The sequence below is a fragment of the Stenotrophomonas maltophilia genome (assembly GCF_006970445.1).
GTDB lineage: Bacteria > Pseudomonadota > Gammaproteobacteria > Xanthomonadales > Xanthomonadaceae > Stenotrophomonas > Stenotrophomonas maltophilia_AU.
Genome location: NZ_CP033877.1, coordinates 2,006,502 through 2,062,938 on the forward strand (window position 1 = coordinate 2,006,502; position 56,437 = coordinate 2,062,938).

Genomic DNA, 56,437 nt, shown 5'->3' on the forward strand with positions numbered 1-56,437 from the left:
AGCCTGCTGATCATGGCCATCGTCGGCGGTGCCGTGGTGCCGTACCTGCAGGGCGTCCTCGCCGATCACATCGGTGTGCAGGCCAGCTTCATCCTGCCGTTGCTGTGCTACGGCTACATCATTTTCTACGGACTGGTCGGCGCACGTACGCCGGCTTCCGCAACGCAGGGAGGCTGAGTCCGGAATGGGTGCCATTGTCTGCTTCGGCGAAATTTTGATCGATCTACTAGCGCAGCCGCCGGCCTCGGCCGACACCCCGCGCGCGTTCCTGCAGTATGCCGGCGGCGCGCCGGCCAATGTCGCGGTAGCCGCCGCGCGGCTGGGTGCGAAGACCCAGTTCGTTGGCATGCTGGGCCGTGACATGTTCGGTGACTTCCTGGCCGACAGCCTGGTCGAGCACGGTGTGGGCACCGATTACATCGTGCGTACCGATGCGGCGAAGACCGCACTGGCCTTCGTCGCCCTCGACGCCGGTGGCGAGCGCAGCTTCAGTTTCTACCGCCCGCCGGCGGCGGACCTGCTGTTCCGTGACAGCGATTTCCAGGCCGCGTGCTTCGACAGCGCGCAGTGCTTCCACGTCTGTTCCAACAGCCTGACCGAACCGGCCATCGCCGAGGCGACCTTCGCCGGCATGGACCGTGCCCGCACTGCCGGCGCGGTGGTCAGCCTGGACCTCAACCTGCGTCCTGCCCTGTGGCCGGCGAACGAGGACCCGACGCCGCGCCTGTGGCAGGCGCTGGAGCGCGCCGATCTGATCAAGCTGTCGCGCGAGGAGCTGGAGTACCTGGCTGCACCGCTGGGCGACGACGGCGAGGCGGCGGTGCTGCGTCGCCTGCTGGCCGCGCAGGCGCGCTGGGTGATCGTCACCGATGGTGCAGCGACGCTGCATTGGTACACCCGCGACAACCACGGTACGGTCACCAGCTTCCGCGTGGCCACGGTCGACACCACGGCGGCCGGTGATGCCTTCGTCGGTGGCGTGCTGGTCGGCCTGCTGGAGCGCGGCGGGGCCGGTGCAGGTTTCGCCGCGTTCTGCCAGGACCCGGAGGCGATCACCGCCACGCTGCGCTTCGGCGCCGCGGTGGGTGCGCTGGCGGTTACCCGCAAGGGCGCGTTCGCCGCGATGCCCTCGCTCGATGAAGTGCAGCAGTTGCTGCAGGCACAGGACATTACCGCATGAGCACCACACCCGATTTCCGTTCGCCCGCGTTCCTGCGCGCGCATATCGCCGACACGATGGCGTTCTACCATCCGCGCTGCATCGATCCGAACGGCGGCTTCTTCCACTACTTCCGTGACGACGGCAGCATCTACGATGCCAGCCACCGCCACCTGGTGAGCAGCACCCGTTTCGTCTTCAACTACGCGATGGCCTACCGCGAATTCGGCAACGCCGAATACCGGGAAGCGGTCGAGCACGGCGTGCGCTACCTGCGCGAGGTGCACCGCAACCCGGTGACCGGCGGCTACGCCTGGACCCTGCGTGATGGCAAGGTCGAGGACGACATGAACCACTGCTACGGCGTGGCCTTCGTGCTGCTGGCCTACAGCTGCGCGTTGAAGGCGGGTGTCGAGCAGGCCCGCGACTGGATGGACGAGACCTGGCAGCTGCTGCAAACGCGCTTCTGGGAGCCGCAGCACGGCCTCTACAAGGACGAAGCCGATGGCCAGTGGAACTTCACCGGCTACCGCGGCCAGAACGCCAACATGCACATGTGCGAGGCGATGCTGGCGGCGTTCGAGGCCAGTGGCGAGCAGCGCTATGTCGAGCGCGCGCTGCAGCTGGCCGACAACATGACCCGTCGCCAGGCCGCCAAGGCCGGTGGGCTGGTCTGGGAGCACTACGATGAGAACTGGGAGATCGACTGGGACTACAACCTGGACGACCCCAAGCACCTGTTCCGCCCGTGGGGCTTCCAGCCGGGGCATCAGACCGAGTGGGCCAAGTTGCTGCTGATCCTCGATCGCCACGTGCAGGCCGAATGGCTGGTGCCGACAGCGCAGCACCTGTTCGACGTGGCCGTGGCGCGCAGCTGGGACGACGCGCGAGGCGGCCTGTACTACGGCTTCGCACCGGAATCGCGCCGGCAGCCGGGCATGGATGGCGCGCCGATCGGTGGCGACAGCTTCGTCTGCGACGACGACAAGTACTTCTGGGTGCAGGCCGAAACGCTGGCCACCGCCGCACTGATGGCCAAGCGCACCGGCGACGACCGCTACTGGCAGTGGTACGAGCGCATCTGGGCGTACTCGTGGGAGCACTTCGTCGACCACCAGTACGGCGCCTGGTTCCGCATCCTCGATGCCGACAACCGCAAGTACAGCGACGAGAAGAGCCCGGCCGGCAAGGTGGATTACCACACCATGGGCGCGTGCTACGAAGTGTTGAACGTGGTGCGTTGAAGATCGTTCGAATGCAGTAGTGCCAGGCCATGCCTGGCGATCCGAAATCGGTAGCGCCGGGTCACGTCCGGCGGAAAAACAGGAGCTCCGCGTGCATCGTCTTTCCCTCGTTGTCCGTCTGCTCCTGCTGCTGATCGCAGCCTCCGCCTTCCCGGCAACCGCAGCGCCGCTGCAGGCACAGTGGCAGTTCCGCATGCTGCCCGGCGACGCCGAAGGCGCAGCCCATCCGGGCCTGCAGCAATGGCGTGCCGCCAAGGTGCCGGGCAGCGTGCACACCGACCTGTTGGCGCATGGGCTGATCCGCGATCCGTACGTCGGTGCGCCCGAGGCCGAGCTGCAATGGATCGGCCTGGCTGCCTGGGAGTACCGCGCCCGCTTTGACGTGGATGCGGCGACGCTGGCCAGGCCCAATGCCGAGCTGCGCTTCGATGGGCTGGACACCTACGCTGAGGTCAGCCTCAACGGCAAGCCACTGCTGCGCGCGGACAACGCGCACCGTACCTGGCGCGCGCGCGTGGAAGGGCGCCTGCGCGCGAACAGCAATGAGCTGCAGATCGTGTTCCGCTCGCCGATCCGCACGCTGCTGCCGGGCGTACTGGCGATGCCGCACAAAATCGCCGGCAACTATCCCTCGCCCTATGGGGATGAGCCCAAAGACGCGATGGTCGGCAACTTCGCGCGCAAGCCGGCCTACCACTTCGGCTGGGACTGGGGCCCGCGCTATGTCACTGCCGGCGTGTGGCGCGGCGTCGATCTGCAGGCCTGGGATACGCACCGCCTGACCGATCTTGCCGTGCGCACCGATGCATTGGACGCCCGGCAGGCGAAGCTGGCGGTGCTGCTGCAGGTGGAGCAGGGCAGCGCCGCCGGTTCTGCGGTCGTCAATGTGGATGTGCGCGATCCGCAGGGTCGCAGCGTGGCCCAGGTGCAGCGCACCGTGCTGCTGAAGCCCGGTCAGAACAATGTTGAACTACCGATTGAACTGGCGGAACCAAAGCGCTGGTGGCCGGTCGGCCATGGCGCGCAGGATCGCTACACGGTGCAGGCGCGCCTGGATGGTGGCGCCGATGCAACGCTGGTGCGCGAGCAGCGCATCGGCCTGCGCACGGTTGAGCTGCGCCGCGAGAAGGACGGCAAGGGCGGGCAGGGCTTCGCCTTCGTCATCAACGGCGTGCCGATCTTCGCCAAGGGCGCCAACGTGATTCCGTTCGACGCCTTCCCCGCCCGTGTCGATGCCGCGCGCCTGCGCCAGGTGTTGACCGCCGCGCGCGATGCCAACATGAACATGCTGCGCAACTGGGGCGGTGGCTACTACGAGGATGACGCGTTCTTCGACATCGCCGACGAGCTGGGCCTGCTGGTCTGGCAGGACTTCATGTTCGGCGGCGGCATGCAGCCGGGCTACGATCCGGCCTTCCGTACCAGCGTGGTGGCCGAGGCGCGCGACAACGTGCGCCGACTGCGCCATCACCCCAGCATCGTGTTGTGGTGTGGCAACAACGAGGAAGAGACCGCCTGGAAGGACTGGGGCCACGGCCGCGATCTGAAGGCAGCCGATCCGACCTTCGCGGCGAAGGTCTGGCAGGGCTATGTCGACCTGTTCGGCAACGACCTGCGCCAGGTGGTCAGCGAGGATGGCCTGGGCGTGCCGTACTGGTCCAGCTCGCCGAGCAACGACCTGGATGAGAAGGCCAACGATTCCACGCGTGGCGACAAGCACTACTGGCAGGTGTGGGGCAATCCGGCGCTGCCGGTGCAGGCCTATCTGCGCGAGACGCCTCGTTTCATGTCCGAGTACGGCCTGCAGGCGTGGCCGGCAGTGGCCACGGTCGACCAGATCGCCACCCGCGCCGAGCAGCGCATCGACAGCCCGGTGATCCGCGCGCACCAGAAGTTCATGGCCGGCGAAGGCAACAGCCGTCTTCTGCATTACATCGAGATGGGTTACGGCACGCCGAAGGACTTCGAGGACTTCGTCTACCTCAGCCAGGTGATGCAGGCCGATGGCATCGCACTGGCGGCACTGCATCATCGCGCCTCGCGGCCGTACACGATGGGCTCGTTGTATTGGCAGCTCAACGACGTCTGGCCGGGTGCTTCATGGTCCAGCGTGGACTACTTCGGTCGCTGGAAGGCGCTGCACTTCGCCGCGCGGCGCTTCTTCGCGCCGGTCACGCTGGCGGCATTGCGTGATGAGGGCAGTACGCGGGTGCGCCTGATCAATGATGGCGCTGCTACAGATGCACGTTGGCGGTTGCGGGTGATGGATGGGGACGGCAAGGTGCTGCGTCGTCGCGAGGACGCGGTGACGTTGACGGCGGCGGGTGTCACCTCGATCGGTGATTTCCGCGATGCCGAACTCCTGGCCGGTGCCGATCCGAGGCGCACGGTGGCGGTGTTCGAGCTGCTGCAGAACGGGGCGGTGAGTGCCCGCCAAGTGGTCGGATTCGTCGAAGCCAAGGACCAGGTGTTGCCGCGGCAGAAGCTCAAGGCCACCTTGTCCATCGAAGGCGACCACTATCGACTGCGGCTGGAAAGCGCGGCTTACGTGCGCGCGACGTGGATCGATTTCGGTGCGCTGGACGTGCAGGTCGAAGACAACCTGCTGGACCTGCTGCCGGGCGAAACCCGGGACATTGCGGTGCGCGGCCCGGTGGATCTGACGACGCTGCGCGAAGCGCTGAAGCTGAGGACCCTCAACGACCGTTGAGGGCGGCACATCCTGTTCGGTAGGTGCCAACCTTGGTTGGCATGTCCCAGAAACGCGGTCCGGCAGCCTGGTGGGGGCGGCACGTTGGTCCGCACACCTCGATCGTTGAAGGCGGCACATCGGCACATCCTGTGCTGGTAGGTGCCAACCTTGGTTGGCACACCCGGAACATGCCAACCAAGGTTGGCATCTACCCGTCGCTTTACAGCTGGATCTGCTGGAAGTTCTCGACCCGCTCGTGGCCGTTGGTGGCCTGGCCGGTGCGCGGCAGCGGGTAATCGTCCAGGCGATCAATCAGGCGGGTCTGCAGGCCGGCTTCGCGAGCGGCATCCAGTTCTTCCACCACATCGGACAGGAACAGGATCTCGCCGGCCTGCACGCCGATGGCCTGCACGATGCGGCGGTAGCTGTCGGCCTCGCGCTTGCCGCCGATCTCGGTATCGAACCAGCCCGACACCAGCGGGCTGAGGTCACCGGCGTCGCTGAAGCCGAAGAACAGCTTCTGTGCCGGCACCGAGCCGGAGGAGTACACGTACAGCGGCAGGCCGGAAGCATGCCAGCCCTTCAGCACCGGCGCCACTTCCGGGTAGAAGTGCGCGGTGTAGTCGCCGCGACGGTAGCCTTCGTCCCAGATCAGGCCCTGCAGTGCCTTCAGTGCGGTGTGCTTGCGGTCCTGGTCAATCCAGCCCTGCAGCGTCTCGGCCACCAGGCTGTCCTGGCAGGCGCCGCCGATCTCGGTGGCCACCGCGTCCAGCCAGCGGCGGACATCCGGCTGCTGGCCATGTTCGGCGACGAACGCCGGCAAGGCCTTGCGGGCATAGGGGAACAGCACGTTCTTGACGAACGAGATGCTGCTGGTGGTGCCTTCGATGTCGGTCAGGATGACGCGGGGCTGCATGGATCAGGACGCCTGGGTAGGTACGTAACGGGGGAACTTCTGCGCGATGTCGGTGCCGGTGAAGTGGCCGACCCAGCCATCCGGCTCGGTGAAGAAGCGGATCGCCACGAAGCTGGGCTCATCGCCCATGTCGAACCAGTGGGTGGTGCCATCGGGCACGGCGATCAGATCATCCTTCACGCACTCGATCTCATAGACCTTGTCGCCCACGTGCAGGGTGAACAGGCCGGAGCCTGCGACGAAGAAGCGCACCTCGTCTTCCTTGTGGAAGTGCTCGTCGAGGAATTTCCTGCGCAGCTCGGCGCGGTTCGGGTTGTCGGGGGCGATCGAGGCTACGTCGACGCTCTTGAAGCCGCGCTCGGCGACCAGGCGGTCGATGTCCGCGCGGTAGGCCGCGAACACTTCCTCCTGGCTGGCGCCCGGCGCGACCGGCGCGGTGGCCTGCCAGCGCTCGAAGGTGACGCCGATCTTCTGCAGTTCGGCAGCGATGATCGCGCCGTCCTGGGTATCCAGCAGCGGCGATTCGGGGCGGGTGTCGTCGTAGATGCGCAGTCGGCTCATGGCGGCAGCTTGAACGTCTCGGGGGGAAGACAGGGTAGCAGGGTAGGGGCGAGGCGCAGATTCCGGATCGGAATCTGCACCTGCACGCAGGCTCAGCCGCGCAGCTTGCGCAGCTCGAGCTCGCAGTGGAACAGGAACTCGAACGCTTCCATGTGGCGGCGGGCCTCGGCCATGTCGCGGCCCCAGGCGTACAGGCCGTGGCCGTCGATCAGGTAGCCCCACAGGTTCTGCCGGTCGAGCAGATCATCGACCTGTTTGGAAAGCACGTTCATGTCCTGGGTGTTGGCGAACACCGGCACATCGATGGCCATCTCGTGGGTGCTGTTGCCGGCGAAGGCCTTCAGCAGCTCGTAGCCTTCCAGGCGGATGTGACCCTGCGGCGCATACAGGCGCGAGGCGATGGTCTGCACCGGCGAATGGGTATGCAGTACGCAGCCGACGTCCGGGAAGCGACGGTACAGCTGGGTGTGCAGCAGGGTCTCGGCGGAGGGGCGCAGCGGGCGGCCGACAGCCAGGCCGTCGAAGTCCACCACCATGATGTCGTCCTCGATCAGCCGGCCCTTGTCCTTGCCGGACACGGTGATCGCCGCGTGGCGGTCGTCCAGGCGGTGGGAGAAGTTGCTGCTGGTGGCCGGGGTCCAGCCGGCGTGGGCCAGTTCGCGGACGTTGTCGATCAGCAGCTGGGCCAGTTCGCTCAGGCGCGCGGTGTCGTACGGGAAGGAGGGGGCGTTCATGCCGGTGATTTTACTGGATTCGGCTCGTCGCTGGACCTGCGCAGCAGCGGCAGACCCGCTGAGCGTGCAAGGCGCGGCAGTGCGTTGTCACAGGGGCTGCAGGATTTGGATCGAGGTAGGCACAGCGCTAGCTGAATGGGGGAGGCCGCCAGCACGCTGGAAGCGATTCCGGTCGTGGACAGCCTTCATGCTTCGAAACACCATCGAGTGGCCGCAGAGATTCCGGCGAGCGCCAAGGACAGGAGTATTTCGATGATCGCGCGCGCGATGGGAGTGATGGGGGTGATCGGTGTCGTGCTGGCCTGCAGTGGCTGCACGATGGAATGGGTGAAAATGGACGCGGGAGCACGGCCATTCGGCCCCGCCCACTCGAGTTGCGCGGCGCGGGCCGACGATCACTGGCCGGTGAGGAATGAAGTGGCCACGCGCACCGTCTACGAGGACCGCAAGGTGCCCTGCAGGCTCGATGAAGTCTGCACGATCGACGGCAAGTACAACATGGTGCCGATGCCGAAAGAGGAGAGCTACATCGTGGACGTCAATGCGTCCGACCGCGGCAGCGAGTTCCGGGGCTGCATGGCTGGCGCAGGCTGGCAACAGCAGCTCATCTGGTTCAATCGTCGCTAGGCGAGGCGGGTGCCTCGCACCCGCAAGCGGAAGGGCAGGGCCGTCGTGGCCCTGCCGTTCTTACTGACCCCGCAGACGGCTGTGCCTGAAGCCATAGCAGAAATAGATCACGAAACCGACGAAGGTCCAGACGCCCATCAGCATCCAGTTGTGCATCGTCATCGCTGACAGCAGCGCCAGGCAGCTCAGCACGCCCAGGCTGCAGATCAGCCACGCCATCGGCATGCGGAACGGTCGCGGCAGGTCCGGCTGGGTACGGCGCAGGATCAGCACGCCGGCGCACACGGCCGCGAACGCGATCAGCGTGCCCATCGAGGTCAGCTCGCCAAGGATGTCCAGCGGGAACAGTGCCGCCAGCAGCGCGATGCCGATGCCGGTGATCACGGTGTTGATGTGCGGGGTGCGGTACTTCGGATGGATCTTGGTGAACACCGGCGGCAGCAGGCCGTCGCGGCCCATGATCATGAAGATGCGCGGCTGGCCGATGATCATCACCAGCACCACCGAGGACAGGCCGACCAGCGCGCCGACTTCGACCACCCAGCGCAGCCAGCCCAGCTGCGGATGCGCGGCCACGGCAGTCACCACCGGCTCATCGGTGCCCAGCAGCTGGAACGGCACCAGGCCGGTCATCACCGCCGCCATCGCGATGTACAGCACGGTGCAGATCACCAGCGACAGCATCATGCCGAACGGCATGTCGCGCTGAGGATTCTTCGACTCCTGCGCCGCCACCGACACTGCCTCGAAACCGATGTAGGCGAAGAACACCATCGCCGCGCCACGCAGCACGCCCTCCATGCCGTACTTCCCGGGGCCTTCGTTGGCCGGGATGAACGGGGTCCAGTTGCTGGTGTCCACGTATTTCCAGCCGACCACGATGACCAGCACGATCAGGCCGGTCTTGAGCACGACCATCGCCATGTTCATCGCCGAGGACTTGCTGATGCCGACGTAGCACAGCCAGGTCAGCAGCAGCACCAGTGCGGCTGCCGGCAGGTTGGCGATCGCGCCGGTCGGTCGCAGCTGGGCGTCGAGCGGGGCACTGACCAGCGCTGCCGGTAGATGGATGTCGAACTGGCTGAGCAGGCTGAGGAAATAGCCGGTCCAGCTGACCGCGACCGCCGAGGCGGAGACGCCGTACTCGAGCACCAGCATCCAGCCGATGAACCAGGCCGAGAGCTCGCCGAAGGTGGCGTAGGTATAGGTGTAGGCACTGCCGGAAACCGGCACCATCGAGGCGAATTCGGCGTAGGCCAGGGCGCAGAAGGCGCAGCAGATGGCGGCCAGCACGAAGGACAGCATGATGGCCGGGCCGGCGTGGTTGGCAGCGGCCTGGCCGGTGATGACGAAGATGCCGCCGCCGATCACGGCGCCGATACCCAGGGCAGTCAGCCCCCAGGGGCCGAGGTGGCGGCGCAGGCTCAGGCCGTTGGCGTCTTCATGGGCGGCATGCGGGTGCTTGGTGGCCCACAGTTGCTTGAACATGTGTGGTGGTCTTGTCGAAGCGCGCCGTCAGGGGCGCGCAGGGAAAACGGACGGGCCGGCACGAGGCCGGCCCGTAGGCGGATCAGGGCGACTTGGCCAGCTTGCTGTTGCGGATGCCGTAGCCCAGGTAGATCAGCAGGCCGAGCAGCGTCCAGCCAACAAACAGGTGCCAGTGCACCACGAACGCCTGCCAGAACAGGAACAGGCAGGTGGCCGCGCCCAGCGGGCAGATGATCCACACCATCGGCACGCGGAACGGGCGGTGCAGGTCCGGCTTGGAATAGCGCAGCACCAGCACGCCGATGCAGACCGTGGCAAACGCGAGCAGGGTGCCCATCGAGACCAGTTCGCCCAGCACGTTCAGCGGCACCAGGCCGGCCAGCGCGGCGGCGATCACGCCGACCACGATGGTGGCGACGTACGGGGTGCGGAAGCGGGCGTGGACCTTGCCGAAGAACTTCGGCAGCAGGCCGTCGCGGGAGATCGTGTAGGCGATGCGGGTCTGGCCCATCATCATCACCAGCACCACCGAGGACAGGCCGGCGATGGCGCCGATCTCAACGAACGTCTTCAGCCAGGACAGAGTCGGGTAGGGTTCCAGCGCGGTGGCCACCGGCTTGTCGGTGCCCAGCAGGTGGTACGGCATCATGCCGGTCAGCACCGCACAGACGATGATGTAGACGACGGTGCACACGGCCAGCGAGCCGAGCAGGCCGATAGGCATGTTGCGCTGCGGGTCCTTGGTCTCGCCGGCGGCGGTGGAAACCGCATCGAAGCCGATGTAGGCGAAGAACACGATGGTGGCCGCACGGAACACGCCGCTCCAGCCGAACTCACCCGGCACGCCGGTGTTTTCCGGAATGAACGGCTGCCAGTTGGCGGGGTCGATGTGGGCCGCGCCGATGCCGATGAACAGGCAGATGACGGTGACCTTGATCGCCACGATGATCGCATTGACGAAGGCCGACTGGGTCACGCCCACGTACAGCAGGCCGGACACCGCCGCCACGATCAGCACCGCCGGCAGGTTGAACAGCTTGCCGGAGGAGACGAACTCGCTGCCGGTCCAGGCGATGGGCGCGGCGCTGAGCAGGTCCGGGAACGGCATATGCAGGGTGGTGGTGATGAAACTGATCAGGTACGCCGACCAGCCCACCGCGACCGAGGCCGAGGCAAACAGGTATTCCAGCACCAGGCACCAGCCGATGAACCAGGCCATGCCTTCGCCGAGGGTGGCGTAGGAATAGGAGTAGGCACTGCCGGAGACCGGCATCATCGCCGCGAACTCGGCGTAGCACAGGCCCGCCAGGGCGCAGGCGAAACCGGCGATCACGAACGACAGCATCACTGCCGGGCCAGCGTGGTTGGCTGCGGCCTGGCCGGTCAGCACGAAGATACCAGCGCCGATCACCGCACCCACGCCAAGCAGGATGAGGTGTTTAGCCGTGAGGGTCCGTTTCAACGTGGCTTCGCCGTCCAGGCTGCCTTCGATGGGTTCGCCGGCATCGACGTGCCCGGCCGGCTGGACCGGCTTGACCCTCAACAGAGCTTTCAGCATGCAGTACTTCCTAGTGATCGGATTGGGTGGGCCGCCGATACGTTGCCGGCAACCCTGGAATGGTGAAGGCCGCGCGAACGGCCCGCTGTACCTTAGCCAAAGCTGAAGCCAACGCACAAGCGCAATCGCAACAATGAACGGCGATAATGAGCAGTATTTTTCCAGACCGCCCCCATTCATGCGCCAGACCGCCGAAACCCTTGCCGTGCTTGACGATCGCCTGCGCGACCTGCTGCGGGACTACGCCCGCCGTGAGCCCGCCCACGACGCACTGGCTGCCGAATTCGGCACATTGCTGGACGATCCGGAAGATCCGTTCCGGCGTGAGCGGCTGGCCGGCCACTTCACCGCCAGCTGCTGGCTGGTCAGTGCCGATGGCCAGCGCCTGCTGCTGACCCATCACCGCAAGCTCCAGCGCTGGCTGCAGTTGGGCGGCCACGCCGACGGCGACCGCGACCTGGCCCAGGTGGCGCTGAAGGAAGCCGAAGAGGAGTCGGGCCTGAGCGGCCTGGTACTGGAAGACCCGGCCATCTTCGATCTGGACAAGCATTGGATTCCGGAGCGCAAGGACGTGCCGGGGCACTGGCACTACGACGTGCGTTTCGTGATCCGGGCGCTGGGTGGCGAGGCCTTCGTGCTCAGCGAGGAATCGCTGGAGCTGGCCTGGCGGCCGGTGACCGAAGTCGCGGCCGACCCGGAATCGGACGAATCGATGCAGCGCATGGCCCGTCGCTGGCTGGCACGTTGAGGAAAAAGGGGACGGAGGGGATTAAGTCGTTTATGCCGCATGTGCCGCAAACGACTTAATCCCCTCCGTCCCCTTTTTTGGCTCAGTACAGGATGCGCGTGCGCAGCGTGCCCGCAATCGCGGCCAGCTCGTCGCGCACGGCGGCGGCCTGTTCCTCGCTGGCGGTGATGTCGATCACCACGTAGCCCACCTTCGGGTCGGTGCGCAGGAACTGGCCGTCGATGTTGACGTTGTGGCGCGAGAAGATCTCGTTGACCTTGGACAGCACGCCCGGCACGTTCTGGTGGATGTGCAGCAGGCGCAGGCTGTCGGCGTGCTCGGGCAGGGTCACTTCCGGGAAGTTGACCGCCGACAGGGTGCTGCCGTTGTCGCTGTAGCGCACCAGCTTGGCCGCCACTTCCACGCCGATGTTGTCCTGCGCTTCCAGCGTGCTGCCGCCCACGTGCGGGGTCAGGATCACGTTGTCGTGGCGGGTCAGCGGCGATTCGAAGATATCGCCGTTGCCCTTCGGCTCGACCGGGAACACGTCCAGTGCGGCGCCACCGACGTGACCGCTGGCCAGGGCCGCGTCCAGCGCATCGATGTCGACCACGGTGCCGCGCGCGGCGTTGATCAGGTGCGCGCCCTTGCGCATCTTCGCCAGCTCGGTGCTGCCGATCATCCACTGCGTGGCCGGTGTCTCCGGTACGTGCAGGGTGACGATGTCGGCGCGTGCCAGCAGGTCGTCCAGGCTGGCTGCGGCGCGGGCATTGCCCAGTGCCAGCTTGGTTTCCACGTCGTGGAAGATCACCTGCATGCCCAGCGATTCGGCCAGCACGCCGACCTGGGTGCCGATGTGGCCGTAGCCGATGATGCCCAGCGTCTTGCCACGCACTTCATGGCTGCCGCTGGCCGACTTCGACCAGCCGCCGCGATGGCATTCGGCGTTCTTCTGCGGGATGCCGCGGGTCAGCATGATCGCCTCGGCGATCACCAGCTCGGCCACGCTGCGCGTGTTGGAGTAGGGCGCGTTGAACACCGGGATGCCAGCCAGTTCGGCTGCATCCAGGTCGACCTGGTTGGTGCCGATGCAGAAGCAGCCCACCGCGATCAGGCGCTTGGCCTCGGCCAGCACCTCGGCGCTGAGCTGGGTGCGCGAACGGATGCCGACGATGTGTGCCTCGGCGATGCGCGCCTTCAGTTCGTCCTCGGGCAGCGCCTTGGTGTGCGCCTCGATCTGGCTGTAGCCGGCGGCGCTGAACACCTCCACGGCGGTCTGGCTGACCCCCTCCAGCAACAGCACGCGGATATCCTGCTTCGGGAACGAGGTCTTCTTCGGCGACATGGGGCAACACGGCCAGTGGGACAGGGGCTGACCACTATGCCAGATCGGACCGCCGATGGTGCAGTGCGCAATTGGTTGCATCCGTAGCTATCTACCCGCCTGCGGGGCTGGACGCTGGCGCGTGCCGCTGGCACGCTTGCCCGTTCTTCACGCACCGCGCTGGACCGTCATGACTGATTCCCGCATTGCCTCGCTGCAGCAGGCCTGTCCCGGCCTGAAGCTGAAGACCGACCCGGCCGACCTGGAGCATTATGGGCGCGACTGGACCCGGCGCTGGACACCGGCGCCGCTGGCGATCGCACTGCCGGCCACGGTCGAGGAGGTGCAGGCGGTGATGCGCTGGAGCGCAGGCGGGGGCGTGGCCGTGGTGCCGTCCGGCGGCCGCACCGGCCTCTCGGGTGGCGCGGTGGCCGCCAACGGCGAGCTGGTGCTCAGCCTGGAACGGATGAACAAGGCGCTGGCCTACGACGCGGTCGATCGCACCCTGGTAGTGCAGGCCGGCATGCCGCTGGAGGCCGTGCACAACGCCGCGCTGGACCACGGCCTGATCTACCCGGTGGATTTCGCCGCGCGCGGGTCGTGCACGATCGGCGGCAACATCGCGACCAATGCCGGTGGCATCCGCGTGATCCGCTACGGCAACACCCGCGAGTGGATCGCCGGGCTGAAGGTGGTCACCGCCAGCGGCGAGCTGCTGGAGCTCAACAAGGGCCTGATCAAGAACTCCAGCGGCTATGACTTCCGCCAGCTGCTGATCGGCTCGGAGGGCACGCTGGGTGTGATTGTCGAAGCCACGGTGAAGCTGACCGACCCGCCGCCGGCCAGCAACGTGATGTTGCTGGCACTGCCCAGCTTCGAAGTGCTGATGCAGGTGTTTGCCGCGTTCCGCGCGCGCCTGCAGCTGCAGGCCTTTGAGTTCTTCACCGACCGCGCGCTGGAACATGTGCTGGCGCACGGTGCGCAGGCGCCGTTCGACGAGGTGCACCCGTATTACGTGGTCACCGAGTTCGCTGCCAACGACGAGGCGCAGGAAGCGGCGGCGATGGCCGCCTTTGAAGACTGCATGGGCAACGGCTGGGTGAGCGACGGCGTGATCAGCGCCAGCGATGCCCAGGCGGCCCAGTTGTGGCGCCTGCGCGAAGGCATCACCGAATCGCTGGCGCGCTACAAGCCCTACAAGAATGACGTCTCGGTGCGGATCTCGGCGATGCCGGCGTTCCTGGCGGAGACCCAGGCTCTGATCGGGCAGGCCTACCCGCACTTCGACGTGGTCTGGTTTGGCCACATCGGCGACGGCAACCTGCACATCAACGTGCTCAAGCCCGATGACACCAGCGACGCCGATTTCGTGGCGCAGTGCGAGCACGTCACCAAGCTGCTGGCGCAGGTGCTTGCGCGCTTCGACGGCAGCATCTCGGCCGAGCATGGCATCGGCCTGGTCAAGAAGGGCTACCTGGACAGCACCCGCGGCCCGGCCGAGATCGCCCTGATGAAGGCGGTCAAACGCGCGTTCGATCCCCAAGCGCGGCTGAATCCCGGCAAGCTGTTCGACGTTTGAGCCGGGCAAATCCTTCACGCACCCGTTACGCTCCACGCTTCCTCACAACCGGCTTCGAACCGATGACCCGTCCGCTTCTGCTGCTCGCCCTGCTGTCCCTGCCGCTGGCCGGCTTCGCTTCCAGCTTCGCTGGCACCTCGGCCGGTTCGGCGACCGGTGCCTCCTCCGGTTCCTCGGGCAGCAGCTCGGGTGACGACAAGGTGGTGCAGGCTGCGCGCGATGATGCGGCTGCATTCGTTGCCAGCGATGGCCAGATCCGTGGCGCCCGCCTGCAGGCCGCGCTGGTCCACCTGCGTGAGCAGAGCGCCGCCGCACAGCAGCAGAGCGACCTGGAACTGGCCCGTACGCTGCTGGCACGTTGATCCGGGCTGCATGACCTCGGCGTCATCGCTTTCTGTAGAGCCGGGCCATGCTCGGCTGGATGCCAAGCGCAGACGGGCGATCACAACAGCCGCGCATGGCGTGGCTCTACTGCTGATCGCCCACGTCGCGCACGCGGCTGATCGCCTGCAGCTCGACCCTTCCGGTCTCGATCCGGCACAGCAGCTGCTGGCCAGCCAGACCCTGGCCGACGTGCAGTCGCTGCTGCCCGAGGGCCTGCTGCGCGCATTGCCGGCGCAGGTCCAGGTGAGCTGGAGTGACACCCTGCCACCTGATGTACATGGCCGTGCCTTCGGCGGACGCATTGCGCTGCGCCGCGACCTGCTGGACGACGGGGTGGCGGGTGCACGCCGCGCGCGGCGCAGCGCATTGGTGCACGAGCTCACCCACGTTGCCGACCGCGGCGGCGCGAACTGGTCGCGCAGTGCACGCTGGCGTGATCTGGCGGGGTGGCAGCGCAAGCCGTGGCATCTCGGCCGCGGCGACAACGCCTTCCGTGACCGCAGCCCGGATGCCTATGAACTGAAGGATCCGGCCGAGTACCTGGCGGTGAACGCCGAGCATTTCGTGCTGGACGCTGAGTTCGCCTGCCGGCGCCCGGCGTTGGCGCAGTGGTACCAGGCCCACCTTGGAGCGCCGCCCTCGCTGCCGCATCCGCAGTGTGCGGCGGCGCTGCCGTTGCTGCAGGCCGAATCGGAAGAGGGGGCGGCATCGCTGCTGCAGCTCGACCCTTCCCGCGTTTACGCCGTGGACTATCTGTTCGCCGAAGGCAGCGCACAGCCGATGAGCCGCTGGGGCCACAGCATGCTGCGGCTGGTGATCTGCAGGCCGGGCCGCGCGCCGGGGCCGGACTGTCGCCTGGATCTGGAGTATCACCGCGTACTGTCGTTCCGCGCGTTCGTGGGCGACGTGCAGATATCCAATTGGCGTGGCCTCACCGGCGGCTACCCGTCGCGCCTGTTCGTGCTGCCGCTGCAGCAGGTGGTAGACGAATACACCAAGGTTGAACTGCGCGGGTTGCAGTCGCTGCCGTTGCGGCTGCAACGCGACGAGATCGCCAGCCTGCTCGAGCGCACCGCACAGGTGCACTGGAGCTATGACGGGCGCTATTACTTCGTCAGCAACAACTGCGCGGTGGAAACCGCCAAGCTGCTGCAGGCGGGCGTGCCGCGACTGGGCGAGGCTGGCCTCGCCCAGCTGAGCCCGCGCGGGCTGAAGCGGCGACTGGTGCGGCTGGACGCGCTCGACGAGGGGGTGCTGACGGACCGCAATGCAGCGCAGGCGCAGGGGTATTACTTTGCTTCGGCGCGCGACCACTACCAGCAGTTGTTCGCGGTGGCGGCGGGGCAGCTGGCCTTGCCCGCCCGTGATGTGCGCGGCTGGTTGAAGCTGCCTGCACGGCAACGGGCGCCGTGGCTGCTGAAGGGCGACCTGCGCGCCAGCGCCGGCCTGCTGCTGCTGGAACAGGCCGCACAGCGGCGTGCCGAGCTGCGCGCGCGTGACGTGCTCAAGCGGCAACTGCTGGCTGCGCCGGACAGCTCGGAAACCCGCAGCCTGCGCAGCCTGCTGGAACAGAGTGGGCAGTGGCTGCGCCCGGGGACGCTGCTGCAGGACGGCGGTTATGGATTGCCGCTGGGCGACGAGCAGGCGCTGCTGTCCGAGGCCGTGGCCACTGCCAGTGCGCAGGCGGTCCCGGCATGGCAGTCATTGCGTGTGCAGCTTCGCCAGCAGTTGCCGGCGAAGCAGCGCGAGGACATGGATGCGATCGAGGCCAATCTGGCCGCACTGGGTGCACACCTGCGCACGCAGGCAGCCAATCCGGCTATTGGCGCGGCAGTTCGATGACGAAGCGGCTGCCCCCGGCGCTGCCGGGCGTGCAGTAGACACGGCCACCGTGTGCATCGGCGATGGCCTTGACTACCGCCAGGCCGAGCCCACTGCCACCGCCCTGGCGCGAACGTGAGCCGTCGGCGCGCATGAACGGAGTGAAGATGTCGGCATGCAGTTCGGGATCAATGCCCGGACCTTCGTCCTCGATCGCCACCTGCACATGGCCCGGCGTGTCATGCACGGCGATCCGCACCTTGCCCGGGCTGGCATAGCGACGCGCGTTTTCCAGCAATGCCAGCAATGCCTGGCGCAGGCGCGTGGGATCACAGTGCGCGTTGTGTTCTTCGCGGCTGGTTTCCAGCTCCAGCACGAAGCCTGCAGCGCGGAACTGCGGGTCGACCAGGGTCATCACCGAATGCACCTCGGCTACCACGTCGGTGCGCGCGCGACGCACGTCCAGCCGTGCATTGTCGGACAGGCTCAGCACGCGCAGATCTTCAATCAGGCGAGACAGCCCTTCAACCTGGGCAAGCAGGCTGCGGAACTGCGATTCGTCCGGATGGAACACGCCCTCGGCCAGTCCCTGCAGGCGGCCGCGCAGGATCGTCACCGGAGTGCGCAGTTCATGGGCGATGGCCGCGTGCCACATCGCGCGCTCGCTCTCCATGTGCTGCAGGCGGCGCGCCATCGCATTGAAGTCCTCGACCAGGGTCGCCACTTCGCCCGGCGAGTTCTCCTCGACGCTGGCGCGTGCGCCAAGGTCACCGCCGGCCAGCGCACGCACGCTGTCCACCAGCGAATTCAAGGGCGAGAGGATGCGGTGGGCAAGACGGAACGAGGCGGCGATGGCCAGCGCCAGGCCGGTCAGGATCACGCCCACCATCCATGCCAGTTCCGGCCCGGTCGGCAGCCAGCTTTCCGGCTCTTCGGTACTCCCGGGGAAGAACTCGACCAGCACCGCATACAGCAGCCACGACGACAGGATCATCATCACGATGACACCGATCACCATCAGCGACATCGAGACGATGATGTGGCGGCTGAGCCCGGAGCGGCGCAGGCGGGCCATCAGCGGTCGGCCATCAACCGGTAGCCGACGCCGCGCACACTGGCCGGCACGTTGACCATGCCCACTTCGTCCAGCTTGCGGCGCAGCTTGCTGACGTGGCTGTCGACGGTGCGCTCCAGCGCTTCGCTTTCCGGCAGGCATTCGTGCATCAGTTCGCTGCGGCTGAAGATGCGGGTCGGCGCCAGCGCCATGCAGTGAAGCAGCTTGAACTCGGTGAGGGTGAGCAGTACTTCGTGGCTGTATCCCTCGCCTTCCACATGCACGGCGTGGGTCGCCGAGTCGATCAGCAGCGGGCCGACGCGCAGCGCGGTGGGCGCGTCCACGCGCGAGGCGCGCAGCGTACGCCGCAGCACGGCGCGCACGCGCGCAGCCACCTCGGCCGGGTTGAACGGCTTGACCACGTAGTCATCGGCGCCCATCCGCAGCGCGGTCAGTTTGTCCAGGTCCTGGTCCAGCGCGGTCAGCATGATCACCGGCGTCTCGCCGCGCTGGCGCAGCTGGGTCAGCACGCTCCAGCCGTCCAGTCGGGGCAGCTGCACATCGAGCAGGACCAGGTCGGGGCGGGCGCTGCGATGCAGGTCCAGTGCGCTGTGACCGTCGCCGGCGCGCAGCGTGCGCAGTCCTTCGCGTTCCAGGTAGGCGCTGAGAATGTCGGCGATCTCGGCCTCATCCTCGACGATCAGGACGAGGGCGGCGAGGGCAGGGGAGGCATGCATGCAGGGGCGGGGCCTTAAGGTGCTTGCCTCCATCGTATCTCCACACTTCCTCCATCGAAACCCCATCATCGCCACGCACACTGCGCGCTTCAGAACCTATCCGCCGCCTGCGCGGCATTGTGCACAGCAATGAGAACCTTCAGGACTCCGGTCGCGTTGATCGCGGCCCTCGCCTTGGCCATGACGGCCTGCTCCTCCCCCGAAGCCACTCCCGAAGCGGTACCGCGTGTCAGCGTGATCAGCGTGGGCCCGCAGGTGGTGCAGCGCGATGATGAACTGCCAGGGCGCGTCTCTGCGGTGCGTACCGCGCAGATCCGCGCCCAGGTGGGCGGCATCGTGCAGCGCCGCCTGTTCGAGCAGGGGGCGGAAGTCAGTGCCGGCCAGGCCCTGTTCCAGATCGACCCGGCCGCGTTCCGGGCCGACGTCGATTCGGCACTGGCTGCCCTGCAGCGCAGCGAGGCCGCGCTGGGCCGCAGCCGCGTGCAATCGCAGCGCCTGCATGCGCTGGCCGCCGCGCAGGCGGTCAGCCAGCAGCATCGCGACGACGCCAGCGCCGAATACGAGCAGGCCCGTGCCGCAGTGAACGAAGCGCGCGCGATCCTGTCCCGTCGCCAGCTCGACCTGCGTTATGCGACGGTCAGTGCACCGATTGCCGGCCGTATCGACCAGGCACTGGTGACCGAAGGTGCGCTGGTGGGCGTAGCCGATGCCGAGCCGATGGCGGTGGTGCAGCAGATCGATCAGGTCTACGTTGACGTGCGCCAACCGGCGGCGCAGCTGGAGTCGCTGCAGCGCAGTGCCGCCGGTGGTGGCGAGCTGCCGGTGACGATCATCGGCGCCGCCGGCAAACCGCTGCCTGAGCGCGGCCAGCTGCTGTTCTCCGGCATCAACGTCGATGCGCGAACCGGTGATGTGATCCTGCGCATCCTGGTCGACAACCCGCAGCGGCAGCTGCTGCCCGGCATGTATGTGCGTGCGAGGGTGCCACGTGGCGCGCCCGCCAGCGCATTGACCGTGCCACAGCAGGCGGTGCTGCGCAGCGCCGGTGGCCAGGCCTATGCCTGGGTGATCGGCGCCGACGGCAAGGCGGTGATCCGCACGCTGGAAGTGGACGGCAGTGTCGATCGCCAGTGGCTGGTGCGCACGGGCCTGAAGGCCGGCGAGAAGGTGGTGGTCGAGGGCCAGGAGCGCCTGCAGGAAGGCGTGGTGGTCGATGCGCGCGACTGGCAGAAGCCGGTCGCCAGCGCCGGTGCGGTGCAGGCCGGCAGCAAGGGCTGAGCCTTTCCCGGGCCAGCCCCTCCAGGAAAATCCAACATGGCACGTTTCTTCATCGATCGCCCGGTGTTCGCCTGGGTGCTGGCGATCTTCATCATCCTGGCCGGCGTGCTGGCGATTCCGCGCTTGGCCGTGGAGCGCTATCCGGCGGTCGCGCCGCCCAGCGTCAGCATCTATGCCAGCTACCCGGGTGCCAGCCCACAGACCTTGAATGATGCGGTGGTCGGCCTGATCGAGCGCGAGCTGTCCAGCGTCAAGCACCTGCTGTACTTCGAGTCGTCGGTGGACACCTCCGGCGAAGCCTCGATCACCGCCACCTTCAAGCCCGGCACCAATCCGGAGCTGGCGCAGGTGGATGTACAGAACCGGATCAAGGCGATCGAACCACGGCTGCCGCGCAGCGTGCGCCAGAACGGCCTGTTCGTCGAGGCCGCCGATTCCGGTTTCCTGATGCTGGTCGGCCTGCGTTCTCCGGACGCCAGCGTCAGCGAGGCGGCACTGGGCGACTTCATGGCGCGCAACATCATCGAGGAGCTGCGCCGCATCGATGGCGTCGGCCGCGTGCAGTTGTTCGGTGCCGAGCAGGCGATGCGCGTGTGGCTGGACCCGACCCGGTTGACCGGCTACGGCCTGACCATGGGTGACGTGGCCGCCGCCATCGAGCAGCAGAACCTGGAGATCTCGCCGGGGCGCATCGGTGATTCGCCCGGCGTGCCGGGTCAGCGCATTACTGTGCCGCTGAGCGCGGACGGCCAGTTGTCCACACCGGAACAGTTCGCTGCCATCGTGCTGCGTGCCGGTGCCGATGGATCACGGGTGGTGCTGGGCGATGTCGCTCGGGTTGAACTGGGCGCGCAGAGCTATGCCTGGGGCACCCGCGAGGACGGCCATCCGGCCACCGCCGCCGGCGTGCAGCTGCGCCCGGGCGCGAACGCGGTGCGTACCGCTGCGGCGGTGCGCGAACGCATGGCCGAGCTGGCGCCGCTGCTGCCGCGTGGGGTGGAAGCGAGCATCCCGTTCGACACCGCGCCGTTCGTGAAGATCTCGATCCAGAAGGTGGTGCAGACGCTGCTGGAGGCGATGCTGCTGGTGTTCGCGGTGATGTACCTGTTCCTGCAGAACTGGCGCTACACGCTGATTCCGGCGTTGGTCGCACCGATCGCGCTGCTGGGTACCTTCGCGGTGATGCTGGCGCTGGGCTTCTCGATCAACGTGCTGACCATGTTTGGCATGGTGCTGGCGATCGGCATCATCGTCGATGACGCGATCGTGGTGGTCGAAGGCGTGGAACGGATCATGGCCGAGGAGGGCCTGCCGCCGCGCGAGGCCACCATCAAGGCCATGCGCGAACTGACCGGTGCGGTGATCGGCATCACCCTGGTGCTGACCGCAGTGTTCATTCCGATGGCGCTGGCCAGCGGTTCGGTGGGCGCGATCTACCGCCAGTTCACCGTGGCGATGGCGGTGTCGATCCTGTTCTCGGCGCTGCTGGCCTTGAGCCTGACCCCGGCGCTGTGCGCGACCCTGCTGCGCCCGAACACCCACGGCCATCACGGTCGTGGCGGACTGTTCGGCGCCTTCAACCGGCGCTTCGAGAGAATGACCGGACGCTACCAGCGTGGTGTGGCGTCGGTGCTGCAGCGGAGCGGGCGGGTGATGGGCGTGTTCGCCGCGCTGGTGGCGGCGCTGCTGCTGGGCCTGCACTGGCTGCCGGGCGCGTTCCTGCCGGAGGAGGACCAGGGGTACTTCATGACCTCGATCCAGCTGCCGGCCGAAGCCACCGCCGAACGCACGCTGGCGGTGGTGGAAGCGTACGAGCGGCACGTGGCCTCACGCCCGGGCATCGGTTCCAACCAGGCGATCCTCGGCTACAGCTTCTCCGGTTCCGGCCCGAGTGCGGCGCTGACCTACACCATGCTGAAGGACTGGGGTGAGCGCGCAGGTGCCACTGCGGCCGGTGAGGTGGAGGCAGCGCAGAAGGCGATGGCCACGGTTGCCGAGGGCGAGGTGATGAGCGTGATGCCGCCGGCCATCGACAGCCTGGGCCGTTCTTCCGGTTTCTCGCTGGCGCTGCAGGCGCGTACCGGGCAGGGCCAGGCCGAACTGCGCGCGGCCCTGCAGCAGCTGCTGAAGCTGGCCGAGGCCAGCCCGCTGCTGTCCGAGGTGCATGCCGATGGCCTGCCGGCCGGCACCAGCGTGCGGCTGGACATCGACCGGGCCAAGGCCGAGGCGATGGGCGTGGGCTTCGAGCACATCAGCAGCACGTTGTCGGCGGCGATGGGCTCGCAGTACGTCAACGATTTCCCCAACAAGGGCCGGCTGCAGCAGGTGATCCTGCAGGCCGATGCGCCGTACCGGATGGAGCTCGAGGATGTGCTGAAGCTGTACGTGCGCAACAGCGAAGGCGGCATGGTGGCGCTGTCCGAGCTGGTCACCCCGCACTGGACCGAGGCGCCACTGCAGCTGCAGCGCTATCTCGGCTTCCCGGCGCTGAACCTGTCCGGCGCACCAGCCTCCGGCGTGTCGACTGGCCAGGCCATGGCGGAGATGGAGCGGCTGGCCGGGAAGCTGCCGTCCGGCTTCGCCCTGCAGTGGACCAGCCAGTCGCTGCAGGAGCGTGAGTCGGGGGCGCAGGCGCCGTGGCTGCTGCTGTTGTCGATGCTGGTGGTGTTCCTGGTGCTGGCGGCGCTGTACGAGAGCTGGTCGATTCCGTTGGCGGTGATGCTGGTGGTGCCACTCGGCCTGCTCGGTGCGGTTGCCGCGGTGTTGTTGCGCGGCATGCCCAACGACGTGTTCTTCAAGGTCGGCATGATCACCGTGATCGGGTTGTCTGCGAAGAACGCGATCCTCATCGTCGAGTTCGCGCGGCAGCTGCAGCAGCAGGGTCGCGGCCTGGTTGAAGCAGCGCTGGAAGCTGCGCGGCTGCGCCTGCGGCCGATCGTGATGACCTCGCTGGCATTCGCGCTGGGCGTGGTGCCGCTGATGCTGGCGCAGGGCGCGTCGAAGGAAACCCAGCAGGCGATCGGAACCGGTGTGTTCGGCGGCATGGTCAGTGCGACCGTGCTGGCAGTGTTCTTCGTGCCGGTCTTCTATGTAGTGGTGCAGGGCGCGCGGCAGTGGATCGCGCAGCGCCTGCGCAGGCGCCGGCCGATGCCGGAAGGAATCGTGGATGGAACGGAACATCGTTGAAGATCTGCACGAGCAACAGTTGATGGCGCTGGAGCAGCGCCTGTGCGCAGCGCTGCTGGAAAATGATCACGATGCGCTGACCGCGCTGGTATCGCCGGCCTTGTTCATGATGGACGGCCATGGCGGCCGCATGCTCGACCTGCCGTGGCTGGGCGATTGGCTGGCCGGTGGCCTGCAGGTACGGAACCTGCAGTTGCACGCGGTGGAAACCCTGCTGTGTGGCCGCTTGGCGCTGCTGTCCAGCGACGTGTGGCTGTCGGCGTGGCAGCAGGACCAGGAGCGCGTGGTGAAGCTGCGGCTGTTGCGGGTCTGGACCTGCAGTTCCGGCGACAGTGGCGCACAGTTGCTGTCGATGGCGGTGCTGGCCGCATGAGCGCGGTCAGGCCGCTTTCAGGCCCCGCTCACCGGCAGGTGGTAGGGTCGAAGATCTCTGTAGTGTCGACAAGGAGTCGAGCCATGCGTGTAGTTCCCAGTCTGTTGGCAGCCTCCCTCGGGTTGGTGCTGGCCGCGTGCCAGCCGGCACAGGCACCCGTTGCGAGCGGCAATGACACCCCGCCTGCCACGCCGCAGCCGAACACCAGCGCCGTGGGTGGCAACGAGACCGCCTACCAGTGTGGTGATCTGGGCGTGCGCGCGACCTTCAATGGCGAGGATGCGGCCACGGTGGTGATTGGCGAACGCACCTTCGCCATGACCTCCGAGCGTGCGGCGTCGGGCGCGAAGTATGGCGATGGCCAGGGCAACAGTTTCTGGACCAAGGGCAGTGATGATGGCCTGTTGAGCCTGAAGGGCGAGGCCGATCGCGAGTGCCATGCGGTGGAAGCCACCGAAGGCGATGGCAGCGCCGGCAATGCCGCGTTCCGTGCCACCGGCAATGAACCCGGCTGGCTTGCAGTCGTTGACGGCGATGCGCCGGGCCTGCAGGTGGAAGTCGATTACGGCGAGCGCCGCTTCGACGTGGCCAAACCCACCGAAGGTGCCGATGGATGGAGCGGCAAGGCGTCCGATGGCACCGACGTCAAGCTCAGCTTCCAGCGCACCACCTGCCAGGATGACATGAGTGGCGAGGCATTCGATGCCAAGGTGAACCTGACCATCGGCACCCGCCAGTACCACGGCTGCGGCAACTTCGGCGCGAAGCAGCCGTAAGCCACCTGTAGGGCCGAGCCCACGCTCGGCTCTACATCATCGAGGGGTCAGCCCCCGCAGGGCTTCAGGTCGAGATCGAAGTCCAGGTCATAGCGGCTGTTGATCCCGATCAGCGCTGCGCGGACAGCGCAGTCGCCGCGATGACGTGCGACCAGATCGGTGAAGACCTTCTCGCGGCCCTCGCAGTACTTCGCGCCGGCTTCTTCCAGTTCGCGGCGACGCTCGTCGTCGTAGGGCTCTTCACCCGCAAAGTGCTGGCAGGTGTTCTCGCGCGCGAGGAAGGCCTGCACGTCGCCCGGCATGGCGCAGTAGATACGCACGTCGTCGACGTCGTACACATCGCCTGGGACCGGACAGCCTGCGGCTGCACGTGCCTTGTCCAGGTCCTCATCGCCCGAGGGCAGGTCGGTAGCGGGCTCGGCTTCGGCGGTGGCCTCGACGGCGGCCGGTGCCTGCACCGCAGGTGCGGCCGTCACCGCCGGTCCGGCCGGCGTGGCCTTCGGCGTGGCCTCGGCAGCGTTGTCCGCTGCCTGCGGCGAGCACGCCGCAAGCAGGGACAGGCAGCCGATCAGCGCAAGGCGCTTAGTCGGCACGGCCAGCGAATTCGCCGGTGGCGGTGTTCACCAGCACGCGCTCACCGTTGACGATGTACTCCGGCACCATGATCTCGATGCCGGTGTTGAGCTTGGCCGGCTTCGGGCGCTTGGTGGCGGTGCCGCCCTTCAGTTCCGGCGGCGTCTCGATCACTTCCAGCACCACCGAGGCCGGTAGCTGGATCGCGACCGGCTGCTCGTCGATCACCTGCACGTAGATGCCGGTCAGGCCGTCGGTGATGTAGCCGGCGTCGTCGCCGATCACGTCCGCGTCCAGAGTGTAGGGGGTGTAGTCCTCGTCATCGAGGAACACGAAGGCATCGCCGTCCTTGTACGAATAGGTGGACTGGCGGCGCAGCAGTTCGACCTCGACCAGGTTGTCGTCGGCATCGAAGCTGGCGTCGAGCTTGTTGCCGCCCGGCACGCTGTACATGATGAAGCGGAAGCGGACGTTGCCGCCGCGACCCTGCGGCGAGCTGCGCTCGATGTCGCGGATCTGGTACACGCCGTTGTTGAACTCGACGACGTTGCCCTTCTTGATGTCGTTGGCTTTCATGGTGATCTAGGTCGTTGGGGGAGGGCGCCGTCCCGGCGCCCGGGGGGAATCACTTCGGAGCGAGGCGGGTAGCGCCGTCCAGGCGGATGGTCTCGCCGTTGAGATAGGTGTTGCCGAGGATGAAGCCGACCAGGTTGGCGAAGTCTTCCGGCTTACCCAGGCGCGACGGGAACGGGATCGAGGCGGCCAGCGACTGCTGCACGGTTTCGGGCATGCCATCGACCATCGGCGTCCAGAACACGCCCGGAGCGATGGTGTTGACGCGGATGCCGAAGCGCGAGAGTTCGCGTGCCATCGGCAGCGTCATCGACACCACGCCGCCCTTGCTGGCGGCATACGCGGCCTGGCCGATCTGGCCTTCGTAGGCGGCGATGCTGGCGGTGTTGATGATCACACCGCGCTCGCCATCGGTACCGGCCTCGTTGTGCTGCATGCGGTTGGCCGCGGCCTTGGCGACATTGAAGCTGCCGACCAGGTTGACCATCACCGTGCCCTGGAAGCCAGCCAGCGGCATCGGGCCTTCCTTGCCCAGCACGCGGCCGGCGCCGAGGATGCCGGCGCAGTTCATCGCCACGTTCAGGCCGCCGAGGAAATCGTGGGCCTGGTCGATGGCCGCAGCCACGGCCGCCTCATCGCTGACGTTGACGTTGAAATAGCGGGTCTTGTCGGCACCCAGCCCGGCAACGGCAGCTGCGCCCTTGTCGTCGTTGAGGTCGAACAGGGCCACCTTGCCGCCCTGGGCGACGAGGTGCTGAGCCACGGCCAGGCCGAGGCCGGAGACGCCGCCAGTGATCACGGCACGTACGGAAGACAGCTGCATTGAACGGTCCTGCAGGTTCGAGAACCGCCGATTCTAACGGAAGCCGCGACCGTCGCTGTTGTGCACTGCGCCGCCGGTGCGGGACGGCGCAGCGCGGCGATCAGCCGGCGGCCAGCGCCTGCCCGGTGCGGCTGGCGGTGGCGCGGCCAAGCAGGCCGGCCAGCCAGCGGCCGGTCTCGGCCAGTGCTGGCAGGTCCACGCCGCTGTCCAGGCCCAGGCCCTGCAACAGATAGACCACGTCTTCGCTGGCGACGTTGCCGCTGGCGCCCTTTGCGTACGGGCAGCCACCGGCGCCGGACACGGCGCTGTCGACCACGCGCACGCCTTCCTCCAGGCAGGTGGCGATGTTGGCGATGGCCTGGCCATAGGTATCGTGGAAGTGCACGGCCAGCGCTTCCATCGGTATCTCGGCGGCCACCGCCTGCAGCATCGCCCGTGCCTTGCGCGGGGTGCCGACGCCGATGGTGTCGCCCAGCGAAATTTCATAACAGCCCATCTGGTGCAGGGCGCGCGCCACCCGCACCACGTCGGCCAGCGGCACCTCGCCCTGGTAGGGGCAGCCGAGCACGGTGGAGACGTAGCCGCGCACGCGTACACCATCGGCGGCAGCACGGCGCAGGATCGGCTCGAACCGGGCCAGCGATTCGTCGATGCCGGCATTGGTGTTGGTACGGTTGAACGCCTCGGAGGCGGCGGTGAACACCGCCACTTCCTCCACGCCCACCGCACGGGCGCGGTCGTAGCCCTGTTCGTTCGGCACCAGTACCGGATAGTGGATACCCGGCCGGCGCTGGATGCCGGCGTAGACCTCGGCGGCGTCGGCCAGCTGCGGAATCCACTTCGGGCTGACGAAGCTGGTCGCCTCGATGCTGCGCAGGCCGGTGGCCGACAGGCGGTTGATCAGTTCGATCTTGTCGGTGGTGGATACCGACTGCTTTTCGTTCTGCAGGCCGTCCCGCGGGCCGACCTCGACGATGCGGACGTAATCGCTCATGCGGCCTCCCCGGCGGTGGGACGGTGGCAGACCGCCTCGATGTTGTTGCCATCCGGGTCGAGCACGAAGGCGCCGTAGTAGTCCGGGTGGTACCAGGGGCGCAGGCCCGGGGCGCCGTTGTCGCGGCCGCCGGCGGCAAGTGCGGCGGCATGGAAGGCGTCCACCTGGTCGCGGCTGGCACAGGCGAAGGCGACGTGCACGCCGTGGCTGGCGGTGCAGCCATTGCCGAGCCAGAAGAACGGCTTGCCGTCGCTGCCGAAGCCGATGTGGTCGTGCGCGCCGGTCTGTTCGGCGGTCACTTCCATCACCACGCCGATCTGCAGCGGCGCCAGTGCCTGCAGGAAGAAGGTCCTGCTGCGCGCCAGGTCGGCGCTGGTCAAACCAAGATGATCGAGCATGTTCAGGCTTCCGTGACCCAGTGGGGCGCGCGCTTGTCGAGGAAGGCGCCGAGGCCTTCCTGGCCCTCGGCGGACACCCGCAGGCGCGCGATCAGGGCGGCATTATCGCGATCCAGGGCGTCGCGGTCATGGCTGTCGCGGACCTGCCGCACCAGCTGCTTGGCGGTGGACGAGGCGATCGGGCCGGCCTTGTCGAGCAGGGCCAGCTGCCGCTCCAGCGCCTCGTCCAGGCGCTCGGGCTCGACCAGCTGGTGGACCAGGCCGATGCGCAGTGCGGTATCGGCGTCGAAGTGCTCGCCGGTGGCGAACCAGCGCCGCGCCTGGCGTGGGCCGATGGCCTCGATCACGTAGGGCGAGATCACCGCCGGCAGCAGGCCGAGTCGGCTTTCGGTCAGGCCGAAGCGGGCCGAGGTGCTGGCGATGGCAATGTCGCAGCAGGCAACCAGGCCGACGCCGCCACCGAAGGCCGCGCCGTGGACCCGGGCCAGGGTAGGCTTGGGCAGCTCGTCCAGGGTGCGCATCAGCCGCGCCAGGGCCAGCGAGTCCTCGCGGTTGTCGGCCTCGCTGGCGGCGGCCATGCCGCGCATCCACTGCATGTCGGCGCCGGCCGAGAAGGAGGCGCCGTGGCCGGCCACCACCACGGCGCGGACCGAATCATCGCGGCCGGCGGCTTCCAGTGCGGCGGTCAGCCGGGCGATCAGGCTGGCGTCAAAGGCGTTGTGCAGCTCCGGCCGGTTCAGCCAGAGGGTGAGGACGGCGCCACGGCGCTCGATCTGCAAAGCATCGTTCATGGGATTCCAGGGTCACTCCATACCTGTATGGATCATAGCGGGCCATTGGTCATGGGCCATGACGCGACGCGGGAATGTTAGAATCGAGAACCATTTACATCCAGCAGAGAACACGCTAGATGACGCTGTCCGAACTGCCGCTGCACACCTCGGCCGTGGTCGAGTCCGTGCAGGACCTGCATGCCAACGATGCCATTGCCCGTCGCCTGCGCGAGCTGGGTTTCGTGAAGGGCGAGGAAGTGCGCCTGGTGGCCAAGGGCCCGGTGGGCGGCGAGCCGCTGCTGGTGCAGGTCGGGTTCACCCGGTTCGCGCTGCGGATCAGTGAAGCCAAGCGCGTCGTGGTCGACGCCGCCAGCCAGGAACGACGTGCATGACCGCTACCACCGCCACCGCCCCCCTGCGCATCGCGCTGGTCGGTAATCCCAACAGTGGCAAGACGGCGCTGTTCAACCAGCTGACCGGCAGCCGCCAGAAGGTCGCCAACTACACCGGCGTCACCGTCGAGCGCAAGGAAGGCCGCCTGCGCGCGCCGTCCGGCCGTGAATTTGCCGTGCTTGACCTGCCGGGCGCCTACAGCCTGCAGCCGGCCAGCCTGGACGAGGCGATCACCCGCGACCTGTGCCGGGGCTTCTACCCGGGCGAAGCCGCGCCGGACGTGCTGCTGTGCGTGATCGATGCCACCAACCTGCGCCTGCACCTGCGTTTCGCGCTGGAACTGCGCGAACTGGGCAAGCCGATGGTGGTGGCCCTGAACATGGTCGATGCGGCCCAGCGCCGCGGCATCCAGGTGGACGTGGCCGCGCTGGAGCGCGAGCTGGGCGTGCCGGTGGTGGAGACCGTGGCGGTGCGCAAGCAGGGTGCCAAGGCGCTGGTCGAGCGCTTGGATGCCATGGTGCCGCACCTGGATGCGCCGGTGCCGGGCCCGGAAGGTGGCATCGATTACCACGCCAAGGTGCGCCAGATCCTGTCGGTGGCCGTGCGGATGCCGGCGCGGACCGCGAAGATCGACGACGCGCTGGACCGCTGGCTGCTGCACCCGGTGTTCGGCCTGATCAGCCTGGCGGTGGTGATGTTCCTGATCTTCCAGGCGGTGTACGCCTGGGCGACGCCGCTGATGGACGCCATCGAGGCCGGTTTCGCCTGGCTCGGCGCCTTCGTCGGCAGCGTGCTGCCGGAAGGCCCGCTGGCCAGCCTGCTGACCGACGGCATCATCGCCGGTGTCGGTGGCGTGGTGGTGTTCCTGCCGCAGATCCTGATCCTGTTCTTCTTCATCCTGGTGCTGGAGGAATCCGGCTACCTGCCGCGTGCGGCATTCCTGCTCGACCGCATGATGGCGGCCGCCGGCCTGTCCGGCCGTTCGTTCATCCCGCTGCTGTCCAGCTTCGCCTGCGCGGTGCCGGGCATCATGTCCACGCGCAGCATCCAGGACCCGCGTGACCGCCTTGCCACGATCCTGGTGGCGCCGCTGATGACCTGTTCCGCACGCCTGCCGGTGTACGCGCTGTTGATCGGTGCGTTCATTCCGCAGAAGACGGTGTGGGGCGTGTTCAACCAGCAGGGCCTGGTATTGTTCGGCCTGTATGCGGCCGGCATCCTCAGCGCGCTGGCGATGTCGTGGATCATGAAGAAGTGGCGCCGCGACAAGAGCGAGCATCCGTTGATGCTGGAGCTGCCGTCGTACCGGCTGCCGCATGTGCGTGACCTGGCGGTCGGCCTGTACGAGCGCGGCATGATCTTCCTCAAGCGCGTCGGCGGCATCATCCTGGCGCTGACCATCCTGCTGTGGGTGCTGCTTTCGTTCCCGGCGGCCCCGGCCGGCGCCACGATGCCGGCCATCGACTACAGCTACGCGGGCCAGATCGGCCACGCGATGGCGGTGTTCTTCGCACCGCTGGGCTTCAACTGGCAGATCTGCATCGCGCTGATTCCGGGCCTGGCCGCGCGCGAAGTGGCAGTGTCCTCGCTGGCCACCGTGTACGCGCTGTCCGCGGCCGATGACGATGCCGCCAGCCAGGCGCTGACCCCGCTGATCAGCGACGGCTGGTCGCTGGCCACCGCGCTGTCGCTCCTGGTCTGGTACATCTACGCCCCGATGTGCATCTCGACGCTGGCCACCATCAAGCGCGAGACCAATTCGTGGAAGACGATGGCCTTCTCGGCGTTCTACCTGTTTGCTGCGGCCTACGTGGCGGCGCTGATCACCTACCAGGTGACCAAGGCGCTGGGAGGCGGCTGATGGATACCGGCCTGCTGCTGCAGTACCTGATCATCGCGGTGGCCGTGCTGGTCAGTGCCTGGGTGGTGCTGAAGAAGCAGTTCCCCGGCACGGTGCGCAAGCTGCGCGGGGCGTTGGCGCTGGCCCTGCTGAAGCCGGGCCGCGCGGCCTGGGCGCAGGCGCTGGGTCGGAAGATCGCGCCGCCGGCGAGCGGAGCGGGTGGCGCCTGTGGCGGTTGCGACAACTGCGGGCCGACTCCGCCGAAGCAGCACTGACGCTGCTTTTCCTGCCCTGGTGGGTGCGAACCTTGGTTCGCACGCTTGCGGGCTTCATCCACGCATGGCGTGGATCTACTGTGGGTTTTCCGCCACGCATGGCCGCCACGCATGGCGTGGATCTACCGGACTCGGCTGGATTCAAACCTCTCTGCGGATGATCGCCCGGAAGTTCCCGTCCTGGTTCAGTCGCCGCACCGATTCGCGGTTTCCATGGGCTGCCGCGAAGCCTGCCACGTCGGCAAGGGCATCGAGCAGCAGGCCTTTCAGCCCGTCGCGGTTGCCGGCTTCCAGCAGATCTTCGAGATCCTGCTGGATGAAGGTCCGGCGCAGGCCTGGCGTTTCTTCGATCCGCCAGTCGACATGGGGCGTGGGAATGCTGGAGCGGTACCGGAAAGCCGTTTCAAGATCGTCAGGCGCGAGGGGATACTCGAGCAGCTCCGGAAAGTAGAGTCCAGCATTCACATAGAAGCCCCGGCTTTCGCTGGCACGCTGGTGATTCACGACAAGCAGGGCGGCATCCAGCAAGCGGTAGCGGGTCGTCGACGTCCCGGCAAAACCGGTCTTCCTGGCGCACTTGCTGAAGACGGTCGAGGATTTCATGGGCTTTGCCTGGGCCGTAACAAGGGCCCACAGCCTTGAGGCGCAGTGCCTGACGGTCAATTGGCAAACGCGACACCCGGAACACTGGCCAGCATTTCATCCACGCATGGCGTGGATCTACCAGGCGCGTGAGCCCAGCTCCGCTGCCAGCGCCAGCCACCGACTGCGTTGCGCTGGGGTGCTGCTGCGTACCGCGCCCACGCGGCTGACCCGCACCGGGCGGATGCCGCAGAACTCCAGGATGGTGGCGCGGATCTGGGTGATGCCCGGGTCGCGGTAGATCCAGCGGTAGTACCAGGGCGGCGTATCCAGGGTGGTGATCACCCGTGCGCTGCGTCCGGCCAGCAGCCGGTCCCACCACACCGAATCGCGCCGGTAGCGGAAGGCGTACCCCGGCAACAGCACGCGATCAAAGAAGCCCTTCAGCAGGGCCGGCATGGCGCCCCACCAGGTGGGGTAGACCAGGACCAGGTGATCGCAGGCTTCAATCGCGTCGGCGGCGTCCTGCAGATCCGCTTCCAGCGGCTGGATCTGGCGGTACCCGTGGCGCAGCACCGGGTCGAATTCAAGGTCGCCCAGAGCGATCAGGCGTACCCGGTGGCCGGCGTTCTCGGCGGCGGTGGCATAGCGCTGGGCGAGCGCGCCGCACAGGCTGTCGCGGTCGGGATGGCCGAGCAGGATCAGGATGGAACGGGACACGGCAACCTCGGGCAATGGAAAGTGCGCGAGGCTGCGGTCTGCCCCAGGGGCAGAGTCAAGCCTGGGTCGTGCAGCCGCTGGGTTCCAGCACGCAGTCACGGCTGCCGGAGAGCAGCCACTGCTGCAGTTCGTCGCTGACCTGCTGCAGGGCGCGCTCGACCTGCGCCAACCGCGCCCGTTCGCTGGCAATGCGCGTGCGCTGCTGTTCCAGCAAGGCCAGCACCGCAGGCCAGTCGAGCCGTCCGTCGCGGCCCTGCAGGCGCGAGATTGCCGCCAGCGTGATACCCAGCCCCAGCGCCTGGCGGATCAGCTGCACCCAGGCCACGTCCTGTTCGCTGTAGTCGCGGTAGCGGTTCAGCCGTGGCACCGGCGGCAACAGGCCACGCGCCTCGTACAGGCGGATGGCCTTGGCGCTGGCACCGGTCAGGCGGCTGACCTCGGAGATGCGCATCGGTTCAGTCCCGCACCAGTCCACCATCGACTACCAGGTTCTGGCCGGTCACCGCGCGCGACCAGGGGCTGGCGAAGAACAGCGCGGCATCGGCGAATTCGGCCGGCGTGGTAACGCTGCGCAGGGGTGTGTTGGCGGCGATGTAGTCGAACACCGCTTCCGGCGTGGCGGCGCTGGCATCGGTGGTGCGCAGCAGGCCGCCGGACAGCATGTTCACGGTGATGCCATGCGGGCCGAGGTCGCCGGCCAGGGTGCGGGTGAGTGACAGCAGTGCGGCCTTGGCAGCGGTGTAGTCGTGGTAGGGCACGACCGGGTTCTGGAACAGGTTGGTGCCGATGTTGATCACGCGCCCGAAGCGTCGGGCCTGCATGCCGGGCAAGGCCGCCTGCACGGTGTTCAGGGCGCCGCGCACGCTGCCCTCGAACTGCGCCTGGAAGGCCGGCCAACCGATGGCGGCAGCACCGTCGCGGGCATCACCATTGAACGAGAACGCTGCGAGTGCGTTGTTGACCACCGTGGTGACGCCCTGGCCGAAGTGGGCCAGGGCATGCTGCAGCATCGCATCGACCTGGCTGCGGTCAGTGACGTCGGCCGGCAGTGCGATTGCCTGTCCGCCGAGCTCGGCGGCCAGGGCTCGTGCGGGGCCTTCGCTGCGGTGGTAGTTGACGATGACGCGCGCACCCTGCGCAGCGAACGCGCGGGCGATGTGCTGGCCAAGGCCGCGGCCGGCACCGGTGACCAGTACCAGCTGTTCGCTGATCTGCATGAGGGAGCTGCCATCCATTGCATGAAAGGGCATGCAGCGTAGCAGCGATGGCGCTTGCCGGAGCGGGCGTGCTGCCGCTAGCCTGCAGGCATGAACCAGACTCCCCTGCGATTGCTTATTCACGGTGCCTCCGGGCGCATGGGCCAGGCCCTGCTGCGGCTGGCCGCCGAACATCCCGAAACCCTGCAGATCGTGGCCGCAGTGACCGGCCGTGCGCCGGCGCAGCGCGTGGTCGATGGCGTGCCGTTCTTCGGTGCCAGCGAACTGTCCGGCGCGCCGGTGTTCGACGTGGCGATCGACTTCAGCCTGCCGGAGGGTTTCGACCCGCTGCTGGCGTTGTGCGTGGAGCGGGGTGCAGGGCTGGTGTCGGGCACCACCGGCATCTCCAGCACGCAGCGACTGGCGCTGGAGGCCGCGGCGGCGAAGATCCCGCTGGTCTGGGCCTCGAACTTCAGCCTGGGCGTGGCGGTACTGGACGAGCTGGTGGAGCGCGCGGCGCAGGCGCTGGCCGGCTGGAACTGTGACATCGTCGAATCGCACCACACCCAGAAGAAGGACGCGCCGTCGGGCACCGCGCTGACCCTGGGCGCGGCCGCGCAGCGGGGCGGGGCGGAACCGCATTACGCCAGCCTGCGTGCCGGCGACATCGTGGGCGAGCATCTGGTGCAGTTCACCGGGCTGGGCGAGCGCGTCGAGCTGGTGCATCGGGCCACCAACCGCGACATCTTCGCCCGCGGTGCCCTGTTCGCCGCCCGCCAGCTGCAGGACCGGGCCCCGGGCAGCTATCGGGTGCGGGACCTGCTGGACGGCCCCCGGTAACGGTCCAGGCCGATGGTAGATGCCAACCTTGGTTGGCAGGCTTTCCGGGAAGCGCCAACCAAGGTTGGCGTCTACCAGAGTCATGGCGGCCCCGCATACGCCGCCGGATTGAAATGAATGCGCAATCGCCTGTTCATGAAGCGCGATAACCGCTGGCGCGAGCGCCCCGGCAGCGCTACAATTCGCACTCGCCGAATCACGAAAGCCGGACCGGTCCCAGACCGTACGTCCGCGCTTTTTTGCAACCGGATTTCCGTGAAGCGCAGGCGTGACTTCGGCAGCCCCCTCGGTAGCCAAAGTGAGATTCCCGTGACCCAAGCCGCAATCCTCGTCCTCGAAGACGGCACCGTATTCGAGGGCGAATCCGTAGGCGCGCCCGGCCTGTCCGTCGGTGAGGTGGTGTTCAACACCGCCATGACCGGCTACCAGGAAGTGCTGACCGACCCGTCCTACGCCCGGCAGATGGTCACGCTGACCTATCCGCATATCGGTAACACCGGCATGACCGACCAGGACAATGAAGCGTCCAAGGTGTGGTCGGCCGGCCTGATCGTGCGCGACGTTCCGCGCCGTCCCAGCAACTGGCGCAGCCAGGTGTCGCTGCAGGACTGGCTGATCCAGCGTGGCGTGGTCGCCATCGCTGGCATCGACACCCGCAAGCTGACCCGCATCCTGCGCGAGAAGGGCGCGCAGAACGGTGCGCTGATGGCCGGCGACATCGACGTGGAAAAGGCACTGGAAGCCGCCCGCAAGTTCCCGGGGCTGAAGGGCATGGATCTGGCCAAGGTCGTCACTACCGAGAAGACCTATACCTGGACCGAGGGCCAGCTGGACCTGGATGCCAATGCCTTCGTCAGCGTGCCGGCCAGGTTCAAGGTCGTGGCCTACGACTTCGGCGTGAAGACCAACATCCTGCGCATGCTGGCCGAGCGTGGCTGCGAAGTGACCGTGGTGCCGGCGCAGACCCCGGCCGCCGAAGTGCTGGCGCTGAAGCCGGACGGCGTGTTCCTGTCCAACGGCCCGGGTGACCCGGAACCGTGCGACTACGCGATTGAAGCGATCAAGACCTTCATCGACGTGAAGATCCCGACCTTCGGCATCTGCCTGGGCCACCAGCTGCTGGGCCTGGCCTCGGGCGCACAGACCATGAAGATGGGCCACGGCCACCACGGTGCCAACCACCCGGTGCAGGACCTGGACAGCGGCCGGGTGATGATCACCTCGCAGAACCACGGCTTCGCGATCGATGAAGCGACCCTGCCGGCGACCCTGCGCGTGACCCACCGCTCGCTGTTCGACGGCACCAACCAGGGCGTGGCCCGCACCGACGTGCCGGCGTTCTCGTTCCAGGGCCATCCGGAAGCGTCGCCCGGCCCGACCGATGTCGGTCCGCTGTTCGACCGCTTCGTGGTGCTGATGGAGCAGGCCAAGGCGTGATCAGTACGCCGCCGGCCCGCCGGTGGCGTCGCGATGGACCGTAAACCCCGCATCGCTGCTGCCACTGGCGCGGTGCTGCGGATCAAGATTCCTGATCGACAGCGTGCGATCACCCCCCTTGTCACGCTGTACTGACTTAGAGAAGAAAATGCCCAAGCGCACTGACCTCAAGACCATCCTCATCATCGGTGCTGGCCCGATCGTCATCGGCCAGGCCTGCGAGTTCGACTACTCCGGCGCCCAGGCCTGCAAGGCCCTGCGTGACGAGGGTTACCGCGTGGTGCTGGTCAACAGCAACCCGGCCACGATCATGACCGACCCGGAGATGGCCGACGCCGTCTACATCGAGCCGATCAACTGGCAGACGGTCGAGAAGATCATCGCCAAGGAAAAGCCCGACGCGCTGCTGCCGACCATGGGTGGCCAGACCGCGCTGAACTGCGCGCTGGACCTGGCCGACCACGGCGTGCTGGAGAAGTACAACGTCGAACTGATCGGCGCCAAGCGCGAAGCGATCCGCATGGCCGAAGACCGCGAGCTGTTCCGCGTGGCCATGGGTGAGATCGGCCTGGAATGCCCGACCGCCGCCGTCGCCCACACCCTGGACGAAGCGCTGGAAATCCAGACCCGCGTCGGCTACCCGACCATCATCCGCCCCAGCTTCACCCTGGGCGGCAGCGGTGGCGGCATCGCCTACAACCGCGAAGAGCTGGTCGAGATCGTCAGCCGTGGCCTGGAACTGTCGCCGACCACCGAAGTGCTGGTGGAAGAGTCGGTGCTGGGCTGGAAGGAGTTCGAGATGGAAGTGGTCCGCGATACCGCGGACAACTGCATCATCGTCTGCTCGATCGAGAACCTGGACCCGATGGGCGTGCACACCGGTGACTCGATCACCGTGGCGCCGGCGCAGACCCTGACCGACAAGGAATACCAGCGCCTGCGCGATGCCTCCATCGCCGTGCTGCGCAAGATCGGCGTCGATACCGGTGGCTCGAACGTGCAGTTCGGCATCAACCCGACCACCGGCCGCGTGGTCGTCATCGAGATGAACCCGCGCGTGTCGCGTTCGTCGGCGCTGGCCTCCAAGGCCACCGGCTTCCCGATCGCCAAGGTCGCCGCCAAGCTGGCCGTGGGTTACACCCTGGACGAACTGAAGAACGAAATCACCGGTGGCCTGACCCCGGCCTCGTTCGAGCCGTCCATCGACTACGTCGTCACCAAGATCCCGCGCTTCGCCTTCGAGAAGTTCCCGGCGGCCGATGCGCGCCTGACCACCCAGATGAAGTCGGTGGGCGAGGTGATGGCGATGGGCCGCACCTTCCAGGAGTCGGTGCAGAAGGCCCTGCGTGGCCTGGAAACCGGCAAGGTCGGCTTCGACCCGACCGGCCTGGACCTGAGCAATGAAGAAGACCTGCAGACCCTGCGTCGCGAGCTGAAGGCGCCGGGCCCGGAGCGCCTGTTCTTCGTCGCCGATGCGTTCCGCGCCGGCATGAGCGTGGAAGAGATCTACGCGCTGTCGTTCATCGATCACTGGTTCCTGGACCAGATCGAGGAAATCATCGCTGCCGAAGCTGACGTCGCCGCCGGTGGCATCGACGCGCTGGACGCCGCTCGCCTGCGCAAGCTGAAGCGCGCTGGCTTCTCCGATGCACGCCTGGCGCAGCTGACCGGGACCAACGAAGCCGCCATCCGCGCGCTGCGTCGTGCGCACAAGGTGCGCCCGGTCTACAAGCGCGTGGACTCCTGTGCCGGTGAATTCTCGACCGGTACCGCCTACCTGTACTCGACCTACGAGGACGAGTGCGAGGCTGCGCCGAGCAACCGCGACAAGATCATGATCCTGGGTGGTGGCCCGAACCGCATCGGCCAGGGCATCGAGTTCGACTACTGCTGCGTGCACGCGGCACTGGCGCTGCGCGAGGATGGCTATGAAACCATCATGGTCAACTGCAACCCGGAAACCGTGTCGACCGACTACGACACCTCCGACCGCCTGTACTTCGAACCGCTGACCCTGGAAGACGTGCTGGAAATCGTCGAACTGGAACAGCCGAAGGGCGTGATCGTGCAGTACGGCGGCCAGACCCCGCTGAAGCTGGCGCGCGCGCTGGAAGCCAACGGCGTGCCGGTGATCGGCACCAGCCCGGACTCGATCGACCTGGCCGAAGACCGTGAGCGCTTCCAGCAGCTGGTCGACAAGCTGGGCCTGAAGCAGCCGCCGAACCGCATCGCCCGCAACGACCAGGAAGCGCTGCTGCTGGCCCGCGAGATCGGCTACCCGCTGGTGGTGCGCCCGAGCTACGTGCTGGGCGGCCGTGCGATGGAAATCGTCTACGGCGAAGCCGATCTGGCCCGCTACGTGCGCGACGCGGTGAAGGTGTCCAACGATTCGCCGGTGCTGCTGGACCGCTTCCTCGACAATGCTGTCGAGTGCGACGTCGACATCATCGCCGACAAGGATGGCAACGTCCTGATCGGTGGCGTGATGGAGCACATCGAAGAAGCCGGCGTGCACTCGGGCGATTCCTCCTGCTCGCTGCCGCCGTACTCGCTGTCGGCTGAAACCCAGGCCGAACTGCGCCGCCAGGTGGTGGAGCTGGCCAAGGCCCTGAACGTGGTCGGCCTGATGAACACCCAGTTCGCGATCCAGACCAGCGACGAAGGTGCCGACACCATCTACCTGCTGGAAGTGAACCCGCGTGCCTCGCGCACCGTGCCGTTCGTGTCCAAGGCGACCGGCATGCCGCTGGCCAAGATCGCCGCCCGTTGCATGGCTGGCAAGAGCCTGGCCGAGCAGGGCGCAACCAAGGAAATCGTGCCGGACTACTACTCGGTGAAGGAAGCGATCTTCCCGTTCGCCAAGTTCCAGGGCGTCGATCCGATCCTCGGGCCGGAGATGCGCTCCACCGGTGAGGTGATGGGCGTCGGCCGCACCTTCAACGCCGCCTTCGCGCGTGCGCAGGAAGCCGGTGGCATCAAGGCCCCTCCGGTCGGCAAGGCCTTCGTGTCGGTGCGTGATCCGGACAAGAAGCGCGTGCTGCCGGTGGCCAAGGCGCTGCTGGCGCGTGGCTACAGCCTGGTCGCCACCCGTGGCACGGCTGCATGGCTGCAGCAGCACGGCATGGACTGCGAGATCATCAACAAGGTGGTCGAAGGCCGTCCGCACATCGTCGACTCGATCAAGAACGGCGAGATCGTCTACATCGTCAATACGACCGAAGGTCGTTCGGCGATCAACGACTCGTTCTCGATCCGCCGCGAGGCGCTGCAGCATCGCGTCACCTACTCGACCACCATTGCCGGCGCCAAGGCGCTGGTGGATTCACTGGAATTCCGTGGCACCGGCCCCGTCTGGTCGCTGCAGGAGCTGCACAAGGAGTTGAATGCATGAGAGCCCCCATCACGATGAAGGGCGCGCAGAAGCTGCGCGACGAACTGGATCACCTGAAGTCGGTCAAGCGCCCGAAGGTGATCGCCGCGATCGCCGAAGCGCGTGAGCATGGCGACCTGAAGGAGAACGCCGAGTACCACGCCGCGCGCGAGGAACAGGGCTTCATCGAAGGCCGCATCAAGCAGCTGGAAGGTGAGCTGTCGCACGCCGAAATCATCGACGTGAGCAAGCTCAACGCCGGCTCCAAGGTGGTGTTCGGCGCCAGCGTGACGCTGGCCGACGTGGAAACCGACGAAGAGAAGAAGTATCAGATCGTTGGTGACCTGGAAGCGGACATCAAGCTGGGCCTGATCGCGATTTCCTCGCCGGTGGCGCGCGCGATGATCGGCAAGCTGGAAGGCGATTCGATCGTGATCGACGCCCCGGCCGGCCAGCGCGAGTACGAGATCGTCAGCGTCAGCTACCTGGACTGACCCGGTGGCAACGGCGACCCTGCTGTTGCCGGCACGCAGCCGCTTTGCCGCGGCTGCGCTGCCGGACGATGTGGCGCGTGCGCTCGGCCGCGCTACGAGCGTGCAGGTCGCGCCGGGCGAACGCGCGCAGCTGACGCGCCATTTCGCGGTTGCCGCGCCGCACTGGCCGGTGGCCGCGTTGACCCGCCAGCGTGACGTCGGTGATGCCGCCGGCGCCAGCTGGCTGCGTGCCGATCCGGCCTGCATGGTGCCGGACATGCACGGCGCGCGGATGATGGCCTACGGCGAAACGCTGCGGCCGACCCTGGCCGACAGCCTGGCGTTGCTGCCGGTGCTGCAGCCGTTGTTCGCCGATGCCGGATTCGTGCTCGACGCACCGGACCCGTCGCGCTGGTACCTGCGTCTACCGATCGACAGCGAGCTGCCGGACTTCGACAGTCCGGACGAGGTGCTGGGCGATGACCTGTTTTCGCATCTGCCGGAAGGCGAGGGCGGCCGTCGCTGGCGGGCGCTGATGACCGAAGCGCAGGTGCTGCTGCACAACCATTCCTGGAACCAGCAGCGCGCCGCGCAGGGACAGCAGCCGATCAATTCGCTGTGGTTCTGGGGCGGTGGCGTGATGCCAGTGTCGGTCAGCACGCCGCACGCACAGGTGCGCAGCCGCGATGCCCTGCTGCAGGGCCTGGCCCTGGCTGCCGGTGTGGCCGCGGACGGCGAGCAGGCGGTGGATGCACTGGTCGATCTGCGCCAGCTGCGTTCACTGCAACAGCTCGGCAATGATGCGATCCGTCCGCTGCTGGCCGCGCTGAAGCGTGGTGAGCTGCAGCGGCTGGTGCTGGATTTCGAGGACGGCCTGCAGTTCCAGTTGGATCGCGGACAGCGCTGGCAGTTCTGGAAGAAGCCGCGCCAGCTTCACGACGCCTGAGGCAATCTGCGCACGCAGGCCATGCCTGGCGGAGTCCGGTGATTGTGGTAGCGCCGGGCCATGCCCGGCGGATGCCCTACCGGAATTCAGTGATATAGGTCGGCAGTCGCCAAGTGGAAGCTCCAGCGCCACTGCAGGTGCCACCAACGTACTCCATGCTCAGCTGCATCCGCTGGCCATCCCATGCCCAGTAGCGCCCCGTTCCGCAGCGATCCCGATCGGTCTCCACAGTCTCTTCAACGAACATCAGCTCCCGTGAGTACGGGAACAGTGCGCCCTGGGTAATGAAAACGGGATTGAACGGTGCCTGGTCGTTGATCGACCACGTCCCACCCGGCACATTGAACCCCGGGATGTGGCAGACAACGGAGGCCAGTACGTGATGGTCGTCCAGGCGCTGGATGGCGATGTAGGGTGCGCTGGTCTGTGGTACATCCGCAGCGCACGCCCAGTCCGCCTTGTTGTCGGGCCGAAGCAGCCGGCGCAGGTTCTCGCGTTCGCCCAGGCGCGCATCCTCCTCACGCGGAGGTGCCCGCTTGGATGGCATGGCCAGCACCGGCTTCGGCAGAGCGGGCGGCACGCTCGACTCCGGTCGGCTTCCTCGTTGCACCAGTGCACCGGGCGTATCCAGACGGTGCTGGATCTGATCCATCTTCAGCATCAGTGCGGCTGCGCCGGATGCAGACAGCGACCATGTCTGCCCCCTGCCATCAGTGATGCTGATGCGGGATTGCCTGATGAGGGCGGTGTTGAACGCCTGCACTTGAGCCGGGGTGAGCTTTGCGTGCTCCGTGGCTGACTCGAGTGCCCCGATGCTGCCCACGCGTTCTCCGTCCAGCTGCAGGTGCAGTGCGCCAACAGGAGACTGCGCTTGTGCCTCGGGGTCGTCAGCGTCGTCGCGGGCGAGTACCAGCCGGATCTCCACCGCTTCCCCGGGTCCGCCATTGCGCTCGATCAGCGCGGCCAGTCTCAGCGGTGCGGAGGCGCCGACACCGGCGATACGGCAGGCACGCGTGTTGTCGCACACCATGAACCAGTCGCCCTCGGCGAACGATGCGCCAACCGGAGCCGTGGCCCAGGCGGACGAAGACATCGCCAGCAATCCCAGCAGGAACAGCGGCAATTGCGGCAGAGCAGGGGAGCGCATTCAACGAACCTCGCTGACCAGGGTCGGCAGCATCCAGTGACCGCCCGGCATGCCACGGCACAGCCCGGTGCTGAAGGCACTGCTTGGCTGGAATCGGCGGCCATCCCATGTCCAGTCCGAGCCGGAAACGCAGTCGCCGATGCCGCGGCCTTTGTAGCGTGCGTACAGCGTGCGCTCGAAGTGCGAGAAACCCTCCGCTTCGAGCGTGACCGCCTGCGGGGCGAACGGAGGGCGATCGCGCGCGATCCAGAAGCCATTGCTGTAGTTGTATGCACCCATCTGGCACAGCGCCTGCACCAGTACATGGCTGTCGTCCAGCCGCTCGATCACCATTTCCGGGGTGCCCTTGTACTCGATCAGACGCGGACAGTCGTCACCGTCGTCGAGCGTGGCAATCAGCGCGTCGCGCAGCGCTTCGCTGCTACCCAGTTTGCTGTCTCCGGGGCGAGTAGCCGCCAGCGTGGCACGCATGATCACGGGCCTGGTCTGCGCAGCCGGCACACTCGCTTCAGCGCGCGTGCCACGCCGTACTAGGGCACCGGGCGTGCCAAGGCGCCCTTGTACTTCGTCCATCTTCAACAGCACGGCGGCGGCACCACGATCGGAAATCGGCCAGCGCGTGGCCCTGCTGTCGATCACCTCGATGCGGGCCTGGCCGGGCAGGGCGGTGAGCAGCGCACCAACCTGCGCCGGTCGCAGCGTCACGGATTCGTCGGCGCCGGTGTCCCGCACCGGCCCCAGATCACGGCCGTTCACCAGCAGGCGCATCGCGCCTTCTGGCATTGCGCTTTCGCCATCCTCGCCCACCCGCAGTCGCGCCTTTACTGCCGTGCCGGGACCGCCGGCACGTTCCAGCATCAGGCTCAGCGGGCTGTCTGCGCTCTCCGGGCCATAGCCGGCGGCACGGCAGGTGCCGGTGTTGTCGCAGGCCAGGAACCAGTCGTGGTGCACGAACTCGATACCGGGTGTGACCGGCGTGTTTCCGGCATGGGAAGTGAGCGGCAGCAGCAGGCCGACAATCAGAGCGCACAGCGGGCGGTACATGGCGAATTCCGTTTCAGAAGCGAACAAGCATGGGCGATGGCCACGCCTGCGCCAAGCCCAGGAAGAGCCGGGCACGCCGAGCGGGTATCATGCGCGGGTCTTCCGTCACCCGGCGATGCCGATGTCCCTTGCCGCCGATGCTGTGCAGCCGTCCCCTGATACGCCGACGATCCGCCGCCGCGATGCGGTCGCGCCCGGAAGCTGGCCGGAGGGCACGCTGCCGCTGCTGGCGCGTCTCTATGCCAGCCGGGGTGCGGGCACGCCGGAGCTGGCGCAGCCGAAACTGGGCAATCTGCACGCTCCCGAGCTGCTGACTGGCATCGACGATGCGGTGGGCCTGCTGGTTGAGGCCATCGCCAACGACAAGCGCATCCTGGTGGTTGGCGATTTCGATTGCGATGGCGCCACCGCCTGCGCGGTCGGCGTGCGCGGCCTGCGCATGCTCGGGGCGCAGCATGTCTTCCACGCGGTGCCGAACCGCATGGTGCACGGCTACGGCCTGTCGCCGTCGCTGGTGGAAGAGCTGACCGCGTTGAAGCCGGACCTGCTGGTCACGGTCGACCACGGTATTGCCTGCCATGCCGGCGTGACTGCGGCCAAGGCGCGTGGCTGGCAGGTGCTGGTCACCGATCATCATCTTCCCGGTCCGCAATTGCCGCCGGCCGATGTCATCGTCGATCCCAATCTGGACGGCGATGCTTTCCCCAGCAAGTCGCTGGCCGGCGTCGGCGTGATCTTCTACGTGCTGATGGCGCTGCGCCGGCAGATGCGCGAAGCCGGTGTCTTTGCCGACGGCAAGGGTCCAGACCTGACCACGCTGCTGGACCTGGTGGCGGTCGGCACCGTCGCCGACCTGGTGGCGCTGGACCCGAACAACCGTGCACTGGTCAGCGCGGGCCTGCGCCGCCTGCGCGCAGGGCAGGGCTGTGTCGGCCTGCGTGCGCTGATCGAAGCCAGCGGCCGCGATGCCGCGCGACTGACCGCCACCGATATCGGCTTCGCACTCGGCCCACGCCTGAACGCGGCGGGCCGGCTGGAAGACATGGCGCTGGGCATTGCCCTGCTGCTGACCGAAGACCCGCGCCAGGCGCGCGAGATCGCGCAGACGCTGGAGCAGATCAATTCGGAACGGCGCGCCGTGCAGCAATCGATGACCGACGACGCCGAGCAGGCGTTGACCCGCGTGGTACTGGACATGGCCGGCCAGCGCCCGGTGGCGGCCTGCCTGTTCGATGCCGACTGGCACCCGGGCGTGGTCGGCCTGGTCGCGTCGAAGATGAAGGATCGCCTGCATCGCCCGGTGATTGCCTTCGCCCCGGCTGAACCGGGTGCCGACACCCTGCGCGGCTCGGCGCGTTCGATTCCCGGCCTGCACATCCGTGACGCACTGGCGCTGGTCGATGCACGCCACCCGGGACTGATCGAACGCTTCGGTGGCCATGCCATGGCGGCTGGACTGAGCATGCAGCTGGATCACGTCGATGACTTCAAGGCCGCCTTCGTCGCCGTGGTACTGGAAATGCTCGACCCGGCGGCACTGCAGCAGCAGGTCCTCAGCGACGGCGAACTGGCCGCCGACGAGCTCGACCATCGCCACGCCGACGCACTGCGCCTGGCCGGGCCGTGGGGCCAGGGTTTCCCCGAGCCGCTGTTCGACGGCCACTTCGAAGTGGCCAACTGGCGCGTGTTGAAAGAGCGACACCTGAAGCTGGAGCTGCGCCTGCCCGGCGTACCCGGCACGATCAACGCGATCCACTTCGGCGGCTGGCACGGCAACGCGCCCGGTCGCCACGTTCATCTCGCCTATCGGCTCGCCTGCGACGACTATCGCGGCGGCAGCGCCATCCAGCTGATCGTGGAGCACAGCCTCCCCGCATGAAAAAGGGGACGGAGGGGATTAAGTCGCAAATGGCAAACAAGGCACAAACGACTTAATCCCCTCCGTCCCCTTTTTCTGTGGCGTCAGCGGACCTGGCTGACCAGCATCGGCAGTTCCCAGGTGCCCCCTGGCACGCCCCGGCATAGCCCAGGTGCCACCTCTGACGTCGCGATGAAGTTCGTCCCGTCCCACGTCCAGGCTGCGTGCGAAATGCAGTCAGCGAGGCCGCGGCCCTTCTGCGCGGCAATGATCTGGCCATCGTCGTAGTCGATGGCATCGCTGGTCACCCACTTTGCCTGGTACGGTGGCTGTGGGCGGGCCACCCAGTAGCCATCGCCGCTGTTATAGGCCGCTCGCCAGCAGGGCACGTTGACCAGCACGTGCTGTGCGTCCAGGCGGCGGACCTCCAGCGGCGAGTTGCTCAGCGGAGTATCGGCATCGGTTTCCTGAAGGCCTTCGCAGCTTTCGCCCTCCAGCGTGGCACGCAGAGCCGCGCGCAGGGCGGGTGAGGCGGCCAGTTTCGCAAACGCCGGATCATCCGGGGTCGAGTCAACGGTAGCGGCCTTGCGCACCACCGGCACCGGCAGCGCGGCGGGAACGCCGGATTCAGGCGTACTGCCCTTGCGCATCACCGCGCCGGGTGTGCCAAGGCGACCCTGGTACTCGTCGATCTTCAGCAGCACCGCTGCCGCCCCCTTGTCCGACAACGGCCAGCGATGGCCGGCGCCATCGGTCACGCTGACCCCGCCATCGCGCACCAGTGCGGACAACAGCGCGCTGGTCTGCGCGGCATTCAAGCTATGCGTACCTTCGCCCTTTGCCGGGGCCAGAACGCCCAGATCCTGCTGCTGGATGCGCAGATGCAGTGCGCCCCTGGGCTGGGGCTGGCCTTCTTCCGGCTGCAGCGACAGGCGGCCCTGGATGGCCTGGCCCGGGCCGCCCTTGCGGGTGAGCAGCACACTCAGGGTGCTGTCATCGTCGGTGGCATAGCCAGCGGCGCGGCAGGTCAGGGTGTTGTCGCAGGCTACGATCCAGTCGTGGTGCTGGAAATACAGGCTCTTGGCCGGGGCAGCGGCAATGGCGCCCAGTGGGCAAGCCAGGGCCAGCAGAGCGGCGGGCAGGAGGGATCGCATCGGCATCCTTGCACGTGGGGAAAGTGGGGCATGGTGCCTGCTGGCGGGGGCGATGAAAAGCTGCGCGCTGCCCAACCCCGTTCCGGCAGCTCGTGCGTTCAACGGTTCACGATCCCACTGGAGTCCGGTCATGGTCTTCGCCCGTTGCTGCACCGTGTTGTTGCTGGCCCTCGCGGCCTGGCCCGCTGGCGCGCAGTCGCCGCCGATCTCCCGGCCGCAGGCCGCCACGCCTCTCCTGATCGCGCCCGCTGCCGAACAGCCGGTGCAGCTGCAGCGTGCCCGCATCGAGGGCGAAGTGCAGGCAGGCATTGCCCAGACCCGGATCACCCTGGAGTTCCACAACCCGAACCGGCGCGTACTGGAGGGCGAGCTGCAGTTCCCGCTGGCCGATGGCCAGCAGATCACGGGCTTCGCGCTGGACATCAACGGTGAACTGCATGACGCCGTGCCGGTGCCCAAGGACCGTGGCCGCCAGGTGTTCGAAGAAATCGCCCGGCGTGGTGTCGACCCGGGCCTGCTGGAGCAGACCGCCGGCAACCAGTTCCGGCTGCGCATCTACCCGCTGCCGGCCGGTGGCAGTCGGCGCGTGCAGCTGGTGATTCGTGAGCCGTTGGCCTTCGCCGGACAAGGCTGGCAGTGGACGCTTCCGCTGCAGTTCGCCGCCGGAGCAGCCTCGGTTGAACTGAAACTGCAGGCCCCCGGCGCGGCCACCGCAGGTACGGCGCCCTTCCGTATCAGTGCGGGCCAGCTGCAGTGGCAGGGCAGGGGCTCGCAGTTGCCGAAGCAGCTGCAGTGGAGCCTGCCGGCAGCCCGCCAGGCACAGGTCCAGGTGGCGCCCTGGGAGGATGGCCATTACCTGCTGGCGCAGCTGCCGGTGGCGGCCAGCAGTTCGTCCCGCACGCTGCCCAGCGAGATCGGCCTGCTGTGGGACGGTTCCGGTTCGGCGGGGCAGCGCAATCGCACGCGTGAGTTGGCGCTGCTGGATCGTTACTTCGCCGCGATGGGGGACGGCACGGTGGCATTGACCGTGCTACGCGATCGCGCCGAACCGGTGCGGCGCTTCCGCGTCCGCGCCGGCAACTGGAATGAGCTGCGTGCGGTGCTGCAGGCCGTGCGCCCGGATGGCGCCAGCGCGCTGGCGCAGTGGCAGCCGCAGCCGAGTGTGAAGGAATACCTGCTGCTCAGCGATGGTCTGCTGACCTATGGGCCGGAAGCATTGCCAGCACTCGCACCGGAGCAGCGTCTGTTCGCGGTCAGTAGTGCCGGCGCGCGTACCGATGCCGTGCGACTGCGTGGCTGGAGCGAAGCGCATGGCGGACGCTTCGTCGCGCTGGGTAATGATGTTGATGCGGCCGCTCGCGAACTACTGTCGTCGCCGTTGGACGTGCAGATCGATGCGGGCCGTGGCGTACAGGAAGTGGTGATCGATCGTCGCAGTGAAGCCCAGGGCTGGTTGTGGCTGCATGCACGACTGGCGGCCGACGGCGTGCCGATGCGGGTGCGTGTGGGCGGCGGTGAATGGCAGGCGCTGCCGGCAACACAGAAGAGTGACGACGGTGAACTGGTGGCCGGCTTGTGGGCGCAGGCCCGTCTGCAGCAACTCGGCGCCGACCGTCGAGGCAACCGCGAAGCCATGCAGCTGCTGTCGCAGCAGTTCGGCCTGGTCGGGCCGGATACCTCCCTGATCGTGCTGGAGACGCTGGAGGACTACCTGCGCTATGCGATCCGCCCTTCGGGCAAGCTGCGCGCCGACTACGACGCCAGGTTTGCAGTGCAGGTAAGTGGTCGCGCCGCAGCCGATCGCCAGCGCCTGGATGAAGTGGCCGCTCGCTGGAAGGAGCGCCAGCAGTGGTGGAACCGCAGCTGGCCGAAGGGTGCGCCGCCGCAGGCGAAGGAAATGGCGCTGGAAGTGGCATCCGCAGGCTACGCAGCCGAATCCGCACCCGTGGCGATGCTGGCAGCCCCTGCGCCTGCCCCGCCGCCTGCGCCTTCACCGATGGCCGCGGCGGCCGAGCAGCGCATGGACGCCAGCAGCGCACGCGCGCGCCGCTCAGCACCTGCATCGAACAAGGCGCTGGATGCGATCGCAGTCACCAGCGGGTTCGCCGACGCATCCGCTGCCGCCAACGACGGCCAGCTCGGCATCCAGCTGGCGGCATGGCAGCCGGATTCGGCCATCGCCCGTCGCCTGCGCCAGGGTCCGCCGTCGCAGCTCTATGACCGCTACCTGGCCGAGCGCGATGCCCACGCCGACAGCAGCGCGTTCTTCCTCGACGTGGCCGACCTGCTGCTGGAGCAGGGCCAGCGCGAACTGGCACTGCGCGTGCTGTCGAACCTGGCCGAGATGGACCTGGACAACCGCCACCTGCTGCGCGTGCTCGGCTACCGGCTGATGCAGGCTGATGCCCCGGCACTGGCGGTGCCGGTGTTCGAGCAGGTGCTGGCGATGGGCCAGGAAGAACCGCAGAGCTTCCGCGACCTGGGCCTGGCACTGGCAGCGGCCGGCAGGCCACAGCAGGCACTGGCGCCGCTGTACCAGGTGGTGGTGCGGCCATGGGACAACCGCTTCGATGGCATCGCCCTGATCGCATTGGATGAGCTGACCAACCTGGTGGCGCGCAGTACGCCGCGCCTGGACACCCGCAGCATCGACCCGCGCCTGCTGCAGGCGATGCCGCTGGACCTGCGCGTGGTGCTGTCGTGGGATGCCGACAACAGCGACATGGACCTGTGGGTGACTGACCCGAACGGCGAGCGCGCGTACTACGGCAACCGCCAGACCTACCAGGGCGGGCGGATGTCGCAGGACTTCACCGGGGGCTATGGTCCCGAGCAGTTCTCGCTGCGCAACGCCAAGCCGGGCAAGTACAAGGTCGAGGCGAACTATTTCGGCAGCCGCCAGCAGCTGGTGACCGGTGCGACGACCCTGATGCTGCGCCTGACCACGCACTGGGGCACGCCGAAGCAGAAGGACCAGATGGTCACGATGCGGTTGAAGGACCGCGCCGAGACTGTGCTGGTGGGCGAGTTCGAGGTGAAATGACCGATCCCGGGCTTATGTAGCGTCGAGCTTGCTCGACTGCCTCGAGGTGGAGCCGAGCCCATGCTCGGCTCATGGCAGAGGTAGCCGAGCACGGGCTCGGCGCTACAAGGACACGGCGCGTGCGATCGTCGACGCTGGCGGATCGGCGCGCAGGCCGAACAGAGGTCGCAGCCAGCGCGAGCGTCGGATCAGCAGCTCGTGGATCAGCAGGCAGCCGCCGACGGTACCGGTCAGCAGCAGGGCCGGTTCCATCCACGGGCCCAGCTGCAGTGGCTTGAGCCAGAACAGCAGGGCGATGATCAGGCTCTGGTGCAGCATGTACCACGGATAGATGGCCTCGGTGCAGTACGGCAGCCAGCGGAACGGGCGATCAAGGAAGACCTTTCCCCAGCCCAGGATGGCCAGCAGCGCGGTCCATACGTACAGCGACTGGGTGGTACGGACCTGCAGGTCCCAGAACGGTTCGGGCCATTGCCGCAGGGGGGAATCGGCCGCCAGCACCTGGCCAAGGATGCGCAGGCCCAGGTACCAGCCGACCGCAGCCAGCGCCAACCACAGGGTGGTGCGGCGCAGGGCGACCACCCGTTCCCAGAACAGTGGCTCGCGACCCAGCAGGTAGCCGGCCAGGAATACCGTGGCGTACTTCGCGTGCTGGTACCAGTCGCCGAGCAGGGCATTGGTGGACGGATAGATCGGCTCCAGCCAGACCACCCAGGCCAGCAGCAGGGCGAACGGAATGCCGATCAGCAGCGTGGGTGAGGCTGCAACGCGTGCCATCGCGCTGCGCACCCCTGTTGTTCCCAGCAATGGCATCAGCAGGGCCAGCGCCAGGGTGTAGTTCCACAGATAGGCCAGGTACCACAGGTGGTTCCAGGTGATGCCGTACTGCCAGCCCGCGAAGCTGCCTTCCGGCCAGGGCCGCACCTGCCAGTAGCGCAGCAGGAAGTGGCCGAAGCCCGGCGCTACATGACCGTTGGCCACGCCTTCGCAGTAAGGCTGGATGGGTACGATCACGAACATGCCAAACAGCAGGGGCAGCAGCAGCTTCCAGGTGCGCAGGCCGGCGAAGCGCAGCAAGCTGCCTTCGGGTCGCATCAGTGCGATGGCGATGCCCGAGATCAGGAACAGCAGTGACATCCGCCAGCGATTGACGAACACCATCGGCCACTGCAGCCATTCGGCCGTGTGCACGCTCTTGAGGTGGAAGCCCCAGTCGTCCACATAGGCCATGCCGGTGTGGTAGAGGATCAGCAGGGCGAAGGCGAACACGCGCAGGGCGTCGATGTCGTGGCGTCGGGTCATGGGGGTGGTGTGCCGGAGAGTCGAGCCAAGGTGACGCTGCCCGGTCCGTGCAGCGACCACCAAGGGGTGGCTGGAACCCGCGCAGTGACCAATGGCGGGGGTGGTGGGACCAGTGGAGCCGCTACCCTCGGTCTCTTGAGGCAGGCTGGAGCACCGCAACGACATGGATGCAGCAATGACCCAGGGCCGACCACCGCGCTGGCGCACGTCAACCCGGCTGCTGGTATGGGCGGCCGTCCTGTCGGCGTCGGCGGTGACCAATGCGCTGGTGGAAGTGATGGATGCGGGCCGACGCGGCGCCGACCTCGGCCTGTGGGAACCGATGATCTGGGAGTTCAGCAGCCTTTGCCTGGTCCTGATGACCCTGCCGTTGCTGTGGTGGGGCTGCGAGCGCTGGCCGCTGCATGCCGATACCTGGAAGCAGTGGTTGCCGCTGTATCTGCTGGCCAGCGTCGGCTGGTCGCTGCTGCACGTGGTGGGGATGATGCTGCTGCGGCACCTGGCGTATGGAGCGCTGGGTTATCGGTACCAGGATGATGCCGGCTGGCTGGAGCGTTTTGCGTACGAATACCTGAAAGATGTACGCACGTTTGCGATGTTCGTGGCACTGGAGCACTTTGCCAGCTGGTTCGGTCGGCGCCGGCAGGGTGAGGCGAGCCTGCTGGCCGAGCCCGACGTCGGCCCGCCGGTGGAGCCGGTCGAGCGCCCCCAGCACTTCCTGGTGCGCAAACTGGGCAAGGAGTTCCTGGTCGCCACTGCGGACGTGGAGTACGCCCAGGCGGCGGGGAACTACGTGAACCTGCGGGTACGCGGCCACGACTACCCGCTGCGGATCACCATGGCGGTACTGGAGCAGCGGCTGGATCCGGGCGTGTTCCTGCGCCCGCACCGCAGCTGGCTGATCCATCGGGGCCAGTTGCGCTCGATCGAGCCGCTGGACGGTGGCGAGGCCCTGCTGCACATGGCCGACGGGGCCAAAGTGCCCTGCAGCCGGCGCCAGCTGCCGCTGCTGCGACAGGCGCTGGGGGCAGGGTGAGGCCCTCATTCCGGGCGCCCCCGGCCTGCGGTATCATTACCAGTCATCTTTTGAATGCATAACCGCCGACATGATCGAACTGAATCCTGTCCGCCAGCGCATCACCGATCTGACCGATCGCGTGCTGTCGCTCCGGGGGTATCTTTGACTACGACGCCAAGAAAGAGCGTCTTGAAGAAGTAACGCGGGAGCTGGAAAGCCCCGACGTCTGGAACAACGCCGAGTACGCCCAGAACCTGGGCCGCGAGCGTTCCAGCCTGGAGAAAACCGTGGGCGGCATCGCCTCGGTGCTCGACGGCCTGAGCGACGCCACCGAACTGCTGGAGCTGGCTGAGTCCGAGCAGGACGAGGACACCGCATTGGCCGTGGTCGCCGACCTGGACAAGCACCAGGCACACGTGGAGAAGCTGGAATTCCAGCGCATGTTCTCCGGCGAGATGGACAATGCGGCCGCGTTCGTCGACATCCAGGCCGGTGCCGGTGGCACCGAAGCCCAGGACTGGGCCGAGATCCTGCTGCGCATGTACCTGCGCTGGTGTGAATCTCGCGGCTGGAAGACCGAGCTGATGGAAGTCTCCGGTGGTGACGTCGCGGGCATCAAGTCGGCCACGCTGCGCGTGGAAGGCGACTACGCCTACGGCTGGCTGAAGACCGAGACCGGCGTGCACCGTCTGGTGCGCAAGTCGCCGTTCGACTCGGACAACCGCCGCCACACCAGCTTCACTTCGGTGTTCGTGTCGCCGGAAATCGACGACAACATCGACATCACCATCAACCCGGCCGACCTGCGTACCGACGTGTACCGTTCGTCCGGTGCCGGTGGCCAGCACGTCAACAAGACCGAGTCGGCGGTGCGTATCACCCACATCCCGACCAACATCGTCGTGGCCTGCCAGACCGGCCGCAGCCAGCACCAGAACCGCGACAACGCGATGAAGATGCTGGCCGCCAAGCTGTACGAGCTGGAGATCCAGAAGCGCAACGCCGAGAAGGACGCGGTGGAAGCCACCAAGTCCGACATCGGCTGGGGCAGCCAGATCCGCAACTACGTGCTGGACCAGAGCCGTATCAAGGACCTGCGTACCGGCATCGAACGTTCGGATACGCAGAAGGTGCTGGACGGCGACCTGGACGAGTTCGTCGAGGCCAGCCTGAAGGCCGGCCTGGCCGTGGGCTCCAAGCGCGTCGATGCCTGATCGACGCGCCTGCGCGGGTATCGTCACCCTCGTGCGCAACGCCGAGGGTGGTTTGTAGAGCCGAGCCATGCTCGGCTGCTTTTCGCGAGCTGGCGGATGCGTCGAGCACGGCTCGACGCTACAAAGGGTAGGACGGGCCGATGATGCGCAGCGAAAGTGAACGCAAGGAACTCGGCGGCTTCCTCAAGGCCTGCCGCGCCCGTGTCGACCCCGCCACGCTCGGCCTCCCGGCCGGACGCCGGCGTACCCCGGGCCTGAAGCGCGAGGAAGTCGCACTGGCGATCGGCGTCAGCGTCAGCTGGTACACCTGGATCGAGCAGGGCCGTGAAGTGCGCGCCTCGCCTGAAGTGCTGGAGCGGCTCGCACAGGTGCTGCGCATGAGCGACGACGAACGCGCCTATGCATTCGCGCTGTCCGGCTACGGCGTGCCGCTGGAATCGCCGGACGAGAGCGTGACCGACGGCCTGCGACAGCTGGTCGAAGCGATGCAGCCGATCCCGGCCTATGTGCGCAACACCCGCTTCGACATCCTGGCCTGGAACCCGGCCATCGCCGATCTGTTCGTGGACTACAGCCAGCTGGCGCCGCATGAGCGCAACACGCTGCGGCTGATGTTCCTGTACCCGCCGTACCGCACGCTGATCCTCAACTGGGAAGAGATGACCCGCGGCCTGCTGGCAGGCTTCCGCGCGGCGATGGCGCAGGCGCCGGACAAGGCGCCGTTCCAGGCGCTGGCGGAGGACATCGCCGCCCACAGCGAGGAGTTCCGCCAGTGGTGGCCGGAGCACGACGTGCGCCGGTTCGATGAAGGTGCGAAGAAGCTGAACCATCCCACGCGCGGGTTGCTGGACCTGCAGTACGTGGCGCTGGTGCCGGAGAGCCGGCATGACCTTTCCCTGGTGACCTACCTGCCGCGTAGGTAGGAGGTTGTTCGGCAGGGCTTGCAGCCCTGCACCTGCAGACGCCGAAGCGACAGCAACAGCAACAGCAACAGCAACAGCGGACTATCCGAGGGATGGCGGGGTGGTGTGGGTTGGCAGGACACGCCGTAAACCCGTCCATGGGGGCTCGATGGCGCCATCCATGGCGCCAACGGTCCTGCCAACCCACACCACCCCACCTCAGACAGATTTCGCGCGGTTGTTGGTAGGTGTCGACCTTGGTCGACACATCTGTCAGATATCGAAAGAAATTCCGGGGTCAGATCCGTTTTCCTACGGAAAACGGATCTGACCCCAAGAGTATTTCCGACAGATCGCAGGAAACCGTCGAAGGCGGGGTGGGTCCGGTTGCGGGGGCGTGAGCGCCATGGATGGCGCGACCGAGGCTACATGGATGTATTCACGCCGTCCCCCGCAACCGGACCCACCCCGCCATCTCATAGGAAACCAGCTCGTGCTGTTGCTTCGGCTGTTGCCGTTGCTTCGGCGGGTGCAGGGCGCAGCCCTGCCAGGACAAGCCACCCATTCAGGCAGGTAAGTGCAGGTCACAGGATAAGCAGACGCCTTGTTGCCTCCGCCAATCGGGTCCACATTCCTGTGCAGGAGACGGGCCACCGCCCGTTGTCGAGACAACAGGAGCCCTGCATGTCCGCTGCCCCCACCACCGCCATTTCCCGCGATCCGGCCACCGGCCAGCAGATCGCCGGCCATCCCTTCGCCACCGATGCCGAGCTGGATGCGATCCTCGATCGCGGCCAGGCCGGCTTCGCTGCCTGGAGCGCCAGCAGCCTCGAACAGCGAGCGCAGGTGTTGCGCGCGATGGCGGGCGTACTGCGCCGTGACCGCGAAAAGCTGGCTGCGCTGGCCACCGCCGAGATGGGCAAGGTGCAGGCCGAATCGCTGGCCGAGATCGAGAAGTGTGCCGTGCTGTGCGAATGGTACGCCGACCACGGCGCGCAGTTCCTGCGCGACGAACCGACCCAGGTGCCCGACGACAAGGCCTATGTGTCCTACCTGCCGCTGGGCGTGGTGCTGGGCATCATGCCGTGGAACTTCCCGTACTGGCAGGTGATGCGCGCGGCAGTGCCGATCCTGATGGGGGGCAACGGCTTCCTGCTGAAGCCGGCCGAGAACATTGTCGGTACCGCGCAGCTGCTTGATGCCGCCTGGCGTGATGCCGGGCTGCCGGAAGGCACCTTCATCGCCGCCAACATCAGCCGCGACGGCACCAGTCGCGCGATCGCCGATGACCGTATCGCGGCAGTGACCCTGACCGGCAGCGTGGCGGCCGGCCGCAGCATTGCCGCCCAGGCCGGGCAGGCGCTGAAGAAGGTGGTTCTGGAACTGGGTGGCTCGGATCCATTCATCGTGCTGGCCGACGCCGACCTCGATGCGGCCGTTGATGCGGCCGTGGCCTCGCGCTTCCAGAACACCGGGCAGGTGTGCATCGCCGGCAAGCGCATCATTGTTGAAGACGCGGTGTACGACCGCTTCGTGGCGCAGTTCTGCCAGAAGGTGCAGGCGCTGACCATCGGCGATGGCCGCGAAGCGGGCAACCGGATCGGACCGATGGCGCGCCAGGACCTGCTGGAGCAGCTGGATGCGCAGGTGCGCGCGTCGGTGGAGGCCGGAGCGCAGCTGCTGGTTGGCGGTCACCAGCTGGATCGGCCGGGCGCGTTCTATGCACCCACCGTGCTGGCCGGCGTGGAGCCGGGCATGCAGGCCTTCGATACCGAGACCTTCGGGCCGGTGGCCTCGATCAGCCGCGCCCGTGATGCCGACCATGCGGTGGAACTGGCCAACCAGAGCGAATTCGGCCTCAGCGGCAACCTGTGGAGCGGCGACCGCGCCCGTGCGATGCAGCTGGCGCGCCGGCTGCAGACCGGCGGCGTGTTCGTCAACGGCTTCTCCGCTTCGGACCCGCGCGTACCGATCGGCGGTGTGAAGAAGAGTGGCTTCGGCCGCGAGCTCTCGCACTTCGGCATCCGCGAGTTCGTCAACGCGCAGACGGTATGGTTCGACAAGCGTTGACGCGCGGCTCTCATCCTTCCTGCAACGATCCACCATCAGTCCAGCGAAAAGGACGGCATTCCAATGTCCAAGGGTTCAGATCTGCTTGTCGCCGCGCTTGAGAACGAAGGCGTTGAGCGCATTTTCGGTATTCCCGGCGAAGAAAACCTCGACGTGGTCGAGTCACTGCGCCATTCCAGCATCGAGCTGGTCATCACCCGCCACGAGCAGGCAGCGGTGTTCATGGCAGCCACCTATGGGCGCCTGACCGGCAAGCCCGGCGTGTGCCTGGCCACGCTCGGCCCGGGTGCGCTCAACTTCACCACCGGCGCTGCTTACGCGCTGCTGGGTGCGTGGCCGGTGATCATGATCACCGGCCAGAAGGGCATCGTCGCCAGCAAGCAGGCGCGCTTCCAGATTGTCGACATCGTCGGCACGATGAAGCCGCTGACCAAGCAGGCGCGGCAGATCGTCTCGGCGCGCACCATCCCGACCATCGTCCGCGAGGCGTTCCGTGTCGCCCAGGAAGAGCGCCCGGGCCCGGTGTTGCTGGAGCTGCCCGAAGACATCGCGGCCGATGAGGTCGATGGCGTGGCGCTGATCCCGCCGCACGCGGTGGACCGTCCCATTGCCAGCCCGGAGGCGCTGGACCGGGCGGCGGAGATCATCCGCAATGCCAAGCGGCCGTTGCTGATGATCGCTTCAGCGGCGTCGCGACCGCAGTCCAGCGAAGCGCTGTCGGCCTTTGTGCTGCGCGCCGGCATCCCGTTCTTCACCACGCAGATGGGCAAGGGCGCGGTGGCCGGCGGTTCGGGCCTGTACATGGGCACCGCGGCGCTGACCGAGCGCGACTACGTGCACATGGCGATCGACCAGGCCGACGTGATCGTGACCATCGGCCACGAGGTCACCGAGAAGCCGCCGTTCGTGATGCGCCCAGGCGGGCCGACCGTGATCCACATCGGCTACTCGCAGGCGGCCGTGGAGCAGGTGTACTTCCCGCAGGTGGAGGTGATCGGCGATATCGGCCGTTCGTTGACCCAGCTGGCCGACCGCATCGAGGGCGCGGTGGCGAATGCCGCTGCACTGCTGCCGCTGCGCGCGACCATCCTTGAGCATCTGGCCGACCGTGCCGAAGAGGCCGGGTTCACCCCGCAGCGGCTGGTGCACGACGTGCGCCAGGTGATGCCGCCGGACGGCATCGTGGCGCTGGACAACGGCATGTACAAGATCTGGTTTGCCCGCAACTACCGCACCCAGGTGGCCAATACACTGCTGCTGG

Annotated in this window: 50 protein-coding genes (2 of these 50 only partly in view); 28 read left to right on the forward strand and 22 right to left on the reverse strand. The window is 67.3% G+C overall.

The window, feature by feature from the left end:
* The 4 genes from fucP to EGM71_RS09345 form a co-directional block, all read left to right on the forward strand.
* Window positions 1-177, forward strand: partial view of an L-fucose:H+ symporter permease gene (fucP, locus tag EGM71_RS09330; protein WP_188489385.1) — the 3' portion only. 1,137 nt of this gene lie to the left of the window's left edge; 177 of the gene's 1,314 nt are visible here — the last part of the coding sequence; its start codon lies off the left edge, out of view; it ends in the stop codon at window positions 175-177.
* Between the two features lie 7 nt (window positions 178-184).
* Window positions 185-1,180, forward strand: coding sequence for a carbohydrate kinase family protein (locus EGM71_RS09335; protein WP_188489387.1), 996 nt, complete (start codon window positions 185-187; stop codon window positions 1,178-1,180).
* Window positions 1,177-2,403 carry an AGE family epimerase/isomerase gene (locus tag EGM71_RS09340; RefSeq protein ID WP_188489389.1) on the forward strand — a complete coding sequence of 409 codons (1,227 nt, stop codon included), beginning with the start codon at window positions 1,177-1,179 and terminating at the stop codon, window positions 2,401-2,403. Before EGM71_RS09335 ends, EGM71_RS09340 begins: the two co-directional genes overlap by 4 nt.
* 91 nt (window positions 2,404-2,494) lie before the next feature.
* Entirely contained in the window at window positions 2,495-5,113 is a 2,619-nt protein-coding gene (locus tag EGM71_RS09345; RefSeq protein WP_188489391.1) for a beta-mannosidase, read from the forward strand.
* Between the two features lie 202 nt (window positions 5,114-5,315).
* On the opposite strand, the gene mtnC is transcribed toward EGM71_RS09345, so the two are convergent.
* The 3 genes from mtnC to EGM71_RS09360 all read right to left on the reverse strand — a co-directional run bounded on the left by mtnC (window position 5,316) and on the right by EGM71_RS09360 (window position 7,306).
* Entirely contained in the window at window positions 5,316-6,011 is a 696-nt protein-coding gene (gene mtnC / locus EGM71_RS09350; protein WP_188489393.1) for an acireductone synthase, read from the reverse strand.
* A gap of 3 nt (window positions 6,012-6,014) precedes the next feature.
* On the reverse strand, window positions 6,015-6,572 hold the full coding sequence (locus EGM71_RS09355) for a 1,2-dihydroxy-3-keto-5-methylthiopentene dioxygenase (RefSeq protein WP_012510903.1): 558 nt from the start codon (window positions 6,570-6,572) through the stop codon (window positions 6,015-6,017).
* Window positions 6,573-6,664: 92 nt separating this feature from the next.
* Window positions 6,665-7,306, reverse strand: a complete 642-nt coding sequence (locus tag EGM71_RS09360) for a methylthioribulose 1-phosphate dehydratase (protein ID WP_126930649.1) — start codon at window positions 7,304-7,306, stop codon at window positions 6,665-6,667.
* 252 nt (window positions 7,307-7,558) lie between these two features.
* On the opposite strand from EGM71_RS09360, the gene EGM71_RS09365 reads away from it, so the two are divergent.
* Window positions 7,559-7,933 (forward strand): hypothetical protein, encoded by a 375-nt coding sequence (locus tag EGM71_RS09365; protein ID WP_188489395.1) that lies wholly within the window; start codon window positions 7,559-7,561, stop codon window positions 7,931-7,933.
* Between the two features lie 60 nt (window positions 7,934-7,993).
* On the opposite strand, the gene EGM71_RS09370 is transcribed toward EGM71_RS09365, so the two are convergent.
* Both EGM71_RS09370 and EGM71_RS09375 read right to left on the reverse strand, forming a co-directional pair.
* Window positions 7,994-9,421 carry an amino acid permease gene (locus EGM71_RS09370; RefSeq protein ID WP_075674591.1) on the reverse strand — a complete coding sequence of 476 codons (1,428 nt, stop codon included), beginning with the start codon at window positions 9,419-9,421 and terminating at the stop codon, window positions 7,994-7,996.
* Window positions 9,422-9,503: 82 nt separating this feature from the next.
* Window positions 9,504-10,979, reverse strand: coding sequence for an amino acid permease (locus EGM71_RS09375; RefSeq protein ID WP_188489397.1), 1,476 nt, complete (start codon window positions 10,977-10,979; stop codon window positions 9,504-9,506).
* 133 nt (window positions 10,980-11,112) lie between these two features.
* Between EGM71_RS09375 and EGM71_RS09380 the strand changes: the two genes are divergently transcribed.
* Entirely contained in the window at window positions 11,113-11,727 is a 615-nt protein-coding gene (locus EGM71_RS09380; protein WP_188489399.1) for an NUDIX hydrolase, read from the forward strand.
* Between the two features lie 82 nt (window positions 11,728-11,809).
* On the opposite strand, the gene serA is transcribed toward EGM71_RS09380, so the two are convergent.
* Complete coding sequence (gene serA, locus EGM71_RS09385; protein ID WP_188489401.1) at window positions 11,810-13,051, reverse strand: phosphoglycerate dehydrogenase; 1,242 nt, start codon at window positions 13,049-13,051, stop codon at window positions 11,810-11,812.
* 169 nt (window positions 13,052-13,220) lie between these two features.
* On the opposite strand from serA, the gene EGM71_RS09390 reads away from it, so the two are divergent.
* From EGM71_RS09390 to EGM71_RS09400, 3 genes are all read left to right on the forward strand, one after another.
* Window positions 13,221-14,609: an FAD-binding oxidoreductase gene (locus EGM71_RS09390; protein ID WP_188489403.1), complete on the forward strand. Its 1,389-nt coding sequence runs from the start codon at window positions 13,221-13,223 to the stop codon at window positions 14,607-14,609.
* Window positions 14,610-14,671: 62 nt separating this feature from the next.
* Entirely contained in the window at window positions 14,672-14,971 is a 300-nt protein-coding gene (locus EGM71_RS09395) for a DUF2388 domain-containing protein (RefSeq protein WP_188489404.1), read from the forward strand.
* A 10-nt stretch (window positions 14,972-14,981) separates the two neighbouring features.
* Entirely contained in the window at window positions 14,982-16,835 is a 1,854-nt protein-coding gene (locus EGM71_RS09400) for a DUF4105 domain-containing protein (RefSeq protein ID WP_430544077.1), read from the forward strand.
* Here EGM71_RS09400 and EGM71_RS09405 read toward each other — a convergent pair.
* Together EGM71_RS09405 and EGM71_RS09410 are read right to left on the reverse strand one after the other, a co-directional pair.
* A complete protein-coding gene (locus EGM71_RS09405; protein ID WP_188489408.1) occupies window positions 16,813-17,889 on the reverse strand; it encodes an ATP-binding protein in 1,077 nt (358 codons plus the stop codon). The genes EGM71_RS09400 and EGM71_RS09405 overlap by 23 nt on opposite strands.
* On the reverse strand, window positions 17,889-18,605 hold the full coding sequence (locus EGM71_RS09410) for a response regulator (RefSeq protein WP_188489410.1): 717 nt from the start codon (window positions 18,603-18,605) through the stop codon (window positions 17,889-17,891). The genes EGM71_RS09405 and EGM71_RS09410 overlap by 1 nt, the downstream gene beginning before the upstream one ends.
* A gap of 129 nt (window positions 18,606-18,734) precedes the next feature.
* Here EGM71_RS09410 and EGM71_RS09415 point away from each other — a divergent pair, with 129 nt between their 5' ends.
* The 4 genes from EGM71_RS09415 (at window position 18,735) to EGM71_RS09430 (ending at window position 24,218) form a co-directional block, all read left to right on the forward strand.
* The gene (locus EGM71_RS09415; RefSeq protein WP_188489412.1) at window positions 18,735-19,883 is read left to right on the forward strand and encodes an efflux RND transporter periplasmic adaptor subunit; all 1,149 of its coding nucleotides are present in this window, start codon (window positions 18,735-18,737) and stop codon (window positions 19,881-19,883) included.
* Between the two features lie 36 nt (window positions 19,884-19,919).
* Complete coding sequence (locus EGM71_RS09420; RefSeq protein WP_188489414.1) at window positions 19,920-23,069, forward strand: multidrug efflux RND transporter permease subunit; 3,150 nt, start codon at window positions 19,920-19,922, stop codon at window positions 23,067-23,069.
* Window positions 23,050-23,442 (forward strand): nuclear transport factor 2 family protein, encoded by a 393-nt coding sequence (locus EGM71_RS09425; protein ID WP_188489416.1) that lies wholly within the window; start codon window positions 23,050-23,052, stop codon window positions 23,440-23,442. The genes EGM71_RS09420 and EGM71_RS09425 overlap by 20 nt, the downstream gene beginning before the upstream one ends.
* Window positions 23,443-23,525: 83 nt before the next feature.
* The gene (locus EGM71_RS09430; protein WP_188489419.1) at window positions 23,526-24,218 is read left to right on the forward strand and encodes a COG3650 family protein; all 693 of its coding nucleotides are present in this window, start codon (window positions 23,526-23,528) and stop codon (window positions 24,216-24,218) included.
* Window positions 24,219-24,265: 47 nt separating this feature from the next.
* Here the strand turns inward: EGM71_RS09430 and EGM71_RS09435 are convergent, their stop codons facing one another.
* The 6 genes from EGM71_RS09435 to EGM71_RS09460 all read right to left on the reverse strand — a co-directional run bounded on the left by EGM71_RS09435 (window position 24,266) and on the right by EGM71_RS09460 (window position 28,370).
* Window positions 24,266-24,811: a hypothetical protein gene (locus EGM71_RS09435; RefSeq protein WP_188489421.1), complete on the reverse strand. Its 546-nt coding sequence runs from the start codon at window positions 24,809-24,811 to the stop codon at window positions 24,266-24,268.
* Entirely contained in the window at window positions 24,801-25,367 is a 567-nt protein-coding gene (yeiP, locus tag EGM71_RS09440) for an elongation factor P-like protein YeiP (protein WP_006363947.1), read from the reverse strand. The genes EGM71_RS09435 and yeiP overlap by 11 nt, the downstream gene beginning before the upstream one ends.
* 49 nt (window positions 25,368-25,416) lie before the next feature.
* Window positions 25,417-26,187: an SDR family oxidoreductase gene (locus tag EGM71_RS09445; RefSeq protein ID WP_188489423.1), complete on the reverse strand. Its 771-nt coding sequence runs from the start codon at window positions 26,185-26,187 to the stop codon at window positions 25,417-25,419.
* A 100-nt stretch (window positions 26,188-26,287) separates the two neighbouring features.
* Window positions 26,288-27,181 (reverse strand): hydroxymethylglutaryl-CoA lyase, encoded by an 894-nt coding sequence (locus EGM71_RS09450; RefSeq protein WP_188489425.1) that lies wholly within the window; start codon window positions 27,179-27,181, stop codon window positions 26,288-26,290.
* Window positions 27,178-27,579, reverse strand: a complete 402-nt coding sequence (locus EGM71_RS09455; protein ID WP_188489426.1) for a VOC family protein — start codon at window positions 27,577-27,579, stop codon at window positions 27,178-27,180. The genes EGM71_RS09450 and EGM71_RS09455 overlap by 4 nt, the downstream gene beginning before the upstream one ends.
* 2 nt (window positions 27,580-27,581) lie before the next feature.
* The gene (locus tag EGM71_RS09460; protein WP_014037048.1) at window positions 27,582-28,370 is read right to left on the reverse strand and encodes an enoyl-CoA hydratase/isomerase family protein; all 789 of its coding nucleotides are present in this window, start codon (window positions 28,368-28,370) and stop codon (window positions 27,582-27,584) included.
* 119 nt (window positions 28,371-28,489) lie between these two features.
* Between EGM71_RS09460 and EGM71_RS09465 the strand changes: the two genes are divergently transcribed.
* Genes EGM71_RS09465 through EGM71_RS09475 form a run of 3 tightly spaced genes read left to right on the forward strand, consistent with a single transcriptional unit; the run spans window position 28,490 to window position 30,860 of the window.
* A complete protein-coding gene (locus tag EGM71_RS09465) occupies window positions 28,490-28,744 on the forward strand; it encodes a FeoA family protein (protein ID WP_005409473.1) in 255 nt (84 codons plus the stop codon).
* A complete protein-coding gene (feoB, locus tag EGM71_RS09470; RefSeq protein ID WP_164118364.1) occupies window positions 28,741-30,606 on the forward strand; it encodes a ferrous iron transport protein B in 1,866 nt (621 codons plus the stop codon). The genes EGM71_RS09465 and feoB overlap by 4 nt, the downstream gene beginning before the upstream one ends.
* Complete coding sequence (locus tag EGM71_RS09475) at window positions 30,606-30,860, forward strand: DUF6587 family protein (protein ID WP_188489428.1); 255 nt, start codon at window positions 30,606-30,608, stop codon at window positions 30,858-30,860. The genes feoB and EGM71_RS09475 overlap by 1 nt, the downstream gene beginning before the upstream one ends.
* A gap of 141 nt (window positions 30,861-31,001) precedes the next feature.
* Here the strand turns inward: EGM71_RS09475 and EGM71_RS09480 are convergent, their stop codons facing one another.
* The 4 genes from EGM71_RS09480 to EGM71_RS09495 all read right to left on the reverse strand — a co-directional run bounded on the left by EGM71_RS09480 (window position 31,002) and on the right by EGM71_RS09495 (window position 33,379).
* Entirely contained in the window at window positions 31,002-31,463 is a 462-nt protein-coding gene (locus EGM71_RS09480; RefSeq protein WP_188489430.1) for a DUF4304 domain-containing protein, read from the reverse strand.
* 117 nt (window positions 31,464-31,580) lie between these two features.
* Complete coding sequence (locus EGM71_RS09485) at window positions 31,581-32,162, reverse strand: NAD(P)H-dependent oxidoreductase (RefSeq protein WP_188489432.1); 582 nt, start codon at window positions 32,160-32,162, stop codon at window positions 31,581-31,583.
* Between the two features lie 55 nt (window positions 32,163-32,217).
* Window positions 32,218-32,613 carry a MerR family transcriptional regulator gene (locus EGM71_RS09490; RefSeq protein WP_188489434.1) on the reverse strand — a complete coding sequence of 132 codons (396 nt, stop codon included), beginning with the start codon at window positions 32,611-32,613 and terminating at the stop codon, window positions 32,218-32,220.
* Window positions 32,614-32,617: 4 nt separating this feature from the next.
* Entirely contained in the window at window positions 32,618-33,379 is a 762-nt protein-coding gene (locus EGM71_RS09495; protein ID WP_430544078.1) for a 3-oxoacyl-ACP reductase, read from the reverse strand.
* Between the two features lie 138 nt (window positions 33,380-33,517).
* Between EGM71_RS09495 and EGM71_RS09500 the strand changes: the two genes are divergently transcribed.
* From EGM71_RS09500 to EGM71_RS09520, 5 genes are all read left to right on the forward strand, one after another.
* On the forward strand, window positions 33,518-34,198 hold the full coding sequence (locus EGM71_RS09500) for a 4-hydroxy-tetrahydrodipicolinate reductase (RefSeq protein WP_430544084.1): 681 nt from the start codon (window positions 33,518-33,520) through the stop codon (window positions 34,196-34,198).
* Window positions 34,199-34,507: 309 nt separating this feature from the next.
* Complete coding sequence (gene carA / locus EGM71_RS09505) at window positions 34,508-35,635, forward strand: glutamine-hydrolyzing carbamoyl-phosphate synthase small subunit (protein ID WP_188489437.1); 1,128 nt, start codon at window positions 34,508-34,510, stop codon at window positions 35,633-35,635.
* Window positions 35,636-35,783: 148 nt separating this feature from the next.
* Window positions 35,784-39,026, forward strand: coding sequence for a carbamoyl-phosphate synthase large subunit (carB, locus tag EGM71_RS09510; protein ID WP_188489439.1), 3,243 nt, complete (start codon window positions 35,784-35,786; stop codon window positions 39,024-39,026).
* 8 nt (window positions 39,027-39,034) lie between these two features.
* Window positions 39,035-39,499, forward strand: a complete 465-nt coding sequence (greA, locus tag EGM71_RS09515; protein WP_188489793.1) for a transcription elongation factor GreA — start codon at window positions 39,035-39,037, stop codon at window positions 39,497-39,499.
* Between the two features lie 4 nt (window positions 39,500-39,503).
* A complete protein-coding gene (locus EGM71_RS09520) occupies window positions 39,504-40,424 on the forward strand; it encodes a phosphoglycerate mutase (protein ID WP_188489441.1) in 921 nt (306 codons plus the stop codon).
* Window positions 40,425-40,500: 76 nt separating this feature from the next.
* On the opposite strand, the gene EGM71_RS09525 is transcribed toward EGM71_RS09520, so the two are convergent.
* On the reverse strand, window positions 40,501-41,547 hold the full coding sequence (locus tag EGM71_RS09525; RefSeq protein WP_223224563.1) for a DUF1176 domain-containing protein: 1,047 nt from the start codon (window positions 41,545-41,547) through the stop codon (window positions 40,501-40,503).
* A 24-nt stretch (window positions 41,548-41,571) separates the two neighbouring features.
* Window positions 41,572-42,615 (reverse strand): DUF1176 domain-containing protein, encoded by a 1,044-nt coding sequence (locus tag EGM71_RS09530; RefSeq protein ID WP_188489445.1) that lies wholly within the window; start codon window positions 42,613-42,615, stop codon window positions 41,572-41,574.
* Window positions 42,616-42,736: 121 nt separating this feature from the next.
* Between EGM71_RS09530 and recJ the strand changes: the two genes are divergently transcribed.
* Complete coding sequence (recJ, locus tag EGM71_RS09535) at window positions 42,737-44,494, forward strand: single-stranded-DNA-specific exonuclease RecJ (RefSeq protein ID WP_188489446.1); 1,758 nt, start codon at window positions 42,737-42,739, stop codon at window positions 44,492-44,494.
* An 83-nt stretch (window positions 44,495-44,577) separates the two neighbouring features.
* On the opposite strand, the gene EGM71_RS09540 is transcribed toward recJ, so the two are convergent.
* Window positions 44,578-45,627 carry a DUF1176 domain-containing protein gene (locus EGM71_RS09540; protein ID WP_188489448.1) on the reverse strand — a complete coding sequence of 350 codons (1,050 nt, stop codon included), beginning with the start codon at window positions 45,625-45,627 and terminating at the stop codon, window positions 44,578-44,580.
* 130 nt (window positions 45,628-45,757) lie between these two features.
* Between EGM71_RS09540 and EGM71_RS09545 the strand changes: the two genes are divergently transcribed.
* Window positions 45,758-48,670 carry a VIT domain-containing protein gene (locus tag EGM71_RS09545; RefSeq protein ID WP_188489451.1) on the forward strand — a complete coding sequence of 971 codons (2,913 nt, stop codon included), beginning with the start codon at window positions 45,758-45,760 and terminating at the stop codon, window positions 48,668-48,670.
* Window positions 48,671-48,772: 102 nt separating this feature from the next.
* Here the strand turns inward: EGM71_RS09545 and EGM71_RS09550 are convergent, their stop codons facing one another.
* The gene (locus EGM71_RS09550; protein WP_188489453.1) at window positions 48,773-49,972 is read right to left on the reverse strand and encodes an acyltransferase family protein; all 1,200 of its coding nucleotides are present in this window, start codon (window positions 49,970-49,972) and stop codon (window positions 48,773-48,775) included.
* A 175-nt stretch (window positions 49,973-50,147) separates the two neighbouring features.
* On the opposite strand from EGM71_RS09550, the gene EGM71_RS09555 reads away from it, so the two are divergent.
* The 5 genes from EGM71_RS09555 to EGM71_RS09575 form a co-directional block, all read left to right on the forward strand.
* The gene (locus EGM71_RS09555; protein WP_188489455.1) at window positions 50,148-51,008 is read left to right on the forward strand and encodes a LytTR family DNA-binding domain-containing protein; all 861 of its coding nucleotides are present in this window, start codon (window positions 50,148-50,150) and stop codon (window positions 51,006-51,008) included.
* Window positions 51,009-51,078: 70 nt separating this feature from the next.
* Window positions 51,079-52,204, forward strand: a protein-coding gene (prfB, locus tag EGM71_RS09560) for a peptide chain release factor 2 (RefSeq protein WP_157721524.1) whose coding sequence is annotated in 2 segments (ribosomal slippage) — window positions 51,079-51,153 and window positions 51,155-52,204 — 1,125 coding nt in all. Because the reading frame shifts where the segments join, the coding sequence is not laid out codon by codon here.
* Window positions 52,205-52,344: 140 nt separating this feature from the next.
* Window positions 52,345-53,127, forward strand: coding sequence for a helix-turn-helix transcriptional regulator (locus tag EGM71_RS09565; protein ID WP_188489457.1), 783 nt, complete (start codon window positions 52,345-52,347; stop codon window positions 53,125-53,127).
* Between the two features lie 663 nt (window positions 53,128-53,790).
* Window positions 53,791-55,176, forward strand: a complete 1,386-nt coding sequence (locus tag EGM71_RS09570; RefSeq protein WP_188489459.1) for an NAD-dependent succinate-semialdehyde dehydrogenase — start codon at window positions 53,791-53,793, stop codon at window positions 55,174-55,176.
* Between the two features lie 63 nt (window positions 55,177-55,239).
* Window positions 55,240-56,437, forward strand: partial view of an acetolactate synthase large subunit gene (locus EGM71_RS09575; RefSeq protein WP_188489461.1) — the 5' portion only. It continues 443 nt past the right edge of the window; the window shows 1,198 of its 1,641 coding nt (coding positions 1-1,198); its start codon is at window positions 55,240-55,242; its stop codon lies beyond the right edge, outside the window.

What these genes read in the sequence shown, in the direction of transcription:
- EGM71_RS09530 (WP_188489445.1), bottom strand. Translation starts at nt 42,615, where the DNA reads ATGTACCGCCCGCTGTGCGCTCTGATTGTCGGCCTGCTGCTGCCGCTC.
- EGM71_RS09445 (WP_188489423.1), bottom strand. Translation starts at nt 26,187, where the DNA reads ATGCAGCTGTCTTCCGTACGTGCCGTGATCACTGGCGGCGTCTCCGGC.
- EGM71_RS09460 (WP_014037048.1), bottom strand. Translation starts at nt 28,370, where the DNA reads ATGAACGATGCTTTGCAGATCGAGCGCCGTGGCGCCGTCCTCACCCTC.
- EGM71_RS09545 (WP_188489451.1), top strand. Translation starts at nt 45,758, where the DNA reads ATGGTCTTCGCCCGTTGCTGCACCGTGTTGTTGCTGGCCCTCGCGGCC.
- EGM71_RS09420 (WP_188489414.1), top strand. Translation starts at nt 19,920, where the DNA reads ATGGCACGTTTCTTCATCGATCGCCCGGTGTTCGCCTGGGTGCTGGCG.
- EGM71_RS09500 (WP_430544084.1), top strand. Translation starts at nt 33,518, where the DNA reads ATGGGCCAGGCCCTGCTGCGGCTGGCCGCCGAACATCCCGAAACCCTG.
- EGM71_RS09555 (WP_188489455.1), top strand. Translation starts at nt 50,148, where the DNA reads ATGACCCAGGGCCGACCACCGCGCTGGCGCACGTCAACCCGGCTGCTG.
- carB (WP_188489439.1), top strand. Translation starts at nt 35,784, where the DNA reads ATGCCCAAGCGCACTGACCTCAAGACCATCCTCATCATCGGTGCTGGC.
- EGM71_RS09550 (WP_188489453.1), bottom strand. Translation starts at nt 49,972, where the DNA reads ATGACCCGACGCCACGACATCGACGCCCTGCGCGTGTTCGCCTTCGCC.
- EGM71_RS09375 (WP_188489397.1), bottom strand. Translation starts at nt 10,979, where the DNA reads ATGCTGAAAGCTCTGTTGAGGGTCAAGCCGGTCCAGCCGGCCGGGCAC.
- EGM71_RS09495 (WP_430544078.1), bottom strand. Translation starts at nt 33,379, where the DNA reads ATGCAGATCAGCGAACAGCTGGTACTGGTCACCGGTGCCGGCCGCGGC.
- serA (WP_188489401.1), bottom strand. Translation starts at nt 13,051, where the DNA reads ATGTCGCCGAAGAAGACCTCGTTCCCGAAGCAGGATATCCGCGTGCTG.
- EGM71_RS09340 (WP_188489389.1), top strand. Translation starts at nt 1,177, where the DNA reads ATGAGCACCACACCCGATTTCCGTTCGCCCGCGTTCCTGCGCGCGCAT.
- yeiP (WP_006363947.1), bottom strand. Translation starts at nt 25,367, where the DNA reads ATGAAAGCCAACGACATCAAGAAGGGCAACGTCGTCGAGTTCAACAAC.
- EGM71_RS09365 (WP_188489395.1), top strand. Translation starts at nt 7,559, where the DNA reads ATGATCGCGCGCGCGATGGGAGTGATGGGGGTGATCGGTGTCGTGCTG.
- EGM71_RS09400 (WP_430544077.1), top strand. Translation starts at nt 14,982, where the DNA reads ATGACCTCGGCGTCATCGCTTTCTGTAGAGCCGGGCCATGCTCGGCTG.
- EGM71_RS09455 (WP_188489426.1), bottom strand. Translation starts at nt 27,579, where the DNA reads ATGCTCGATCATCTTGGTTTGACCAGCGCCGACCTGGCGCGCAGCAGG.
- EGM71_RS09390 (WP_188489403.1), top strand. Translation starts at nt 13,221, where the DNA reads ATGACTGATTCCCGCATTGCCTCGCTGCAGCAGGCCTGTCCCGGCCTG.
- EGM71_RS09490 (WP_188489434.1), bottom strand. Translation starts at nt 32,613, where the DNA reads ATGCGCATCTCCGAGGTCAGCCGCCTGACCGGTGCCAGCGCCAAGGCC.
- EGM71_RS09425 (WP_188489416.1), top strand. Translation starts at nt 23,050, where the DNA reads ATGGAACGGAACATCGTTGAAGATCTGCACGAGCAACAGTTGATGGCG.
- recJ (WP_188489446.1), top strand. Translation starts at nt 42,737, where the DNA reads ATGTCCCTTGCCGCCGATGCTGTGCAGCCGTCCCCTGATACGCCGACG.
- EGM71_RS09335 (WP_188489387.1), top strand. Translation starts at nt 185, where the DNA reads ATGGGTGCCATTGTCTGCTTCGGCGAAATTTTGATCGATCTACTAGCG.
- EGM71_RS09415 (WP_188489412.1), top strand. Translation starts at nt 18,735, where the DNA reads ATGAGAACCTTCAGGACTCCGGTCGCGTTGATCGCGGCCCTCGCCTTG.
- EGM71_RS09405 (WP_188489408.1), bottom strand. Translation starts at nt 17,889, where the DNA reads ATGGCCCGCCTGCGCCGCTCCGGGCTCAGCCGCCACATCATCGTCTCG.
- EGM71_RS09395 (WP_188489404.1), top strand. Translation starts at nt 14,672, where the DNA reads ATGACCCGTCCGCTTCTGCTGCTCGCCCTGCTGTCCCTGCCGCTGGCC.
- EGM71_RS09465 (WP_005409473.1), top strand. Translation starts at nt 28,490, where the DNA reads ATGACGCTGTCCGAACTGCCGCTGCACACCTCGGCCGTGGTCGAGTCC.
- EGM71_RS09430 (WP_188489419.1), top strand. Translation starts at nt 23,526, where the DNA reads ATGCGTGTAGTTCCCAGTCTGTTGGCAGCCTCCCTCGGGTTGGTGCTG.
- EGM71_RS09570 (WP_188489459.1), top strand. Translation starts at nt 53,791, where the DNA reads ATGTCCGCTGCCCCCACCACCGCCATTTCCCGCGATCCGGCCACCGGC.
- EGM71_RS09410 (WP_188489410.1), bottom strand. Translation starts at nt 18,605, where the DNA reads ATGCATGCCTCCCCTGCCCTCGCCGCCCTCGTCCTGATCGTCGAGGAT.
- EGM71_RS09475 (WP_188489428.1), top strand. Translation starts at nt 30,606, where the DNA reads ATGGATACCGGCCTGCTGCTGCAGTACCTGATCATCGCGGTGGCCGTG.
- EGM71_RS09540 (WP_188489448.1), bottom strand. Translation starts at nt 45,627, where the DNA reads ATGCGATCCCTCCTGCCCGCCGCTCTGCTGGCCCTGGCTTGCCCACTG.
- EGM71_RS09380 (WP_188489399.1), top strand. Translation starts at nt 11,113, where the DNA reads ATGAACGGCGATAATGAGCAGTATTTTTCCAGACCGCCCCCATTCATG.
- EGM71_RS09370 (WP_075674591.1), bottom strand. Translation starts at nt 9,421, where the DNA reads ATGTTCAAGCAACTGTGGGCCACCAAGCACCCGCATGCCGCCCATGAA.
- EGM71_RS09360 (WP_126930649.1), bottom strand. Translation starts at nt 7,306, where the DNA reads ATGAACGCCCCCTCCTTCCCGTACGACACCGCGCGCCTGAGCGAACTG.
- EGM71_RS09355 (WP_012510903.1), bottom strand. Translation starts at nt 6,572, where the DNA reads ATGAGCCGACTGCGCATCTACGACGACACCCGCCCCGAATCGCCGCTG.
- feoB (WP_164118364.1), top strand. Translation starts at nt 28,741, where the DNA reads ATGACCGCTACCACCGCCACCGCCCCCCTGCGCATCGCGCTGGTCGGT.
- mtnC (WP_188489393.1), bottom strand. Translation starts at nt 6,011, where the DNA reads ATGCAGCCCCGCGTCATCCTGACCGACATCGAAGGCACCACCAGCAGC.
- EGM71_RS09565 (WP_188489457.1), top strand. Translation starts at nt 52,345, where the DNA reads ATGATGCGCAGCGAAAGTGAACGCAAGGAACTCGGCGGCTTCCTCAAG.
- EGM71_RS09450 (WP_188489425.1), bottom strand. Translation starts at nt 27,181, where the DNA reads ATGAGCGATTACGTCCGCATCGTCGAGGTCGGCCCGCGGGACGGCCTG.
- EGM71_RS09480 (WP_188489430.1), bottom strand. Translation starts at nt 31,463, where the DNA reads ATGAAATCCTCGACCGTCTTCAGCAAGTGCGCCAGGAAGACCGGTTTT.